Annotated in this window: 49 protein-coding genes (1 of these 49 only partly in view); 20 read left to right on the top strand and 29 right to left on the bottom strand. The window is 71.4% G+C overall.

Translation table 11 applies throughout. The features are described 5' to 3' along the window. Positions 1–1,120, top strand: partial view of a SpvB/TcaC N-terminal domain-containing protein gene (locus tag ACWGPE_RS11580; protein ID WP_452048742.1) — the 3' portion only. It extends 8,084 nt beyond the left edge of the window; only the last 1,120 of its 9,204 coding nucleotides appear in the window; its start codon lies beyond the left edge, outside the window; it ends in the stop codon at positions 1,118–1,120. A gap of 61 nt (positions 1,121–1,181) precedes the next feature. Here ACWGPE_RS11580 and ACWGPE_RS11575 read toward each other — a convergent pair whose 3' ends face one another. Next, on the bottom strand, positions 1,182–1,493 hold the full coding sequence (locus ACWGPE_RS11575; RefSeq protein ID WP_275505201.1) for a hypothetical protein: 312 nt from the start codon (positions 1,491–1,493) through the stop codon (positions 1,182–1,184). Here ACWGPE_RS11575 and ACWGPE_RS11570 point away from each other — a divergent pair. The 4 genes from ACWGPE_RS11570 to ACWGPE_RS11555 all read left to right on the top strand — a co-directional run bounded on the left by ACWGPE_RS11570 (position 1,493) and on the right by ACWGPE_RS11555 (position 6,217). Continuing rightward, positions 1,493–2,797: a DUF222 domain-containing protein gene (locus ACWGPE_RS11570; protein WP_452048741.1), complete on the top strand. Its 1,305-nt coding sequence runs from the start codon at positions 1,493–1,495 to the stop codon at positions 2,795–2,797. The genes ACWGPE_RS11575 and ACWGPE_RS11570 overlap by 1 nt on opposite strands. Before the next feature lie 177 nt (positions 2,798–2,974). Next, positions 2,975–5,308 carry a phosphoribosylformylglycinamidine synthase subunit PurL gene (gene purL, locus ACWGPE_RS11565; RefSeq protein WP_231429664.1) on the top strand — a complete coding sequence of 778 codons (2,334 nt, stop codon included), beginning with the start codon at positions 2,975–2,977 and terminating at the stop codon, positions 5,306–5,308. Positions 5,309–5,343: 35 nt separating this feature from the next. Continuing rightward, positions 5,344–5,862, top strand: coding sequence for an NUDIX hydrolase (locus ACWGPE_RS11560; RefSeq protein WP_231429663.1), 519 nt, complete (start codon positions 5,344–5,346; stop codon positions 5,860–5,862). Beyond that, complete coding sequence (locus ACWGPE_RS11555; protein ID WP_231429662.1) at positions 5,849–6,217, top strand: hypothetical protein; 369 nt, start codon at positions 5,849–5,851, stop codon at positions 6,215–6,217. Before ACWGPE_RS11560 ends, ACWGPE_RS11555 begins: the two co-directional genes overlap by 14 nt. A gap of 18 nt (positions 6,218–6,235) precedes the next feature. On the opposite strand, the gene erm is transcribed toward ACWGPE_RS11555, so the two are convergent. Then, positions 6,236–7,018 carry a 23S ribosomal RNA methyltransferase Erm gene (erm, locus tag ACWGPE_RS11550; protein WP_231429661.1) on the bottom strand — a complete coding sequence of 261 codons (783 nt, stop codon included), beginning with the start codon at positions 7,016–7,018 and terminating at the stop codon, positions 6,236–6,238. A 298-nt stretch (positions 7,019–7,316) separates the two neighbouring features. Here erm and ACWGPE_RS11545 point away from each other — a divergent pair, with 298 nt between their 5' ends. After that, positions 7,317–7,907 carry a dihydrofolate reductase family protein gene (locus ACWGPE_RS11545; protein WP_231429660.1) on the top strand — a complete coding sequence of 197 codons (591 nt, stop codon included), beginning with the start codon at positions 7,317–7,319 and terminating at the stop codon, positions 7,905–7,907. Between the two features lie 47 nt (positions 7,908–7,954). Here ACWGPE_RS11545 and ACWGPE_RS11540 read toward each other — a convergent pair whose 3' ends face one another. From ACWGPE_RS11540 to ACWGPE_RS11495, 10 genes are all read right to left on the bottom strand, one after another. Then, a complete protein-coding gene (locus tag ACWGPE_RS11540; protein ID WP_231429659.1) occupies positions 7,955–8,497 on the bottom strand; it encodes a hypothetical protein in 543 nt (180 codons plus the stop codon). Between the two features lie 53 nt (positions 8,498–8,550). Beyond that, a complete protein-coding gene (locus ACWGPE_RS11535) occupies positions 8,551–9,729 on the bottom strand; it encodes an alcohol dehydrogenase catalytic domain-containing protein (RefSeq protein ID WP_231429658.1) in 1,179 nt (392 codons plus the stop codon). A gap of 9 nt (positions 9,730–9,738) precedes the next feature. After that, on the bottom strand, positions 9,739–10,548 hold the full coding sequence (locus ACWGPE_RS11530) for a phosphonatase-like hydrolase (RefSeq protein ID WP_452048740.1): 810 nt from the start codon (positions 10,546–10,548) through the stop codon (positions 9,739–9,741). Then, positions 10,545–11,843 (bottom strand): TIGR03364 family FAD-dependent oxidoreductase, encoded by a 1,299-nt coding sequence (locus tag ACWGPE_RS11525; protein WP_452048739.1) that lies wholly within the window; start codon positions 11,841–11,843, stop codon positions 10,545–10,547. The genes ACWGPE_RS11530 and ACWGPE_RS11525 overlap by 4 nt, the downstream gene beginning before the upstream one ends. Beyond that, entirely contained in the window at positions 11,840–13,516 is a 1,677-nt protein-coding gene (gene phnE, locus ACWGPE_RS11520; RefSeq protein ID WP_452048738.1) for a phosphonate ABC transporter, permease protein PhnE, read from the bottom strand. Before phnE ends, ACWGPE_RS11525 begins: the two co-directional genes overlap by 4 nt. Further along, positions 13,516–14,352, bottom strand: coding sequence for a phosphonate ABC transporter ATP-binding protein (gene phnC, locus ACWGPE_RS11515; RefSeq protein WP_452048737.1), 837 nt, complete (start codon positions 14,350–14,352; stop codon positions 13,516–13,518). Before phnC ends, phnE begins: the two co-directional genes overlap by 1 nt. 42 nt (positions 14,353–14,394) lie before the next feature. Next, entirely contained in the window at positions 14,395–15,330 is a 936-nt protein-coding gene (locus ACWGPE_RS11510; RefSeq protein WP_452048736.1) for a phosphate/phosphite/phosphonate ABC transporter substrate-binding protein, read from the bottom strand. A 155-nt stretch (positions 15,331–15,485) separates the two neighbouring features. After that, positions 15,486–15,689: a hypothetical protein gene (locus ACWGPE_RS11505; protein ID WP_452048735.1), complete on the bottom strand. Its 204-nt coding sequence runs from the start codon at positions 15,687–15,689 to the stop codon at positions 15,486–15,488. Beyond that, on the bottom strand, positions 15,686–16,624 hold the full coding sequence (locus tag ACWGPE_RS11500; protein ID WP_452048734.1) for an SDR family NAD(P)-dependent oxidoreductase: 939 nt from the start codon (positions 16,622–16,624) through the stop codon (positions 15,686–15,688). Before ACWGPE_RS11500 ends, ACWGPE_RS11505 begins: the two co-directional genes overlap by 4 nt. A 13-nt stretch (positions 16,625–16,637) precedes the next feature. After that, the gene (locus ACWGPE_RS11495; protein ID WP_452048733.1) at positions 16,638–16,970 is read right to left on the bottom strand and encodes a chorismate mutase; all 333 of its coding nucleotides are present in this window, start codon (positions 16,968–16,970) and stop codon (positions 16,638–16,640) included. A 113-nt stretch (positions 16,971–17,083) separates the two neighbouring features. Here ACWGPE_RS11495 and ACWGPE_RS11490 point away from each other — a divergent pair, with 113 nt between their 5' ends. Beyond that, on the top strand, positions 17,084–17,275 hold the full coding sequence (locus ACWGPE_RS11490) for a hypothetical protein (RefSeq protein WP_452048732.1): 192 nt from the start codon (positions 17,084–17,086) through the stop codon (positions 17,273–17,275). Positions 17,276–17,311: 36 nt separating this feature from the next. Here ACWGPE_RS11490 and ACWGPE_RS11485 read toward each other — a convergent pair whose 3' ends face one another. The 6 genes from ACWGPE_RS11485 to ACWGPE_RS11460 all read right to left on the bottom strand — a co-directional run bounded on the left by ACWGPE_RS11485 (position 17,312) and on the right by ACWGPE_RS11460 (position 22,942). After that, positions 17,312–18,634: an FtsX-like permease family protein gene (locus ACWGPE_RS11485; RefSeq protein ID WP_452048731.1), complete on the bottom strand. Its 1,323-nt coding sequence runs from the start codon at positions 18,632–18,634 to the stop codon at positions 17,312–17,314. Further along, on the bottom strand, positions 18,631–19,350 hold the full coding sequence (locus ACWGPE_RS11480; RefSeq protein WP_452048730.1) for an ABC transporter ATP-binding protein: 720 nt from the start codon (positions 19,348–19,350) through the stop codon (positions 18,631–18,633). Before ACWGPE_RS11480 ends, ACWGPE_RS11485 begins: the two co-directional genes overlap by 4 nt. A 158-nt stretch (positions 19,351–19,508) precedes the next feature. After that, complete coding sequence (locus tag ACWGPE_RS11475; protein WP_452048729.1) at positions 19,509–20,276, bottom strand: hypothetical protein; 768 nt, start codon at positions 20,274–20,276, stop codon at positions 19,509–19,511. After that, positions 20,273–21,178 (bottom strand): ABC transporter ATP-binding protein, encoded by a 906-nt coding sequence (locus tag ACWGPE_RS11470; RefSeq protein ID WP_452048728.1) that lies wholly within the window; start codon positions 21,176–21,178, stop codon positions 20,273–20,275. The genes ACWGPE_RS11475 and ACWGPE_RS11470 overlap by 4 nt, the downstream gene beginning before the upstream one ends. After that, the gene (locus ACWGPE_RS11465) at positions 21,175–21,543 is read right to left on the bottom strand and encodes a GntR family transcriptional regulator (protein WP_452048727.1); all 369 of its coding nucleotides are present in this window, start codon (positions 21,541–21,543) and stop codon (positions 21,175–21,177) included. Before ACWGPE_RS11465 ends, ACWGPE_RS11470 begins: the two co-directional genes overlap by 4 nt. Before the next feature lie 502 nt (positions 21,544–22,045). Continuing rightward, positions 22,046–22,942, bottom strand: coding sequence for a DMT family transporter (locus ACWGPE_RS11460; RefSeq protein ID WP_452048748.1), 897 nt, complete (start codon positions 22,940–22,942; stop codon positions 22,046–22,048). A gap of 225 nt (positions 22,943–23,167) precedes the next feature. Here ACWGPE_RS11460 and lpdA point away from each other — a divergent pair, with 225 nt between their 5' ends. Together lpdA and ACWGPE_RS11450 are read left to right on the top strand one after the other, a co-directional pair. Next, positions 23,168–24,565, top strand: coding sequence for a dihydrolipoyl dehydrogenase (gene lpdA, locus ACWGPE_RS11455; RefSeq protein ID WP_452048726.1), 1,398 nt, complete (start codon positions 23,168–23,170; stop codon positions 24,563–24,565). Between the two features lie 13 nt (positions 24,566–24,578). Further along, entirely contained in the window at positions 24,579–24,776 is a 198-nt protein-coding gene (locus ACWGPE_RS11450) for a hypothetical protein (RefSeq protein WP_452048725.1), read from the top strand. Between the two features lie 138 nt (positions 24,777–24,914). Here ACWGPE_RS11450 and ACWGPE_RS11445 read toward each other — a convergent pair whose 3' ends face one another. Next, the gene (locus tag ACWGPE_RS11445; RefSeq protein ID WP_452048724.1) at positions 24,915–26,579 is read right to left on the bottom strand and encodes a solute symporter family protein; all 1,665 of its coding nucleotides are present in this window, start codon (positions 26,577–26,579) and stop codon (positions 24,915–24,917) included. Further along, a complete protein-coding gene (locus ACWGPE_RS11440) occupies positions 26,576–26,953 on the bottom strand; it encodes a DUF485 domain-containing protein (RefSeq protein ID WP_231429639.1) in 378 nt (125 codons plus the stop codon). Before ACWGPE_RS11440 ends, ACWGPE_RS11445 begins: the two co-directional genes overlap by 4 nt. A 171-nt stretch (positions 26,954–27,124) precedes the next feature. Here ACWGPE_RS11440 and ACWGPE_RS11435 point away from each other — a divergent pair, with 171 nt between their 5' ends. From ACWGPE_RS11435 to ACWGPE_RS11415, 5 genes are read left to right on the top strand one after another with little or no spacing between them, the layout of a single operon-like run. Next, complete coding sequence (locus ACWGPE_RS11435; protein WP_231429638.1) at positions 27,125–28,315, top strand: sensor histidine kinase; 1,191 nt, start codon at positions 27,125–27,127, stop codon at positions 28,313–28,315. Then, positions 28,312–29,067: a LytR/AlgR family response regulator transcription factor gene (locus ACWGPE_RS11430; protein ID WP_452048723.1), complete on the top strand. Its 756-nt coding sequence runs from the start codon at positions 28,312–28,314 to the stop codon at positions 29,065–29,067. Before ACWGPE_RS11435 ends, ACWGPE_RS11430 begins: the two co-directional genes overlap by 4 nt. A 59-nt stretch (positions 29,068–29,126) precedes the next feature. Continuing rightward, positions 29,127–29,477, top strand: coding sequence for a hypothetical protein (locus tag ACWGPE_RS11425; protein ID WP_452048722.1), 351 nt, complete (start codon positions 29,127–29,129; stop codon positions 29,475–29,477). Next, positions 29,474–30,955 carry a sodium/solute symporter gene (locus ACWGPE_RS11420; protein WP_231429635.1) on the top strand — a complete coding sequence of 494 codons (1,482 nt, stop codon included), beginning with the start codon at positions 29,474–29,476 and terminating at the stop codon, positions 30,953–30,955. The genes ACWGPE_RS11425 and ACWGPE_RS11420 overlap by 4 nt, the downstream gene beginning before the upstream one ends. Before the next feature lie 20 nt (positions 30,956–30,975). Next, positions 30,976–31,731 carry a sulfite exporter TauE/SafE family protein gene (locus ACWGPE_RS11415; RefSeq protein ID WP_231429634.1) on the top strand — a complete coding sequence of 252 codons (756 nt, stop codon included), beginning with the start codon at positions 30,976–30,978 and terminating at the stop codon, positions 31,729–31,731. A gap of 28 nt (positions 31,732–31,759) precedes the next feature. Here the strand turns inward: ACWGPE_RS11415 and ACWGPE_RS11410 are convergent, their stop codons facing one another. Beyond that, positions 31,760–32,401 (bottom strand): GNAT family N-acetyltransferase, encoded by a 642-nt coding sequence (locus tag ACWGPE_RS11410; protein WP_231429633.1) that lies wholly within the window; start codon positions 32,399–32,401, stop codon positions 31,760–31,762. Positions 32,402–32,529: 128 nt separating this feature from the next. Here ACWGPE_RS11410 and ACWGPE_RS11405 point away from each other — a divergent pair, with 128 nt between their 5' ends. Beyond that, positions 32,530–32,748, top strand: coding sequence for an antitoxin (locus tag ACWGPE_RS11405; RefSeq protein ID WP_231429632.1), 219 nt, complete (start codon positions 32,530–32,532; stop codon positions 32,746–32,748). Positions 32,749–32,953: 205 nt separating this feature from the next. Next, positions 32,954–33,760: a hypothetical protein gene (locus ACWGPE_RS11400; RefSeq protein WP_231429631.1), complete on the top strand. Its 807-nt coding sequence runs from the start codon at positions 32,954–32,956 to the stop codon at positions 33,758–33,760. A gap of 15 nt (positions 33,761–33,775) precedes the next feature. Here the strand turns inward: ACWGPE_RS11400 and ACWGPE_RS11395 are convergent, their stop codons facing one another. The 5 genes from ACWGPE_RS11395 to ACWGPE_RS11375 all read right to left on the bottom strand — a co-directional run bounded on the left by ACWGPE_RS11395 (position 33,776) and on the right by ACWGPE_RS11375 (position 48,803). Next, entirely contained in the window at positions 33,776–43,219 is a 9,444-nt protein-coding gene (locus ACWGPE_RS11395; protein WP_452048721.1) for a DUF5979 domain-containing protein, read from the bottom strand. Positions 43,220–43,327: 108 nt separating this feature from the next. Beyond that, complete coding sequence (locus ACWGPE_RS11390; protein WP_452048720.1) at positions 43,328–44,614, bottom strand: adenylosuccinate synthase; 1,287 nt, start codon at positions 44,612–44,614, stop codon at positions 43,328–43,330. A gap of 1 nt (position 44,615) precedes the next feature. Then, entirely contained in the window at positions 44,616–45,095 is a 480-nt protein-coding gene (locus ACWGPE_RS11385) for a DUF3151 family protein (RefSeq protein ID WP_452048719.1), read from the bottom strand. A gap of 145 nt (positions 45,096–45,240) precedes the next feature. Then, a complete protein-coding gene (locus tag ACWGPE_RS11380) occupies positions 45,241–45,732 on the bottom strand; it encodes a hypothetical protein (RefSeq protein WP_231429627.1) in 492 nt (163 codons plus the stop codon). Beyond that, complete coding sequence (locus ACWGPE_RS11375; protein ID WP_452048718.1) at positions 45,729–48,803, bottom strand: DUF1194 domain-containing protein; 3,075 nt, start codon at positions 48,801–48,803, stop codon at positions 45,729–45,731. The genes ACWGPE_RS11380 and ACWGPE_RS11375 overlap by 4 nt, the downstream gene beginning before the upstream one ends. A gap of 287 nt (positions 48,804–49,090) precedes the next feature. On the opposite strand from ACWGPE_RS11375, the gene argG reads away from it, so the two are divergent. The 4 genes from argG (at position 49,091) to ACWGPE_RS11355 (ending at position 53,991) form a co-directional block, all read left to right on the top strand. Next, the gene (gene argG / locus ACWGPE_RS11370) at positions 49,091–50,515 is read left to right on the top strand and encodes an argininosuccinate synthase (protein WP_452048717.1); all 1,425 of its coding nucleotides are present in this window, start codon (positions 49,091–49,093) and stop codon (positions 50,513–50,515) included. Between the two features lie 145 nt (positions 50,516–50,660). Further along, entirely contained in the window at positions 50,661–51,362 is a 702-nt protein-coding gene (locus ACWGPE_RS11365) for a TetR/AcrR family transcriptional regulator (RefSeq protein ID WP_452048716.1), read from the top strand. Next, complete coding sequence (locus ACWGPE_RS11360; RefSeq protein WP_452048715.1) at positions 51,359–52,036, top strand: hypothetical protein; 678 nt, start codon at positions 51,359–51,361, stop codon at positions 52,034–52,036. The genes ACWGPE_RS11365 and ACWGPE_RS11360 overlap by 4 nt, the downstream gene beginning before the upstream one ends. Continuing rightward, positions 52,033–53,991 (top strand): YhgE/Pip family protein, encoded by a 1,959-nt coding sequence (locus ACWGPE_RS11355; RefSeq protein WP_452048714.1) that lies wholly within the window; start codon positions 52,033–52,035, stop codon positions 53,989–53,991. Before ACWGPE_RS11360 ends, ACWGPE_RS11355 begins: the two co-directional genes overlap by 4 nt. A gap of 55 nt (positions 53,992–54,046) precedes the next feature. On the opposite strand, the gene ACWGPE_RS11350 is transcribed toward ACWGPE_RS11355, so the two are convergent. The 3 genes from ACWGPE_RS11350 to ACWGPE_RS11340 are packed head-to-tail and all read right to left on the bottom strand — an operon-like array spanning position 54,047 to position 56,350. Next, entirely contained in the window at positions 54,047–55,063 is a 1,017-nt protein-coding gene (locus ACWGPE_RS11350; protein ID WP_231429620.1) for a magnesium and cobalt transport protein CorA, read from the bottom strand. A gap of 14 nt (positions 55,064–55,077) precedes the next feature. Next, entirely contained in the window at positions 55,078–55,710 is a 633-nt protein-coding gene (locus tag ACWGPE_RS11345; RefSeq protein ID WP_275505188.1) for an MSMEG_1061 family FMN-dependent PPOX-type flavoprotein, read from the bottom strand. A gap of 10 nt (positions 55,711–55,720) precedes the next feature. Further along, positions 55,721–56,350 (bottom strand): TrmH family RNA methyltransferase, encoded by a 630-nt coding sequence (locus tag ACWGPE_RS11340; RefSeq protein ID WP_231432240.1) that lies wholly within the window; start codon positions 56,348–56,350, stop codon positions 55,721–55,723. Positions 56,351–56,415: the final 65 nt, after the last annotated feature.

The raw sequence follows: 56,415 nt of genomic DNA, 5'->3' as shown, positions 1-56,415 counted from the left end.
CTGGGCCGGCCACATGGTGCTCGTCGACGAGTACGGCGAGACGACCGAGTACGCCTACGACGACGAGGGCCGCAGGGTCATCGAGCGCGGTCCGAACGGCGAGACGGCGTTCATCAACCCGTGGGTCACGGTGCGCAACGGCAACGAGCTCACGAAGCAGGTCTGGGTCGACGACGAGCTGATCGCGCAGCAGCGCGACCCGGGCGACGATCCGTACGCCGCCGAGGGTCAGCGCTACTTCCTGCACAAGGACCTGCAGGGCAGCACCAACGTCGTCACCGACGCGACGGGCCAGACGTTCCAGCACCAGGAGTACTTCCCGACCGGCGAGGTGTGGATCGACGAGCACTCGACGGTGTACCGCACGCCGTACCAGTACGCGGGCGCGTACACCGACGAGCGGCGCAGCCTGATGGACTTCGGCGAGCGCTGGTACGACGCGCGGCGCGAGCTGTTCCTGACCGTCGATCCGGCGCTCAGCGACCCGTTCAGCCTCATCGGCTCTCCTGAGCTGCAGGCCTCGTACGCGTACGCGGGCTCGAACGCCATCAGGTACAACGACCCGAGCGGCGCGCTCTTCACGATCGCGAAGGCCAACGACGTCGTCAGGGCGGCGTGGGACAAGAGCGACGCCGCGGGCAAGATGTCGGGCTTCGCAGCGCTCGGGGCGGTCGGTCAGGCGATGGACGCCGGCAAGGCGAACCATCTGCCGAAGGCGTTCGTGCGGCTCGGCGTGGGCATGGACCGGGATGCCGCGAAGAAGTGGCAGGACACGGCCGAGATCGCCGAGCCGAACCCGCTGATCGACATCGACCTCGACGAGGGCACCGTGAAGCTCGGCGCCCCGTACGGCAAGCGGGCGAAGTTCGGCGGCGACAAGACCGCGGCGACGGCGAACGCGCCGGGCGGCGGAGCCGGCAACGCGACGGCGGGCGGCACGCCGTCGGTGAACAGCAGCCAGCCGTCGACGTCGACGGCGACCGCCGGCGGCGCCGGCGGCGGCGCCCAGGCGACGGTCGCGCCGACGACGAAGCCGCTGCCTGCGACGCCGACGAAGGCGAAGTCGAGCGGTCAGGCGAAGAAGCCGCTGCCGACACCGCCGAAGACGACGGGCAGCTGAGCACGGGCCGCGGCGAGGCGTCGGCCGGGTGGGATGCCTCCGGCCGGCGCCGCGCGGATCGTCACTCCGCCGAGGGAGGGAAGTACCAGCGCTTCGGGCGCTCGTCGCGCGTGCCTCGGCCGAGCCGTCGGTCGAGGTGGCGCATGACGAGTGCGGCCGCGATGAGCGAGGCGCCGAGCGGGGGGATCGTCGCCTGGAGGACCGAGACGATCGTGACGATGAGCTCGTAGACCGCCGCCCACGACTCGGTGTTCGGCGTCACGAGCACGTTCACGATCGTGGGGGCGAGCACGATGAGCGCTCCTCCGCCGAACAGCAGGGCGATGCCCCACCACATCGTCGCCCGAGGCATCCGATCGTCGCCGTCGCCCATTGCGCCTCCTCTGCCGCGTTTCGTGCCCTCACTCTGGCAGGTCGGTCTCGACCCTGCCACCCCGGCGCAGCACCCCGCACCCGGCCGTCTCATCGAGTGGGTCGCGGCTGATCGCCCAGGCGACCGGCGGCCGATACGCCGATGCCACACGCCTCGTCGCGGTCGGCCGGGCGACCGGTGAGCGTGCGTCGTTCACGGGTGAGGCACTGCCGCCTCGGCACCCGCACGTGGCCGCCGCGCTCCACGCCGGCGTGCTCGCGGTGGCCGCGGCCGAGGTGATCCGCCGGTTCCTCGACGGGGTCGGTCCGCGCGCCGACCGGGCCGAGCTCGACGACGCCGAGCGATTCCTCGTCGATCGGGCCCCCGCGGTCGGCGTCGACGGCCTCGCGCGGCTGGTCAAGCAGCTCGAGGCGCACCTCGACCCCGACGGCGTGAAGCCCCGAGAAGACGAGTTGCGAGCCCGTCGAGGCCTCTCCGTCTGGGAGGACGCCGCGGGCATGATCAACCTCAAGGGTGCGTTCGACCCCGCCACCGGCGCCCCGATCAAGCTCGCGATCGAGACCCTCGTGAAGGCCGAACTGCGGCGAGCGCGCGACGCGAAGCGTCCGTTCGGCGCCGCCGCAGACGAGTGCGGCGGCGGCGAGGGCGTCGACCCGATCACGGCCGAAGAGCGCACGATCCAGCAGCTGAACGCCGACGCCCTCGCCGACATCGCGCGGCTCTCGCTCACCGCGACGTCGGCACCGCCCGCGCTGCGAGCGGTCACGATCGTCGCCCGGGTGAACGCGACCGACCTCGCCGCCGGCCACGGGTTCGCGACGATCGACGGCATCGACCAGCCGGTGTCGATCGCGACGCTGCACGAACTCGCCGCATCGGCCGGCATCGCCCCGATGCTCATCGGCGACGGCCACCAGGTGCTCGAGTTCGGCCGATCCGCCCGCCTGTTCTCGGCCGCGCAGAAGATCGCCCTCGTCGAGCGCGACGGCGGCTGCGCCTGGCCCGGCTGCACCCGCCCGCCATCGCACGCCGACGCCCACCACATCGCCTGGTGGAAGCGCGACGCCGGCCCGACCGACCTCGACAACGGCGTCATGCTGTGCGCGTTCCACCACCACCGCGTGCACGACGACGGATGGCTCGTCGTCATCCGCGATCACCGCAGCTGGTTCGTGCCGCCCGTGCACCTCGACCCCGAGCAGCGACCGCGACCCGGCGATGTCGGCCCGGGGCATCCCGCGAACCGGCCACCCGACCCGGGGCGGGGTCGCATCGGGCCCGAACCGCTCGCCGACGCCGCCTGAACGCTCCCCCGGCCCAGCCGGGGGCAGCGCGTAGCGCCACCCGAGCGCGCCACGTCGCACGGTCCGAACCCCCGCCCGCGAGCGGCCTGCTCACCTGAGCACGGCCGGTAGACTGCTGGGGTCAGGCATCCGCCCCCCGGCATCCGCCACGCCGCCGTTCTCTGGAGCTCGCCACTCGTGACCACCGAAACCCCCACCACCATCGCTGCACCCTCGACGCCGGTGCTCGACACCGTCGAGGTCGCGACCGCGACGCCCGAGAAGGAGCAGCCGTACGCCGCCCTGGGCCTGAAGCCCGACGAGTACGAGCGCATCCGCAACATCCTCGGCCGCCGCCCGACGAGCGCCGAGCTCGCGATGTACTCGGTCATGTGGAGCGAGCACTGCTCGTACAAGTCGTCGAAGATCTACCTGCGCCAGTTCGGCAAGAAGGTCACGCCCGAGATGAAGCAGCACCTGATGGTGGGCATGGGCGAGAACGCCGGCGTGCTCGACATCGGCGAGGGCTGGGCCGTCACCTTCAAGATCGAGTCGCACAACCACCCGAGCTACATCGAGCCGTTCCAGGGCGCCGCGACCGGCGTCGGCGGCATCGTGCGCGACATCATCTCGATGGGCGCCCGCCCGGTGGCCGTCATGGACGCGCTGCGCTTCGGCGACATCTCGCACCCCGACACCGCGCGCGTGGTGCACGGCGTGGTGAGCGGCATCAGCTTCTACGGCAACTGCCTCGGCCTGCCGAACATCGGCGGCGAGACCTGGTTCGACTCGACCTACCAGGCGAACCCGCTCGTCAACGCACTCGCGGTCGGCGTGCTGCGCCACGAAGACCTGCACCTCGCCAACGCGAAGGGCGCGGGCAACAAGGTCGTGCTCTTCGGCGCCCGCACCGGCGGCGACGGCATCGGCGGCGCGTCGATCCTCGCCTCCGACACCTTCGCCGAGGGCGGCCCCACCAAGCGTCCGGCCGTGCAGGTCGGCGACCCGTTCGCCGAGAAGGTGCTCATCGAGTGCTGCCTCGAGCTGTTCCAGAACGACCTCGTCGAGGGTATTCAAGACCTGGGCGCGGCCGGCATCTCGTGCGCGACGAGCGAGCTCGCCTCCAACGGCGACGGCGGCATGGCGATCGTGCTCGACGACGTGCTGCTGCGCGACCCCACGCTCACGCCTGAAGAGATCCTCATGAGCGAGAGCCAGGAGCGCATGATGGCGATCGTGAAGCCCGAGAAGCTCGAGGGCTTCCTGAAGGTCGTCGAGAAGTGGGACGTCGAGACGAGCGTGCTCGGCGAGGTCACCGACACCGGGCGCCTCAGCATCATGTGGCACGGCCAGGAGATCGTGAACGTCGACCCGCGCACCGTCGCCGTCGACGGCCCCGTCTACGAGCGCCCCGTCGCCTACCCGTCGTGGATCGACGCCCTGCAGGCCGACACCGCCGCGAAGCTCGACCGCCCGGCCACTCCCGACGAGATCCGCGAGCAGTTCCTGAAGCTCGTCGGCTCGGCCAACCAGGCGGATGCCGCGTGGGTGACCAACCAGTACGACAAGTACGTGCTCGGCAACACCGCGCTCAGCCACCCCGACGACGCCGGCATGGTGCGCGTCGACGAGGAGTCGGGCCTCGGCGTCTCGGTCGCGACCGACGCGAACGGCCGCTACTCGCAGCTCGACCCGCGCCAGGGCGCGAAGCTCGCCCTGGCCGAGGCCTACCGCAACGTCGCCGTGACCGGCGCGAAGCCGATGGGCGTGAGCGACTGCCTGAACTTCGGCTCGCCCGAGAACCCCGAGGTCATGTGGCAGTTCTCCGAGACCGTCGAGGGCCTGAGCGACGCCTGCCTCGAGCTCGGCATCCCCGTCACCGGCGGCAACGTGAGCTTCTACAACCAGACCGGCGACGTGCCGATCCACCCGACGCCCGTGATCGCCGTGCTCGGCGTGATCGATGACGTCGCCCGGCGCATCCCGTCGGGCTGGCAGGACGACGGCCACAACATCTACCTCCTCGGCGACACGACGGCCGAGCTCGACGGTTCGGCCTGGGCCGACGTCGTGCACGGCCACCTCGGCGGCCGCCCGCCGGCGGTCGACCTCGCCGGTGAGAAGGCGCTCGCCGAGCTGCTCTCGGCGGCCACGATCGAGGGCCTCATCGACTCGGCGCACGACCTCTCCGACGGCGGCCTCGCGATCGCCCTCGCCGAGGCGGTCTCGCGCTTCGGCGTCGGCGCCCGCGTGTTCCTCGGCGAGGTCACGGGCGACGCCGGCATCGATCTCGCGACCGCGCTGTTCAGCGAGTCGGCGGGCCGTGTCATCGTGACCGTCCCCCGGGAGGACGACGTGAAGTTCCGCGGGCTCTGCGAGGGTCGCGGCTATCCGGTGCGCCGCATCGGCGTGACCGACGCCGCATCGCAGTCGCTCGAGGTGCAGGACGCGTTCACCGTCTCGATCGACGAGCTGCGCGGCGTCAACCGCGCCCCGCTCGCCGACGCGTTCGGGCCGGTCGTCGGCTACTGAGCCGGTCGTCGAGCGGCGATGCGAATCGAGACCCCATGACCGAGACCGAGCACTACACCGACGCGTACGCGTCGACCCACGGCAGGTTCACGGTCGTGCCCGCCGCGTACGTGCTGCTCCGCCGCGGCGACGAGGTGCTGCTGCAGCTGCGCCGCGGCACGGGCTACTACGACGAGCACTGGGCGTTCGGCGCGGCCGGCCACGTCGAGGCGGGCGAGTCGCTGCCCGCGGGCGCCGCCCGCGAGGCGCTCGAGGAGCTCGGCGTCGAGGTCGCGCCCGACGCGCTCGAACTGCTGACGCTCATGCACCGCACCGACGGCTCCGGGCGACCGATCGAGCAGCGCTTCGACGTGTTCTTCCAGGTGCGCGAGTGGTCGGGCGAGGCCCGCATCATCGAGGCGCAGAAGGCCGCCGCCCTCGAGTGGTTCGCGCTCGACGCGCTGCCCGAGCCCGTCGTGCCGCACGAGCGCCAGGTGCTCGAGGCGCTGCGCGACGGACGGCTCGCGCCGGTCAGCCTCTTCGGCTTCACGGAGGCCTCGAATGCAGGGCAGTGACCTCGCCTTCATGGGCATCGTGGCAGGCGGCGCGATCGCGCTCTTCGCGGTCATCATCCTCGTCGGCGTGATCATGCGCGCCGTGAAGGCGCCGCGCGGGCAGCGGATGCGCGAGGCCTTCGGCCCGTTCGCAGGCGCCGGCGAGAAGTACCAGGAGCTGCACACCGGCCAGGAGGGCCTGCGCGACTCGATGATGCGCACGATCCAGGAGCAGAGCCAGCAGGGCGGCGAGCGCGGCGACTCGGGCGACCCCGGCACCGGCACCGGCACCGGCAGCAGCCCCACGGCGAACGATGAGGATGCCTCCGGCGCGGCCGGGGATCCCGATCGTCCATCCGACGCCCCCAGGGCCTAGCACCCCGACCTCGGCGGCTCATCGTCCACCACGTGGCCCCGCCCACATGCCGACCCACTCTTCCGGCCCCAGATCCCTCGGCCGTCGGCGTCCGAGCGCGCGGGTCCGGCCGCCGAAGACGTCGGCGACCCACGCCTGGTAGTCACGCCGGCGGGCGACCGGCACGAGCGGCCGCCGGCGCCGGCGGATCGTGAACAGGCCGCCGTCGACCGAGGGCGCCGGCCGGAACGCCGCGCGCGGCACTCGCCCGTCGAGGTCGAACTCGTACCACGGCGCCCACTGCACGGTCAGCTGGCTCGTACCGCCGACGCCGCACCGGCGACGGGCTGCCTCCCACTGCGTCAGCAGCACGGCCTCGGTCCAGCGATGCCGGGCGAGCAGCATCCGCAGCATCGCCGTCGTGACGTGGAATGGGATGTTGCCGACGACGACGTGCGGCTCGGCGGGGTAGCGCCAGTCGAGGGCGTCGGCGGTGACGATGCGGGCGCGGCGGCCGAGGCGCACCCGCAGCGCCTCGGCCCGCGCGGGATCGATCTCGATCGCCGTCAGCGGGCGATCGAGCGCTGCGAGCCGGTGCGTGAGCGCACCGCCGCCGGCGCCGAGTTCGACGATGGGTCCGTGAGTCGCCGCGACGAGCGCGACGATCCGGCCGACGACCTGCCGGTCGACGAGGAAGTTCTGGCCGAGTTCGTGCCGGCCGCCGACCGGCGCGGTGTCGCCGGATGGACGGCGCGACGGACGAGACGGTGTCCCGCCCGACGAACGACGTGATGAATGAGATGACGATCGAGGGGTGTGCACTGCAGCTCCGCTGGCGAGAGATCCGAGCGGCCGGGCACGACGAAGGTGCGCCGGCCAGGGTCACTTGGCTGGCTGAGGCGAAGGGTCTCGGAAATCGGTCGACGCTCCGCCTCAGGCGGTGCGGGGCCGAATCACCATCGTGGAGAACATGCAGGACACGGTCGAGCAGCCTAGCAGCGGCTCGCGCCCCACGGCCAATGCCCGAGCGCGCCGACGACGCGGGGCTGGCGGGGAGCGGGCGGCGCGGACTACCGTGAACCCGACGACCTCGTCACGGTGCGTCGCAGAGGAGCGCCCAATGGGCAAGGTGGTCATGTACGGCTCGGTCTCGGTCGACGGCTTCATCGCGGACGACGACGACCAGCCGGGTCCCCTGTTCGACTGGTTGACCAACGGCGACGTCCCGTTGGACGAGAGCGGCGTGCTGAAGGTGTCGCAGATCTCCTTCGACTACACCCGGCCGTACTGGGACCAGGTCGGCACGACGGTCGCCGGCCGCCGCGTCTTCGACCTGACCGACGGCTGGGGCGGGCAGCCCCCGAGTGGAATCGAACACGTGGTCGTCGTGACCCACCGGCCGGCGCCCGAGGGCTGGGACGCCGAGGCGCCGTTCCACTTCGTCGACGGCGTCGAGGCCGCCGTCGCCGAGGCCCAGCGGCTCGCGGGTGACCGCATCGTCGAGGTCGCCGCCGGCGACGTCGGCGGCCAGGCGCTCGCCGCAGGCCTGGTCGACGAGGTGCGAATGGACGTCGCACCCGTCGTGTTCGGATCAGGCAAGCGGTACTTCGGGTCGGTCGACGCGCAGCAGCTGTTGGAGGATCCGGATGCGGTGATCCAGGGCGACCGGGTGCTGCACCTGCGCTTTCCGGTGCGACGTCGTTCGATCTGAGCGCACCCCTTCGGTCTCGCTCCGGCGTGATTTCTTCCGCCGATCGCTCAGGTACCCGTCGGCGGCGACGCCAGCAGCTCCACACGATCGGCGAGGTAGCTCGCGGCGTCGGCGAGCGCGTCGGGCTGCGTCGGGTTCCAGCGCACGAAGGCGGTGTCGCCCCGCAGCACCAGCGGCCCGGCCGCCCCCTCGCGCGCGAGCGCGTCGAGGTCGACGGCTGCGGCATCGAAGTCGACGGTCTCCCCCGGGGTGATGCCGCCCTTGACCGCCGCGGCCTGCCATCCACGGTGCTCGGCGACACTGTCGGCGAGGACGCTGCGCCGCGCGGGCAGCTCGGCCCGCACGACGTGCCCAGTGGCGTACGCCGATCCGTCGGGCGCGACGAGCAGCACTCCGAGCCGCCACACGCGGCCGAGCTGCGCCATCCGCGGTGCCCGCGCGACCCCGAGCACCCGCCGCGGCTCGACGAGCTCCGCGAGCACCTCGGTCCGCGCCCCCGCCTCGGCGAGCCGGGCCGACGCGGCCTCGAGGTCGCGGCGCAGTCGTGCGACCGCGGCGCCGGCGAGCTCCCGCTCCGTGGCATCCGTCATGGCTCAATGCTGCCGCGCCCGCGCCGCGAACGGTAGTCGGCCGCGCCCGCCGCTCAGGCGCGCTCGGCGGGGTGGGGCACGACGCGACGTCCGGGTGCGACGCCGACCCGCACGTACTCCCCCGTCGACGCCTCGGCGAGCGCCACGTCGAGCTCCTCGAGCCCGTGGGTGATGCCCACGAGCTCGTCGAGCGGCAGCGACATCCACGACCGCTCGAGAAAGGCCACGGCCCGCTCGAGCTGCGCGCCCGTGTAGTTGTGCACCCCCGTGATCGTGACGAGCCCGCGCACCAGCCGCTCCGGGTCGAGCCGCAGCTCGGTACCGGGCGACACGCTGCCGACGAGCACCACGACACCGCCGACGCCCACGGCGCCGATGGCGCCCAGCACGGCGGGCGGCGCCCCGGAGGCTTCGATCGCGACGAGCAACTCGGGGATGCCTCGGGCGGCGAGCCGCTCGAGCACGGAATCGAGGTGCTCCTCCGCGCCGCGGGCGGCTCCCGGGTCGACCGCGATCGCCCCGAGCCGTCGCGCGAGCGCCCGCCGCGAGGCATCCGGTTCGGAGACGACGACCTCGGCGCCCGCCTCGCGTGCGATCGCCGCGACGCTGAGCCCGATCATGCCGCCGCCCGTGACGAGCACGGCCGCTCCCGCGAGCGGCACGCGCTCGGCGGCCGCGTCGAGCGCCGCGACCGCGGTCGCGGTCGCGCACGAGGCCGGTGCGGCGACGAGTGCCGGCACCTGCTCGCCCACCCGCACGACGGCGGTGCCCGCCCTGAGCTGCACGTGGGTCGCGAAGCCGCCCGAGAGCTCCCATCCGCGATGCACCTTCTCATGCCCGTACTTGGCGAGCGATCGGCACTTCTGCTCGAGTCCGCGCCGGCAGCGGTCGCAGTCGCCGCAGCTCACCGCGACCGACCAGACGACCCGGTCGCCGAGCTCGAGCGCCGAGCCGTCGGCGCGCACGGCGCCGTCGCCGACCGCGACGACCCGGCCGACCTGCTCGTGTCCGAGCACGAGCGGCGCGGGTGCGGGCCGGTCGCCGCGCACCGTGTGCACGTCGGAGCCGCAGACGGTCGCGAGTTCGACCTCGACGAGCGCCTCGCCCTGCGAGAGCCGTACGCCGGGGGCCGCGAGCGCCTCGTGCGGTCGGCCCGGTTCGTACCAGACCATCGCGACCGGAGCGGGTCGTAGCAGCAGGTCGGGCCCCGCGGCCCGCACGACGGTGTGCACCCGTCCGCCCTACTCGCCGTGCAGGCCGAGCAGCGCCGGCAGTTCGGCGACGCTGGCGATGACCGCGTCGGCGCCGGCTGCTTCGAGCGAGTTCCGGTCGTGCGCCCCGCTCAGCACCCCGACGACGAGCCCGGCCCCTGCGGCGACACCCGACTCGATGTCGCTCACGGTGTCACCGACGACGACCATCGCGTCGACCGCGCTCGTCGCGGTGCGCAGCAGCGCGGTGAGCGGCAGGTCGGGGTGCGGGCGCCCGCGGCCCGCGTCGACGGGCGAGAGCGCGAGGTCGGCGAGCCCGTGCCAGTCGAGTGCGTCGAGGAGGGCGTCGCGGGTCGCCGGCGAGAACCCGGTGGTGAGCACGACGGAGGCGCCCGCGTCCCGCAACCGCTCGATCACGCGCGCGGCGCCGGGGATCTCGGCGACGCCCTCGCTCGCGACGAGTTCGGCGTAGGCGCCCTCGAACTCGGCGTTCGCATGCTGGGCGGCGTCCTCGTCGCCGCCCGAGAGCACGCGGAAGACCTCGATCTTCGACTGGCCCATCGTGTCGCGCACGTACTGCAGCGCCTCGTCGAGATCGTCGCCCGCGGCGATGATGCCGCTGCGCTCGGCGGCGAGCACGAACGCCCGCTCGACGATGCCGTCGTCGACGACGGTCGTGCCGGCCATGTCGAGCACGATGAGCTCGATCTCGCCGTCCTCGTCGTCGAGGTCGTCGGGATCGGCGAGCTCCGCCGCCTCGTCGAGCTCGGCGAGCTCGTCGTCGGTCTCGTCGCGGAGATCGCGGACGTCGTCGGTCTCGATACGGGTGTCGATGGTCATGGTCGGCCTTCCTGGGAGGTGGTCTGGGTCGCGGGATGCCTCGGCGCCGGCGCGCTCGGCAGGGTCGCCGCGGCGGCGAGCGGTGCACCGGCATCGTCCGGCTCGCCGTCGAGCGCACGGCTGACGACGTGCTCGGCGAGACCGAGCCCGCACGTCATGCCGATGCCGGTCGTCGCGGCGGCGAGGTGCACGCCCGGCTCGACGCGCTCGACGAGGAACTCGTCCGGTGCCGACGCGTAGACACCCTGCCAGCGCTCGATGACGCGCGGCCGACCCGTGCCGAAGAGCTCGGCCGTCACCTCGAGCAGCGCCTCGAACGCCGCCTCGCCCTGGAACGGCTCGATCGACTCGCCGCGGTAGTGCGTGTCGCCGACGATGAGCGACCCGTCGGGCAGTTGCGTGTACATCTGGTTGAGGTCGAGAGCGGCGAGATCGGGTCGCTCGGCATGCAGGCGCGCACGGAGGCGGGTCGCGGCATCCGTCGCCGCGAAGGCGCCGTACCGCACGAGCGACCAGCCCGTGAGCAGCGGTGCCGCGAGGGGTGCACGAAGGCCGGCGGACACCCGAAGCATGTCGAGCCCGCACCGCACGATGCCGCGCGCCTCGGCGAGCTCGGGGTAGAGCAGGTCGACGTCGTGGTTGACCGCCACGACGACCTCGCCCGCGTCGATCGGCCCCCGGCCGGTCTCGACTCGGGCGGCACCGCCCAACGAGTCCGCGCCCCGCACGCGGGCGACGTTGGTGCGTCGACGGAACTCGACCCCCGCCGCCTCGAGGTGCGCCGCGATCGCTCGCAGCGCCTGCCGCGGGTTCGCCTGCAGGTCGTGCGACAGGAACGCCCCGCCGGCGAGCACGCCGGGCGCGACCGGCATGCGGCGCCCCGCCTCTGCGGCGTCGAGCAGCTCGACCTCGTCGCCGCGGAGTGCCGCGAGCTCGGCCAGCACGGCCGTCTCGTCGTCGCTCCGGGCGGCGACGAGGGTGCCCGAATCGCGCACCCAGACACCCGCGTCGCGCGCGAGCCCGAGCCAGAGCTCGCGCGAGGCGAGCGCGAACTCGCGCGCGCGGCCGTGCTGCGGCGTGAAGCAGAGATGGCCGAAGTTGCGGATCGACGCGCCCGTCGGCTCGCTGCCCCGCTCGATCACGACCACGCGCCGCCCGCGCCGGTGCGCGGCGAGTGCGGCCCCGAGGCCGACGACCCCCGACCCGACGACGGCGACGTCGAACGCGCGGCCGCGCCCGGCGCCGTCGCGCTGAACGCCCTGCACCGCCCCGCCGGTCACCGTCCCGCGCGTCATCGGAACACCCGCCGCATCCACATCGCGACGCCCTCGACGACGAGCACGGTCACGAGCAGCATGAGCACGATGGCGGTGACCGCCTGGTAGTTCGAGCCCTGGCCCGCATTGAGCAGGTAGTAGCCGATGCCGCCGCCGCCGACGATGCCGAGGATCGTCGCCGCGCGCACGTTCGTGTCGAGCAGGTAGAACCCGTGGCCGAGGAGCGCCGGCGTGCCCTGGGGCAGGGTGGCCGAGGCGTACACCTGCGTGCGGGAGGCGCCGGTGGCCGCGAGCGCCCGCTCGGGCCCCGCCTTCACCTCCTCGAACGAGTCGGCGATGAGCTTGCCGGCGAGGCCGATGCCGCCGAAGGCGAGCGCGAGCGTGCCGGCCTGCGCCCCGAGTCCGGTGATCACGATCAGCACGATCGCGAGGATCACCTCGGGCACGCCCCGGATCACGACGAGCAGGAACCGCATCGACGTGCGGACGGCGCCGTTCGGGGCGACGTTGCGGGCGGCGAGCGAGCCGACGACGACCGAGACGACGAGGGCGAGCAGGGTCGCGGCGAGCGCGATGCCGATCGTCTGGCCCATCGCACCGAACATGGTGGCGGCGTCGTAGTTGCCGAAGCTGGGCGGCCAGAACTGCACGGCGACCGCGGGCATCTTCGCCCACACCGTGACGAGGTCGCCCCACTGGATGTCGCAGATGAGGATGCTGCCGACGACGACGGCCGCGGCGATCCACCCCCACGCGGTGCTGCGCACCCGCGACGCGGTCCAGGGGCGTCGGAGCGCGGCATCCGGGGTGGTCGCCCGAAGCGGCCCGCCCGAGGCGCGGCCGCCCGTGAGCATCGCCTTGCGCACCGCGCTCGAGACGACCTCCATCGCGACGCACAGCGCGAACATGACGATCGCGATGCCGATGCCGAGCGAGTAGTTCAGCGACTTGAACGCGAACGACATCTCGAGGCCGAGGCCGGCGACGCCGACGTAGCCGAGCACGACCGAGCCGCGCAGGTTGATGTCGTTGCGGTGCAGCACGGTGGCGACCCACGACGGCAGCACCTGCGGCAGGATGCCGCTCGTGAACTCCTGCCACCTCGAGCCGCCCGCCGCACGGATGGCGAGCCTCGGCCCCTCGTCGATCTGCTCGATGGCGTCGGCGAAGAGCTTCGAGATCATGCCGATCGAGTGGATGCCGATCGCGAGGATGCCGGGAAGCGTGCCGAGCGAGAACATCAGCACGAACACCATCGCGAGCACGACGTCGGGCACGGCACGGGTGAAGACGCCGACGAAGCGCCCGAACGCCCGCCAGCCGGGCCCGGGCGTCGTGTTCGCCGCCGAGAGGTAGGCGACGGGCACCGAGATCACGGCGGCGAGCAGGGTGCCGCAGAGCACGAGCCCGACGGTGAGCGCGGTGAGGTATGCGAGCTCGGCCGGCTCGGGGAAGGTGATCGGGCCGACGCGGGCGAAGAACCGCTCGGCGTTGTCCCAGCTCTCCACCATGCCGGTGATCGAGATGCCCGACTGGGCGACGGCGACGACGGCCATGCCGACGAGCGCGACGAGCGTCAGGGCGGCCGCGACGCGCTCGGGCGACACGATGCGGCGCGGTGCGCGCTCGGCGATCGAACCCGGCGGGGATGCCTCGGCCGGACGTTGCCCGGAGGCGAGGAGCGCGGTCATCAGCGGGCCGGCTCCGGCTCGGCCGCGACATCCGCGAGTTCGCGTTCGATCGCCTCGAGCTCGGCGGTCGCGGTCGCGACCCGGCCGTAGATCTCCATGACCTCGGCCTTGGTGAGCCCCGATGCCGGGGTGTCGAGCACGACCTCGCCGTGGCGGAGCCCGACGATGCGGTCGCCCCACGAGAGCGCGAGGTCGACCTGGTGCAGGCTGCAGACGACGGTGAGCCCCGCGTCCATCGCGATCTCGCGGATGAGGGCCATGACCTGCTCGCTCGACTCGGGGTCCAGCGAGGCGACCGGCTCGTCGGCGAGGAGGATCTCGGGATCCTGCATGAGCGCGCGAGCGATCGCGACGCGCTGCTGCTGGCCGCCCGACAGGGTGTCGGCGCGCTGATAGGCGCGGTCGAGCAGGCCCACCCGATCGAGGTGGCCGAGCGCGGCGAGCTTCAGCCGCCGCGGGTAGCTCAAGAGCCCGAGCCGCGGGCCGCGCAGCTCGGCGAGCGCGCCGGTGAGCACGTTCTCGAGCACCGTCAGCGACGGCACGAGCTCGAACTGCTGGAAGACGAAGCCGATGCGGCTGCGCAGGGCCCGGAGGCGCCGCCCCGACAGGCGCGGCACCTCCTGGCCGAGCACGCGCACGGATCCGGACGTCGGGGTCTCGAGCCCGTCGAGGTGCCTGAGCAGCGTCGACTTGCCCGAGCCCGAGAGGCCGAGCAGCACGACGATCTCGCCCCGGGCCACCTGCAACGAGGCATCCCGCAGTGCGACCGTGGTGCCGAACGACTTGGTGAGTCCCTCGATCTCGATGAGGGCGCCGTCTCCGGTGGTCTCGCTCATGTCCTCGTCCGTTCCGTGTCCGTGCGCGTCAGTTCCGGGGCGTCAGCCCTGGCACTGCTCCGCTTCGGTCTTCTCGCAGATGTCGCGGATGGTGTCGTAGTACTCGTCGTCGACGGGCACCGTGGCGTAGAAGACGCTGCGGAAGGCGTCGCTGTCGGCCGACTCGACGCCCGAGGCGATGATGTCGTCGATCGTGACCTCGCCGAGGACGTCGGCGAGCTGCGTCTTGAGGTCCTCGGGGAGGGTGTCGGAGACGACGATGGGGGCGCCCGGCACCATGGTCTCGCCGACGATCTCGACCTTGTCGCTCTTGGCGACCTCGCTGTCCTCGGCGAAGCCCGCCTCGCACTCGACGCCCTCGCCGGTCTTCGTGACCGAGACGTCGTGCTTGCCGGCGAACACCGGGGTGACGTCGGTCTCGGGGTCGATGCCCTCCTCGAGCAGGTTGTAGCTCGGGAAGAGGTAGCCCGAGGTCGACGACGGGTCGACGAAGCAGACCTTCTTGCCTGCGAACCCGGCGAGGTCGGTGATGTCCGAGCCCTTGGGCACGATCGCCTGCGAGTAGTAGCCGGGCTCCTGGCCCTCCGCGGTGACGATCGACGAGATCGGGGTGATCGCGGCGCCGTTGTTGGTCGCGGTGACGTAGGTGAAGCCCGAGAAGCTCGCGACGTCGATCTTGCCGGCGACGGCGGCCTCGATGAGGGCGGCGTAGTCGGTCGACTCGTGGTACTCGACCGTCTTGCCGGTCTCGGCGGCGATGTAGTCCATGAGGGGCTGGTAGTTCGTCTCGGTGTCGACCGAGTCGGGCACGACGCCGAAGACGAGCGTGTTCTCGTCGACCGCGAACGTCGCGTCGCCCGAGCCCGCCGCGGCGTCGCCCGAGCCCTCGGAGGCGTTCGCCGAGGTGCAGGCCGCGAGGCCGACGGTGAGGAGGGCCGCTGCTGCGACGGCCGTCCAGCTCTTGGTGGTGAGTTGCATCGGAGACCTTTCGTGAACCCCGGCCCGGATCTCGGGCGCAGGCGGTGCGTTCCGATGGCTCACGGTAGGCAGCGGTGCTCAACGCCGAGGGGACCCGCGGTTACCGGTCGGTGAACCCGGTGCGGCGGGTCGGCGATGCGGATGTCGCGGAGACGTCAGCGCCGAAGGCGCAGCGGGCCCGTCGCGGCGCCCAGGCCGACGACGACGATGCCCGCGAAGAGCCAGCCGTACCGGCCGGACACGACCCCGATGACGCCGAGCACGATGCCGACGGCGACGAGCACGCGGGAGATGACGAGGCGCACCTTCGGCCGCGCGAGGAAGCGCGGGCGCGGCCGGCCGTCGCCCGGCCCGCTCATGCGCCGAGCGTGAACGTCGTGCCGGTGGCCCGTTCGGCGAACGCCCAGAAGCGCTCGGCGATCGCGGGGTCGGTCGAGGTGCGCGTCGGCGTCTGCAGCACGGGCGGGCCCTTCACCGACCAGCGCGGACCCCAGAACTGCCCGCCCTGCGCCTCGGGCGCGGTGAGCGCGTGCAGGGTCACCTCGGCGCCGCGGTGCTTGCCCTGCGCCCACGCCGCCTGCAGCGCGTCGGCGAAGCGCGCCCCGGCGGTGGGCTCGTTCACCCCGGGCACCCGGGGCGTGCGCCCGCTGATCGAATAGCCGGGGTGCGCGACGAGGCTCGCGATCGGCAGCCCGGCCGAGCGCAGGCGCCGGTCGAGCTCGAACGCGAACACCTGGGTCGCGATCTTCGACTGCGCGTACGCGCGCCAGAAGTCGTAGCCGCGCTCGAGCTGCAGGTCGTCGACGCGGAAGGTCGACAGCCGGCTCGACAGCGAGCCGAGCGACACGATGCGGGCGCCGTCGGCGAGGTGCGGCACGAGGTCGGCGAGCAGCGCGAAGTGGCCGAGCACGTTCGTCGCCAGCACGAACTCGTTGCCGTCGGGCGAGGTGAGGCGCGCGCCCGGCGTGTGCACCATGCCCGCGTTCGCGACGACGCCGTCGAGCGGCGGCCGGTGGGCGAGCCGGCGGCCGGCGGTGCGCACCGACGCGAGCGACGAGAGGTCGACGACGAGCGGCTCGAGCGATCCCTCGACGCCGCCGGGAGTGCGCGCCATGGCCTCGGTGATGGCGGCGAGAGCCGCCTCGAGCCGCTCGGGACTCCGGCCGGCGAGGGTCACGTGCGCGCCGGCACCAACGAGCCGGGCCGCGGTGAAGAAGCCGAGGCCGGCGTTCGCCCCCGTGACGAGATACCGCTTGCCGGCCTGCGAGGGAAGCGCCGCCGGATACCAGTTCATCGCTCGCCCGCGATCACAGGTCGCGCTCGCCGCCGCCGTTCGCGAGCTCCTCGTGATGCTGGATCACCTCGGCGACCACGAAGTTGAACCACTTCTCGGCGAAGGCCGGGTCGAGGTGCGCGTCTTCGGCCAGCGAGCGCAGTCGTGCGATCTGGCGCTTCTCGCGGTCGGGGTCGCTCGGCGGCAGTCCGTGCACGGCCTTCAGCCGGCCGACCTGCTGCGTGAACTTGAAGCGCTCGGCGAGCAGGTGGATGAGTGCCGCGTCGATGTTGTCGATGCTCGAGCGGATGCCGAGCAGCTCGCTCATCGCGGCGTCCCGGTCGTCGAATGCGGCATCGTCGGTCATGCTTCGAGCGTACTTCCCGGCGGCCGGGTCGCGCGAAGCGCGTGACGCCCGTCCGGCACTTCCGTGGCGCCCGGGCGCGTTCGGGCGTACCGTCGGCCGTGGAGGTGGTCGCGATGGGTGAACGGAGCGGCGGCAGCGGTGCCGTGGTCGGTGGAGGCGCGATCTACGGCCTCGGCATCTTCGGGGCGTGGTTCTACTTCTTCGGCCAGGCCGACGAGTTCTGGGAGTTCGTCTGGGCGTTCTTCCAAGGGCTGTTGTGGCCGGCGTTCATGGTCTTCGACCTGTTCACGGCCCTGAACTCCTGACCGCCCGGGCCACCGGCCCGAGCGATCAGGACCAGGTCAGGATGCCGCGGCCGAGGTGCGCGCGAGCATCGGCCGCGTCGCGGCGAGGCCGAGCCAGACCACGCCGATGCCCGCCGCGAGCACGGCGGCGATCACGAAGAGCGCGAGCGGCTGCACGATCAGTGCGGCGCCCGTGAGCGGCAGCATGACGAAGGCGGCGATCAGCGCCGACCCGATCGCGGTGATGCGCAGCGGCGACATGACGGCTCGCCGCCGGGCGGCGTCCATCGTCGCCTCCGGCATGCCGAGCATGTCGAGCGAGCGATACAGGTCGCGCCGGTCGAGGATGCCGGCCGCCTGGTTGACGCCCACCGAGCAGGCGACCATGAGGAACGACCCGACCACGGTGATGAGGATGCCGGTGCGGATGTCGGTGAACAGCTCGAGCGACTCGCGGTCGACGCCGGCGCCCGCGAGGTCGACGATCGCGAGGCCGACCCCGGCGAAGACCGCCATGAAGCTCGTCATCGCGACGCCCGACACCTGGCGCCAGGCCGCCTTCGGCGACTCGAGCACGGTGCGTGCCGCGAGCAGTTGCGCGGGGCGCTTGGCGCGCCTGGCCTGGCCCTTCGCCACGAGCCGGATGACCCCCGGCCCCACGAGGTTCAGCACCGCGAGCGTTCCGCCGAAGCCCGCGGCGAGGATGGCGATGAGCACGATGGCCGAGCCCGCGACCTGCAGCGCACCCATGAGCGCGAACGAGACGAGCACGACGACCGCGCCGATCGCGAAGCGCAGCCACGAGAGCTTCGGCGCGTCCTGCCTGGTGCGCACGCCGAGCGGCGAGATGACCACCCTGCGGAGGCCGAGCACGGCGCTCACCGCGGCGAGGGCGACGATGCCGGCCGTCACGCCGGCGAGCACGGGCCACCCGAGCAGCACGCCGTCGATGCCGAGCGGCTCGCCGCGGAACGGCACGAGGGCGAGCAGCGGCACGATCAGGAAGTAGAGCACCACTCCGCCGACCGCGCCGGCGAGCGCGAGCACCGCCGACTCGACGACGGCGAGGGCCGACACGGTCGCGGGGGTCGCGCCGAGCAGGCGCAGCGTCGAGAGGCGGTCGTCGCGCCGGCGCGCCGACAACCGTGCGGCCGCCCCGCCGAGCGAGGCGAGCGGCACGACGAGCAGCACGAGCGCGACGACCGCGAGCAGCTGGTAGGTGAAGGCGATGTCGTCGGTCCACGTCCAGAACGTCTGCGCGCCGCCGAGCACGGTGAGCAGCAGGCCCGTCACGATCGCGAACGCCGTGACGGGCAGCGCGAGCGTCGCGGCGCCCGACGACCCCGGGCGGGCGAACAGCCAGGCGACCCGCGCGATCACGCCGCGCCCCCTGCGTTCGCCGGTGCTGCGGGCACCCGCTCGCCGACGATCCGCCCGTCGCGCATGTCGACGATGCGCGAGCACCGCCCCGCGACATCCGCGTCGTGCGTGACGACCACGAGGGTGCGCCCCTGTCCGGTCGTCGAGTCCAGCAGCGCCTGCATCACGTCGGCCGAGGTGGCCGAGTCGAGCGCGCCCGTCGGCTCGTCGGCGAACACCACCGTCGCGCCCGTCACCTGCGCCCGGGCGATCGCGACGCGCTGCGCCTGCCCGCCCGAGAGCTGGCCGATGCGGCGCTCCTCGAGCCCGCCGAGCCCGAGCGCGGCGAGCCATCCCCGGCCGTACTCCTCGGCGCGTGCCCGCGGCATCCCGTTCAGCATGAGGGCCAGGGCGACGTTCTCGACCGCGGTGAGCTCGGGAATCAGCAGACCCTGCTGGAAGACGAACCCGAACGCCTCGCGACGCAGCCGCGAGCGTTCGCGCTCGCCGAGCGCGGTCACCTCGACGGCGCCCGCGCCCGACAAGAACGACACCGAGCCGGCGTCGGGCGGCACGATGCCGGCGAGGCAGTGCAGCAGCGTCGTCTTGCCCGATCCCGACGCGCCCATGATCGCGAGCGACTCACCCGTGCGAACGCGCACGTCGACGCCGGCGAGGGCGCGGGTCTGGCCATAGGTCTTGACGAGGCCGGATGCCTCGAGCACGAAGGAACTCATGCTTCGAGCCTGCCCGGCCGGGGCGGCGCGGCGCGTCGGGCGCGAGTCTCATCTCGCGCCCGACGCGTCATCCTCGCGGATGACCCCGGGTCGCACGAGCGGCGCGGCACCCGTCCCCCAACGGATGCCGCGCCGCGGTCTTTCGCGCCGCCGCGTGATCAGCGCGGCGTCGCGCGGCGGATCACGAGGAACCCGGCGACGGCCCATGCCGCGGCCGTCGCGAGCAGGAGGCTGAAGCCGCCGACGAGGCCGATGGACGCGATCCAGTCGAGCACCGTCATCCAGGACTGGGTGAACGTGAGGATCGCGACGACGCCGAGCACGAGGGCCACGCCCGCGAAGAGCAGCGTGAGCATGCCGCGCATCCGCCAGCGCATGTAGACCGTCGTGACGCTCGCACCGATGAAGAGCACGAGCAGCTGCAACGCGAAGGTCGTGTAGAAGTCGACGAACCAGCCGTCCTGCCCGTACCAGAGGGCGTCGAACATGCTCGCCCCGATCCACCAGCCGTCCGTGGCCTGCTCGATCTGCACGAGGGTCGCGATGCCGGCGGCCATCTCGAACGAGACGAACACGAACATGGCACTCGTGCCGAGCCAGTAATCGCGACGGGTCGCGCCGAAGCCGAGAGCGAAGGGGAAGGTATAGGCGACGGCCTGCACGCCGACGGCGACGAGGTACCACTGCGGCGAGAGAACGGCCCAGCTGTAGCGCATGCCCTCCTGCATGGCGCCGAACGGCATTCCCGCGCTCGTGGCGATGACGACGAGGAGGATCGAGACGACGAGCGCGCCGCCCATGATCATCCACGGGATGCCGAAGAAGATCGACGGGTTCACGGCCTGCAGGCGGACGACCCGCCAGATGTCGTGCGGGCGGGCCCGCGAGGCGCGCTCGACGGGTGCGGCGGTGGCGACGGCGGTCATGCTGCGACCTCCTGTTCGGTGGTGCCGGCCAGGTCGGTGCCGGTCAGGTGGACGATGAGCTGCTGGAGCGAGACCGGCGCGAGCTCGAGCCCGAGCTCGGCGGCGCGCACCCGTTCGGCCTGGTCGAGCCGACCGTCGATCGTGACCGAGGCGAGCCCGCCGAGGCGTTCCTCCCCGATGACGGGCCGGTCGGCGACGAACTGCTCGACGGCGGCCCGGGAGCCGGCGACCGTCGTCGCAGAGCCACGCACGTCGTCGGCGTCGCGGTCGAGCAGGATGCGGCCCTGGTCGATCAGGATGACGTGCTCGAGGAGGTTCGCGACCTCGTCGATCAGGTGCGTCGAGAGCACGATCGTGCGCGGGTGCTCGGCGTAGTCCTCGAGCAGCCGGTCGTAGAAGATGTGCCGCGCGACCGCGTCGAGCCCGAGGTACGGCTCGTCGAAGAACGTGAGCGGCGCCCGGGAGGCGAGGCCGACCACGACGCCGACCGCCGACAGCTGGCCGCGGCTGAGCTTCTTGATGCGGCGCTTGACCGGCAGCCGGAAGTCGGCCACGAGGCGCTCGGCGAACGCCGCGTCCCAGTGCTCGAAGAACCAGGGGGCGGCCTTCAGCACGTGCGCCGGGGTGAAGTCCTCGGGGTAGCGCTGCGCCTCGGCGATGAAGCAGAGCCGCCGCAGGACGTCGGCGTGCTCGGCGGGCGTGCGGCCGAACACCTCGAGCTCGCCCGCGTTCGGGAAGAGCTGCCCGGTGAGCAGCTGCATGATCGTGGTCTTGCCCGCACCGTTGCGGCCGAGGAGGCCGTAGATGCGGTGCTCCTCGAGCACGAGGTCGACGCCGTCGACGGCGGTGAAGTCGCCGTAGCGCTTGGTGAGGCCGGTGGCGCGGGCCACGGTGGCGGTCATGATGCGGTCCTCTCGGATCGGAGTGCGGCGAGCATGCCCGCCAGGTCGTCGATGTCGATGCCGAGCTTCTCGGCCTCGATGAGGAGGGGTCTGAGGTACTGCGCGCTGAACTCGGCCCGCCGACGCACGACGAGGCGCTCGCGGGCACCGGCGGTCACGAACATGCCGATCCCCCGTCGCTTCTCCACGAATCCGTCGTCGACAAGTCGGCTCACCCCTTTCAGCGCGGTGGCCGGGTTCACGCGGAGGAAGCTCGCGAACTCGTTGATCGACGGGATCTGCGACCCCTCGGGCAGGGTCCCGTCGATGATGTCGTTCTCGAGCTGTTCGGCGATCTGGATGAAGATCGGACGCGAGTCGTCCATTCCGGCCCATCTTGTGCGTCTGCGAACGCGCGTTCGCATGTTGGTTAGTTACTGCAGTAACTAACCAACCATCCTCCCCGGAATCTGTCAACCCCTCCGTCGGTCGAGCGCAGGATTGAGCAGGCGCACAGCGCCGAATGGAGACCACTACCCGTCGGCGCGTTTCACTCACTTCGCGGCAGGTCCCACTTTTCTGGCGGCGTGCACATGTGCACTTGTGGACGACGAAGGTGTGGACTTGTGCACTTGTGCACTTGTGGACGACGAAGGTGTGGACTTGTGCACTTGTGGACCTCGAAGCGGTGCACAAGTGGAACTGTGCACCGCTTGCGCGGAGCGACCTCCGGCCGGTCCGGCCGGAGGGCCCGGTCGGTCGAGCGCCGGGTCGAGTAGGCGCGCAGCGCCGTATCGAAACCTCGGCGCGCAGCGCCGTATCGAAACCTCGGCGCGCAGCGCCGTATCGAGACCACCCCGTCGCTGGCCTCGATACGCTCCTTCGTCGCTACTCGACCGACCTCCGCGGCAACCGCAGCCGGCCCTGCGCGAGCAGGATGCCGAGCAGCACGAGCAGCGCCCCGAGCGGCTCGTGCCAGCTGAACCGCTCGCCGAGCAGCAGCAGCCCGAGCGCCACCCCGACGACCGGGGTCACGTACGTCACGGTCGAGGTGCCCGTCGGCCCCCACGCGCGCAGCACGTTGATGTTCCAGATGTAGGCGAGGCCCGTGCCCAGCACGCCGAGCGCGACGAGCGACAGGCCGACCGCCCAGTCGAGCTCGATCGGCCCGACCGCGAGCCACGGCGTGAGCGCGAGCATCACGACCGCCGACACCCCGATCGAGAGGAACGCGAACGTCGCCGGTGCGATCGGACGGTGGCTCAGGAACTTGCGCTGGTACGCGAATGTGAAGCCGTAGCAGGCGGTCGCGACGAGGCAGGCGAGCTGGCCGGCCAGGCTGCCGGTGAGCGCCTGGTACTGCCACGGACCGATCACGACGACCACGCCGAGGATGCCCACTCCGACGCCGACCCACTTGCTGAGCCCGAGCCGCTCGACGCGGAAGACGAGCGTCGCCATGAGCGCCGTCATGATCGGCGTCGTCGCGTTGTAGATCGAGGCGAGGCTCGACGAGACGTACTGCTCGGCCCACGCGAAGCAGAGGTACGGGATCACGCACGTCGTGAACGACACCACCAGGAAGTGCACCCACACGATCGGCTCGCGGGGCAGCACCGGCCCGCGCGTGCCATCGGCGGCGGGCACCCGGGGCCGCATGATCGCCACGATGACACCGAGCACGAGCGCGCCCAGCACGACCCGCGACCACGCGATCTGCCCGAACGAGACCCCGCCGAGCGCGACCTTCATGAACAGGAAGCTCGCACCCCAGACGAGCCCCATCGCGAGGAACTGCACCCACGTCGACAGCCGCTTCGGCTTCGGCGACGGGGATGCCTCGGCGGCGGTTTCGACGGACTCGGCGGTACTCACGCGTCGAGGCTACGGCTGCTCGGCGGCCGCCGGAACGGCTCGCGAACGCGCTGTCCGGAATCCGCCGAAGAACGGCAGCGCCGAGGCATCCCGCGCCCCTCGTCAGCGAGCGCGCGCGGGCATAGGCTGGCGCCCATGAGCGAATACGACGTCGTCCTCCTCGGTGCCGGCCCCGGCGGCTACGTGGCCGCGATCCGCGCCGCGCAACTCGGCCTGAAGGTGGCCGTCATCGAAGAGCGGTACTGGGGCGGGGTGTGCCTCAACGTCGGCTGCATCCCCTCGAAGGCGCTGCTGCGCAACGCCGAGCTCGCGCACATCTTCCACGACCAGGCCGCGACGTTCGGCATCTCGGGCGACGTGCACTTCGACTTCGGCGCCGCGTTCGACCGCAGCCGCCAGGTCTCCGAGAAGCACGTCAAGGGCGTGCACTTCCTGATGAAGAAGAACGGGATCACCGAGATCGACGGCCGCGGCGTCTTCACAGGGCCGAACTCGATCGACGTGACGAAGGCCGACGGCTCGGTCGAGACGGTGTCGTTCCGCAACGCGATCATCGCGACGGGCTCGCAGGTACGCCTGCTGCCCGGCGTGCAGCTCTCGCGCAACGTCGTCACCTACGAGACCCAGATCCTCACGCGCGAGCTGCCCCGCTCGATCGCGATCGTCGGCGCGGGCGCCATCGGCATGGAGTTCGCGTACGTGCTGCGCAACTACGGCGTGCAGGTGACGGTCATCGAGTTCCTCGACCGGGCGCTGCCCAACGAAGACGTCGAGGTCTCGAAAGAGATCACGCGGCAGTACCGCAACCTCGGCATCCCGATCCTCGCATCGACGAAGGTCGAGAGCGTCGTCGACAACGGATCGTCGGTCACCGTCTCGTACACCGGCGCCGACGGCCAGCCGGGGTCGCTCGAGGCCGACAAGGCGCTCATCTCGGTCGGCTTCGCCCCGAACGTCGACGGCATCGGGCTCGAGGCGGCCGGCGTGCAGCTCACCGAGCGCGGCGCGATCGCGATCGACGAGCGCATGCGCACGAACGTGCCGCACATCTACGCGATCGGCGACGTCACCGCGAAGCTCATGCTGGCCCACGTCGCCGAGGCGCAGGGCGTCGTCGCGGCCGAGACGATCGGCGACGCCGAGACGATGGAGCTCGGCGACTACCGCATGATGCCGCGCGCCACCTTCTGCTCGCCGCAGGTCGCGAGCTTCGGCCTCACCGAGCAACAGGCCCGCGACGAGGGGTACGACGTCGTCGTCGCGAAGTTCCCGTTCTCGGCGAACGGCAAGGCGAACGGCCTCGGCGACCCGGTCGGCTTCGTGAAGCTCGTCGCCGACAAGCAGCACCTCGAGCTGCTCGGCGGTCACCTCATCGGCCCCGACGTCTCGGAGCTGCTGCCCGAGCTCACCCTCGCCCAGAAGTGGGACCTCGGGGCGCTCGAGCTCGCCCGCAACGTGCACACCCACCCGACCCTGTCGGAGGCGCTGCAAGAGGCGTTCCACGGCCTGGCCGGCCACATGATCAACATGTAGAGAGACGGAATCCATGAACTGGGTCATCATCATCATCGGCGCGCTGCTCACCCTCACGGGCGGCGTCTGGCTCCTCCAGGGCGTCGGCCTGCTGCCCGGGTCCGTCATGACCGGGGCGACGATGTGGGTCATCATCGGCGCCCTGGTCGCGGCGGTGGGCCTCGGCCTCATCGGCTGGGCGGTCGCACGCCTGCGTCGCACCCGTTCCTGACCCTGCACACGTGAAAGGGGGCGGATGCCGCGGCATTTCGCCGAGGCATCCGCCCGATGGTGTCGACACGGTCAGGGCAGGCGGTGCCGCCGTGTCGAGTGCTGTCCGGCGGCGAGGCCGTGCCCCGCCGCCGGAACCCTAGTGCTGCGTCGCCTTCTCGGCGCCGACGCCCGTGAGCGAGCGCACCTCCATCTCGCTCTGCTTGAGCGGGTCCTCGGTGCCCTTGTCGAGCACGGTGCCGAGCCAGCCGAGGAAGAACGCGAGCGGGATCGAGACGATGCCGGGGTTCGACAGCGGGAAGATCGCGAAGTCGATCGCCTCGGTCTTCAGCATCGAGGTCTCGGAGCCCGAGACGACCGGCGAGAAGATGATGAGGATGATCGCCGACGCGAGGCCGCCGTACATGCTCCACAGGGCGCCCTTCGTGGTGAAGCGCTTCCAGTAGAGCGAGTAGACGATCGTCGGCAGGTTCGCCGACGCCGCGACCGCGAACGCGAGCGCCACGAGGAACGCGACGTTCTGCCCGTTCGCCCCGATGCCGCCGATGATCGCGACGATGCCGATGATGACGACCGTGCGGCGCGCCACCTTCACCTCGGCACCCGGCTCGGGCTTGCCCTTCTTCACGACCGACGCGTAGATGTCGTGCGCGAACGAGGCGGCCGCCGTGATCGTGAGGCCCGCGACGACCGCGAGGATCGTCGCGAACGCGATCGCCGAGATGAGGCCGAGCAGCAGCGGCCCGCCGAGCTCGAACGCGAGCAGCGGGGCCGCCGAGTTCGGGCCGCCGGGGGCACCGGCGATGACGGCCGGGCCGACGAGGGCGGCGGCGCCGTAGCCGAGCACGAGCGTGAACACGTAGAAGATGCCGATGAGCCAGATCGCCCAGACGACCGACTTGCGGGCCTCCTTCGCGGTGGGCACCGTGTAGAAGCGCATGAGCACGTGCGGCAGGGCCGCGGTGCCGAGCACGAGGGCGAGACCGAGCGAGAGGAAGTCGATCTTCGAGACATCCGAGACGCCGTACTTGAGGCCCGGGTCGAGGATCGCCGGGTTCTCGGCCACCTCGACCGCGTTCTCGAGCAGCGCCGAGAAGTCGAAGCCGTTGAGCGCGAGCACCCACACGGTCATGACGCCGGCGCCCGTGATGAGCAGCACCGCCTTGATGATCTGCACCCAGGTGGTGCCCTTCATGCCGCCGATGAGCACGTAGAGGATCATGAGCGCGCCCACGACGGTGATGACGACGGCCTGGCCCAGCTGGTCGCCGACGCCGAGCAGCAGCGAGACGAGCCCGCCGGCGCCGGCCATCTGCGCGAGCAGGTAGAAGAAGCAGACCACGAGGGTCGTCGTCGCCGCGGCGATGCGCACGGGCTTCTGCCTGAGCCGGAACGAGAGCACGTCGGCCATCGTGAACTTGCCGGTGTTGCGCAGCAGCTCGGCGACGAGCAGCAGCGCGACGAGCCACGCCACGAGGAAGCCGATCGAGTAGAGGAACCCGTCGTACCCGGTCATCGCGATCGCGCCGACGATGCCGAGGAACGACGCCGCCGACAGATAGTCGCCCGCGATCGCCGAGCCGTTCTGCCCGCCCGTGAACGAGCGGCCGGCGGCGTAGTAGTCGGCGGCGGTCTTGTTGTTCCGGCTCGCGCGGAACACGATGATCATCGTGATCGCGACGAAGGCGCCGAAGATCGCGATGTTGAGCCAGGGCTCGCCCGGCGAGGCGGCGGGTGCGGCCTCGGCGGCGACGCCGGTCGAGGCGGATGCCGCGGCGGATGCGGTCAGTGCGGTGAAGCTCATCGTGCCGTCTCCTCGGTGGCCGGGGCGAAGTCCGCGTGCTCGATCTCGTCGCGCAGCTTCTCGGCGCGCGGGTCGAGCTTGCGGTTGGCGTAGCTGACGTACCAGGTCGTGACCGCGAAGGTCGTGACGACCTGCGCGAGGCCGAGCAGCATCGCGACGTTCACGTGCCCGAACACGGGCGTCGACATGAAGTCGTGCGCGTAGCTCGCGAGCAGCACGTAGCCGAAGTACCAGACGAGGCAGGCGCCGAGCACCGGGAAGACGAACTTCCGGTGCGTGGAGCGCAGCTCTTGGAACTCGGGGGATCGTTGGACTGCGGGGTAGTCGACGGGAGGGGCCGTCTCCTGCTCCGCGCTCAGGGCGTCGTTGCCCATGGCGTCTCCTTCATCGGGGTGGTGTTCTCAGGTGTTGCCGTGGCCGAGTCTCGCGCGGCGTCGGTGCCGCGTGGGGCGCCCGCCGTTCGTCGTCGACGAACGGCGCCGACGGTGCGACGAACGGCGCCGGCCGCGACGACGAGCGCACGACGAGGCGATTACGCTGGCCGCATGCCCGAGTCGATGCTGCTCGCCGCCGCCGTCGGCGTCGCCGCGGGCGCGCTCGCGGTCGGGCTCGTGATCTTCCTGCGGCGCATCGTGCTCGCCTCGAAGGAGCTCGGCACCGACGCCGAGCAGGCCACATACCAGACCCTGCACCTCGCCTCGCGGGCGGCCGAGCACCTGCGCGGCGGGCTCGAGGGGCCCGACGCCCAGCGCGCGGGGAGGCACCTGCGCGCCCTCCTCGGCTGCGACAGCCTCGCCCTCGCCGACCGCACCGGCGCGATCGCGATCGACGGCGACGACGCCGTGCGCCCCGCCGCCGAGCGGCTCGTCGCCGAGGCGCTCGCGAGCGGCCGCCCGGCAGTGCAGCGGCGCATCCCGGTGGGCGCCTGGGAGACCGACGCGGTCGCGGCGCCCGTGGTCGGCGGCGCCGGCACGGTCGGCGCGATCGTCGCATTCGCCTCGCCCGTGCGGGCGGGGCTCGTGCGCGCCACCGGCGAGGTCGCCGACTGGGTCGCCGCACAGGTCGAGCTGGGCGAGCTGGATGCCTCGCGCGCGGCCCTCGCGGAGGCCGAGGTGAAGGCGCTCCGGGCCCAGATCAGCCCGCACTTCATCTACAACTCGCTCAACGCCATCGCCTCGTTCATCAACACCGACCCGCAGAAGGCGCGCGACCTCGTGCTCGAGTTCGCCGACTTCACCCGGTACTCGTTCCGCCGCCACGGCGACTTCACGACCGTCGCCGAGGAGCTGCGCTCGATCGACGGCTACCTCAAGCTCGAACGCGCGCGGTTCGGCGATCGGCTCAAGGTCACGCTGCAGATCGCACCCGAGGTGCTCTCGACGGTGGTGCCGTTCCTCTCGATCCAGCCGCTCGTCGAGAACGCCGTGCGGCACGGGCTCGAATCGAAGGAGGGCGGCGGGCGCATCACGATCGAGGCCTCCGACTCGGGCGCCTACGCCGAGATCACCGTCGAGGACGACGGCGTCGGCATCGACCCCGCGCAGCTCGCGGCGGTGCTCGCGGGCGGACCGGCCGACGGCGAGCACGTGGGCCTGCGCAACGTCGACGCCCGGTTGCGGCAGGTCTACGGCGACGAGCACGGGCTCGTCGTCGAGACGAACCTCGGCGCCGGAACCCTCGTGCGCATGCGGGTGCCGAAGGCCGGCCCGCGCCGTGATGGGAGGATCGCACCATGATCTCCGTGCTCATCGCCGACGACGAGCAGCCCGCGATCGACGAGCTCGCCTTCCTGCTGCGCCAGGACCCGCGGATCGGCACGATCCACCAGGCCTCCTCGGGGTCCGAGGCGATCCGGCTGCTCGCGCGCGAGCCGGTCGACGCCGCGTTCCTCGATATCCACATGCCCGGGCTCACGGGGTTCGACCTGGCCCGGGCGCTCGCCCGGTTCGAGCAGCGCCCGGTGCTCGTCTTCGTCACGGCCGACGAGGAGGGCGCGCTCGAGGCGTTCGACCTCGAGGCCGTCGACTACCTGCTGAAGCCCATGCGCACCGAGCGGCTGCACCGGTCGGTCGGGCGCGTGGTCGAGGCCATCACCGCCGCCGGCGCCCGCACCGCGGGCCGGCCCGCGCCCGAGGCATCCGCCCCGCCCGAGATGATCGCCGTGACACTCGGCGGCACGACGCGCATGATCCGCCGCGACGACGTGCGCTACGTGCAGGCGCAGGGCGACTACGCCCGGCTGCACACCGAGGAGGCGAGCTACCTCGTGCGGGTGCCGATGGCCGATCTCGAACGGCAGTGGGCCGACGCGGGCTTCGTGCGGGTGCACCGCTCGTACCTCGTCGCACTCGCGCACGTGAGCCGGGTGCGGCTCGGCGCCGACCATCCGAGCGTCGTGGTCGGCCAGGCCGAGCTGCCGGTGAGCCGCCGGCTGCTGCCCGGCCTGCGCGACCGGCTCGAGCAGGCGACCCTGCGAGCGCGGCCGTGAGCGACGAGGGCTCGGAGACGGCCGCACCGCTCCCTCCCCGACCTGCGGGGCGCGCGCGGGTGCGCGTCACCGCGCCGCACACCGGGGGTCCCGCGGCGCAGCCGGCCGGCCGCGGCGCGCGCCCGGGCACGAGCGACGTGCAGGGCGTGTACGTGCGGTCGCTCATCCGCTCGCAGCTGCGCCTCGCGCTCGTCGTCGCAGCGGGCTTCGTCATCGCGACCGGGCTGTTCGTCGTCGCGACCGCCCTCGTGCCCGACCTCGACCGCACGTTCGTCGTCGGCGTGCCCGTCTCATGGCTGCTGCTCGGATTCGGCCTCTACCCGCTCGTGATCACCGTCGGGGTGCTCTACGTGCGGGCGGCCGCACGCAACGAGGCACGGTACCGGGCACTCGCGGAGGACGACTCGTGAACCCCGCGATCGGCTACGTCTCGATCGCCGCGGTCGCGCTCGTCTCGGCGCTCATCGGCTTCTACGGGCTCCGGGTGTCGCGCACGACGAGCGACTTCTACGTCGCGAGCCGCACGGTGCGGCCGTGGTGGAACGCGTCGGCCATCGGCGGCGAGTACCTGTCGGCGGCCTCGTTCCTCGGCATCGCGGGGCTCATCCTGCTCACGGGGGCGTCGGCGCTGTGGTTCCCGATCGGCTACACCGCGGGGTACCTCATGCTGCTGCTCTTCGTCGCGGCGCCGCTTCGGCGCAGCGGCGCCTACACGATCCCCGACTTCACCGAGGCGCGGCTCGAGTCGCGCTGGGCGCGCCGGGTGACGAGCCTGCTCGTGATCGTCGTCGGCTGGTTCTACATCGTGCCGCAGCTGCAGGGCGCCGCCCTGACCGTGCGCATCACGACCGGCCTGCCCGCCTGGGCGGGCTCGGTCGCCGTCGCGGTGATCGTCGCCGTCGTGGTCGCGGCGGGCGGCATGCGCGCCATCACCTTCGTGCAGGCGTTCCAGTTCTGGCTCAAGCTCACGGCGCTCGCGCTGCCGGTCGTCGTGCTGCTGCTCGCGGTCGGCGGCGGAACCGCCGCCGCGCCCGCGCTCGATGCGGCGCTCGCACCGGCTGTGGCGTTCCCGACCGCGGCCGGGCCAGCCGACCTCGACGTCTACCGCACCGTGTCGCTCATGGTCGCGCTGCTGTTCGGCACCCTCGGCCTGCCGCACGTGCTCGTGCGGTTCTACACGAACCCCGACGGCGTCGCCGCCCGTCGCACGACCGTCATCGTGCTCGTGCTGCTCAGCGTGTTCTACCTCTTCCCGACGGCGTTCGGGCTGCTCGGGCGGGTGTTCGCGCCCGACCTCGCCGCACCGGGCAGCGCCGACGCGCTCATCCTGCTGCTGCCCGACCGGCTCGTGCCCGGGCCGCTCGGCGACCTGCTCACCGCGCTCGTCATCGCGGGGGCGTTCGGCGCGTTCCTCTCGACGTCGTCGGGACTCGTGGTCTCGCTCGCGGGCGTCATCAGCCAGGACCTGCTCGGCGGCCGGGTGCGCGGCTTCCGCATCGCCGCGATCGTCTCGACGGCGGTGCCGCTCGCGGTCGCTCTCGTGACCGAGTCGACGGGGCTCGCGGGCAGCGTCGGGCTCGTGTTCGCGTTCACCGCGTCGACGCTCTGCCCGATGCTCATCCTCGGCATCTGGTGGCGCGGGCTCACCGCGCGCGGCGCCATCGCGGGCATGCTCACGGGCGCCGTGCTGTCTGCTGCGGCCATCCTCGCCGGGGCGCCGCTCGGCGCCGCCGTGCCCGCGCTGCGCCCGTTCCTCGAACAGCCCGCCGCATGGACGGTGCCCCTCGCGGTCGTCGTGACGGTGTTCGTCTCCCGCGCCGATCGCCGAGGCATCCCCCGCGGGGTCGACGGGTACCTGACCCGGCTGCACGTGCCCGAGCGCCGCTGACGCCCGCCTAGACTTGCCCGGTGCTCCTGCCCGTCGCCCTCTCCGTGCTCGTCGGCGCGGCGTCGCAGCGCATCACCGGCATGGGGTTCGCGCTCATCGCCGCGCCCGCGCTCGTCGTGCTGCTCGGGCCGTTCGACGGCGTCGTCGTCGTGAACCTCTGCGCGGTGCTGTCGTCGCTGCTCATCCTTCCCCGGGTGTGGCGCCTGGTCGAAGGGCGGCGCCTGGCATGGCTGCTGCCGCCCGCGATCCTCGGCACGGTCGCCGGCGCGATCGTCGCCGCGAACGTGCCCGGCCCCGTGCTGCAGGTCGGCGTCGGGCTGCTCGTCGTCGTCGCGCTCACCGTCACGCTCGTCGTGACCCGCACGGCGGCCGCACCGTCCGACGATGCGGCCACCGGCCCCGCGCCAGCGATCATCGCGGGCGCCGCCTCGGGCTTCATGAACGCCTCGGCCGGCGTGGGCGGCCCCGCGCTCAGCGTGTACGCCGTCGCGACGCGCTGGCCGCAGGCGGGGTTCGCCGCGACCGCGCAGGCGTACTTCATCGTGATCGGCTCGGCGGCGCTCCTCGGCAAGTTCGTCGCGACCGGGTGGAGCTGGCCGTCGCTCGACCCCGCGGCGTGGCCCTTCGTGATCGGCGCGCTCCTCGTCGGGCTGCTCATCGGCGAATGGCTCGCGCCCAGGGTCAGCCACCGGGCGGCACGGCTCGCGGTCGTCGTGATCGCCTACGTCGGGGGCGCCGCGGCGCTCGTCGACGGCGTGCTCGAGCTGCTGGGGTGACGCGCCAGGTGCCCGCCCGGACGGGCGGTCACCCGAAGGTCGCGAGCCGGGCCTCGAGCCCGGCGCGCACCTCGGGCCATTCGTCGATGACGACCGAATAGACGGCGCTCGAGCGCCACGTGCCGTCGGCCCGGCGCTTGTCGCGGCGCATGACGCCGTCGAGCTTGGCGCCGAGCTTCTCGATGGCCGCGCGCGAGCGCCCGTTCGCCGAGTCGGCCTGGATCTTCACCCGCCCGAATCCGTGCGAGAACGCATGGTCGAGCAGCAGCAGCTTCGCCTCGGGGTTCACCGCGCTGCCCCACACCCGCGGGTGGTACGCCGTCCAGCCGATGTGCGTCGACTCGTTCACGACGTCGAAGTCGGCGAGCTTCGTGGCGCCGACGACCGTGCCGTCGTCGATGCCGCCTTGGATGCGCACCACGAACGGCCGTGCGTCGCCCCCGCCGTCACCGCCGCCGAGGTAGTAGCGGCGCGCCCAGTCGACGAACGCGTCGCGGCCGTCGGGCAGACCCGCCGGTCCGCCGCCGTAGCCGCCGGCGAAGACCTCGGGCCGCGCGAGCGGCTCGACGAGGTCGGGCAGGTCGGTCTCGGTCAGCGGAGTGAGGCGCACGAAGCGCCCTCGCAGTTCGGTCGGGGCGGGCACGGTCGCGGCGGGCGGGGCGGCGGTCACCCGATCGAGTCTGCCACGCCGAGTCGACCGGCGTGCCGCCCGGCGAGGCGGCTGCGACGGGGTCTTCCCAGCGGACCCGAGGGCGTGCGACGATGACCGGGTCCGATCACCGAACGAAAGGCGCACCCATGGGGGCCATCGACGACGCGGCCAAGCAGGCCGGCGAGTTCTACGAGAAGAACAAGGACAAGATCGACGACGCGCTGAAGAGCGAGCAGGCCGAGGGCATCAGCGACTCGGTGCTCGACGGCGTGGCCGACTTCGCGAAGAAGGTCACGGGCGGCAAGTTCGACGAGCACATCGAGGGTGCCCGCGACGCCGCCGACGGCGCCGTCGGCAACGAGTAACCGGCTCAGCCGGAACGGCGCGCCCCGCACGGCGCGGTGACCACGAGGGGGCGGATGCCTCGCCCGAACGCCGGAGGGCGCGGGGAGGCATCCGCCCCCTTCCGCGCCCGACGCGGGACGAATGGCGCTGCGCGGTCGCGAGGCCCGACCGACCGGCGGATGCTGGAGGAAGCCACACTCGGGAACGCGGGAATCGAGGCAACCGATGGGCGCGCTCGGCAAGGCGCTTGCACTCGCCGTCGTCGCGGCGAGCGCGCTGCTCATGTCCGGCTGCGTCGCTCCGCCGATCGCCCTGCCGCCGTCGATGCCCCTGCATCACCACCGGTCGCTGCCCGTCGGCGACGAACCGGTCGACCTCGATCCTGACGAGTTCACGACCGACATCGACAACCCCTACTGGCCGATGAAGCCCGGCACGCAGTGGGTGTACCGGGAGAGCGACCCCGACGGCGACCTCACCGTCCGGGTGACCGTGACCTCCGAGACGAAGGTCGTCGCGAACGGCGTCGAGGCGCGGGTCGTGCGCGACACCGTGAGTCGGGGCGGCGAGCTCGTCGAGGACACCTTCGACTGGTACGCGCAGGACAGGGCGGGGAACATCTGGTACCTCGGCGAGCAGACCGCCGAGTTCGAGCACGGCGAGATGGTCTCGACCGAGGGCAGCTTCGAGGCGGGCGTCGACGGGGCGCAGCCGGGCATCGCACTCCCCGCCCGGCCGCGGCCCGGCATGGCCTACCGGCAGGAGTACCTCGAGGGCGAGGCGGAGGACGCTGGCGCGGTGCTCGGCGTCGACGAGCTCGTCGAGGTGCCGTACGGCGCCTACGACGGCGCGCTGCTCACGCGCGACACGACGCCGCTCGAGCCCGATGTCGAGGAGCTGAAGTTCTACGCCCGCGGGGTCGGGCCCGTGCTGACGGTCGCGGTCTCGGGCGGCAGCGGCCGGGAGGAACTGCTCGACGTGCGCACGGTGCCCGACGGCACGGGCACCGGGCCGCTCGGTTCACCCGAGTAGGGGGCGGCCGGCCCGTCACGCCCGGCGCCTGCGACGACGGATCACGACGAAGGCGATCGCCGCCAGCCCGCCCCCGACGAGCAGCAGCGCGAGCGTCAGCCGCGCCTCGATCCCGTCGACACCGGTCGACGGGATCGGTGCGTCGAACCGGTTGTCGACCGTGATCGTCACCGCCTCGTCGGAGCCGACGACGACGGGGTTCGCCTCGGTGGCGCTCACCGTCACCTCGACGGCCCCTCCCGCGTCGGTCTCCTCGGCCCAGCAGTCGGCACCGACCGGCAGGTCGTCGAAGGTCTTCGTCTCGCCGGCCGTGATCGACACCGCCTCGTCGAGCGCGACGTAGTCGGGGTCGCCGTCGCCGCGGTCGAACACGCACATGACGGCGATCTCGAACGTCTTGCCGTCGGCCTGCCCGGTCGTGCCCGACACCGTCTTCTCGAGCGCGAGCGTGCCGGTCTCGAAGGTGTTGGTCGCCATGATCGTGAGGCGCTGGGCGGTGCCCTGCTCGACGACGATCGCCGCGTTGTCGTACGAGTCGAAGTCGACGCTCGACGCGGTCGCGCCGCCCGAATCGGTCTCGACACCGAAGCAGTGCGTGTCGAGCGGCAGTTGCACCGGGGCGCCCTCGGCGTCGACGATCTCGACCGTCTCACCGGCGGTGAGCTCGACCGGCGCGTCGTAGAGCGTCACGAGCTGGCCGGCCACCTCGACCTGGCAGGTCACCTGCACGGTGAAGACCGTGTCGGCCACCCACTCGGCCTCGGCGGCCTCGCCGTCGACCTCCTTCGCAAGCTCGACCGTTCCCTGCGAGAACTCGTTCACGAACCCGGCGGTGACGACGGTCTCGACGCCCTCCTCCGCCTGGTCGGCGATCGTGACGGTCACGGGCGCGGCCGGTTCGTCGGCGGCTCCTGCGTCGGTCTCGGTCACCACGCACTCGGCGCCGACGGGGATGCCGGCGATCGTGTCGCTCGTGAACGGGCCCTCGCCGCCGTCGCTCTCGACGACGAGCTCCTGGTCGACAACCGTCTGCTCCTCGTAGGTGCAGACCACCTGGAACCTGTACTCGCCCTCTGAGAACGCCGGGGCGCCTGGGCCCGCGACGTGCTTGAGCACGTTCAGCGCGCCCGTTCGGAAGTCGTTCACGATGTCGACCTCGATCGGCCCCTGCTCGTCCGCGTCGTCGCCGACGATGAAGGTGTCGGGGGTCACCGTCGACTCGGTCGCGCCGCCGTCGTCGACCTCGGCGACGGAGCACTCGGCGCCCGTCACGAGGTTCTCGACGAGCCAGACGTCGCCCGGGGCGTCCTTCGTGAGGGTGTGCGTGGCGTCGTAGACGACGTCGGGCACCGCTTGCGGGTGGGTGCAGATCATGCGCACGTCGAAGTCGCCGAAGGTACCACCCCATGCGTCCGCCCCGGAGCCCGTCACCGTCTTCACGACCTCGACCGAGCCGACCGGGTAGCGGTTCGTCACGGCGACGACCGTCACGAGTTCGTCGTCGACGTCGGGCTGCAGCGTGAAGTCGGCGCTCGTCACCGCCCCGAGGTCGTCATCGACGCCGTTCTGGGTCACCACGATCGTCGTGTCTGCGCCGCGCGACGCGGTCTCCTCGACGGTGCACTCGGAGCCGGCGGGCAGGCCGCTGAAGGTCTTCTCCTCGCCCGTGCGCAGCAGGAACTCCTCGTCGAGCACGGTCTCGCCGTCGAAGGTGCAGACGGCGGAGAAGCGGAACAGCAGGTCGGTCGTGATCGGGTCGCCGTTCTGGTCGACGGCGGCGGTCTCGACGGTCTTCGTGACCGTGAATCCGGCGTCGGGGAAGACGTTCGTCACCGTGATCGTGATGGGCGTCTCACCGCCGTCGACGACGACGGGGTCGTCGGCGGTCGCGCTGATCTCGATGGCCCAGGCGCCCTGCCCGTCGGGCTCTTCGGCGAAGCAGTCCGACCCGATCGGGATGTCGCCGAGCGTCGCCTGCTCACCGCCCTGCAGCTCGACCGGCTCCTGATCGTAGGTCACGATCGGGTCGTTCGCGGGCCCCCGGTCGAGCGTGCAGGTCACGAGGATCTCGAACGTCTTGCCCTCGGCGTACGAGGCCGCGTCGCCGTCGAGCTCCTTCTCGATCACGAGGTCGGCGAGGTCGAAGGTGTTCGTCGCGGTGATCGCGAGCTCCTGCACCTCGTCGCCCTCCTCGGCGACGACGATGACCGCGTCGTCGAACGAGTCGAAGTCGACGCTCGAGTCGGTCGCTCCGCCGTCGTCGGTCTCCTCGCCCCAGCAGTGCGTGCCGACCGGCAGCAGCAGCGGGTCGCCCGTCGCCGCGTCGGTGACCGTGACGGTCTCGCCGCTTCCCGTCACCTCGACGTCGCCGTCGAAGAGCGGGTCGCCGCCGTCGGTGAGCGCGCAGGTGACATGCACCGTGTAGGTCGCGTCGACGAAGTCGGGGTCGTCGGATGCCTCGCCGGCGAGCTCCTTCGTCACCGAGACCGTGCCCGCCGAGAAGTGGTTGTCGAGTTCAGCGGTCGCGACCTGCGCCACCCCGTCGGCCTCGTCGGGGATCGTCACCGCCACCGGTTCGGGCAGCGAGTCGGCGCCGCCGCCGTCGGTCTCGGTGACGACGCACTCGGTGCCGACGGGCAGTCCGGTGACGGTGTCGCTCGTGAGGGGCCCGGCCGTTCCGTCGCCCGTGACCGCGAGCGTGCCCTCGCCGACCGTCTCTCCGTCGTACGTGCACACGTAGCCGAACGCGAAGTCGACGCCCTCGCTGAAGCCAGCACCCGGGCCCGACACCGTCTTCTCGACGTCGAAGCCGCCCACGCGGTAGTCGTTCGCGACCGTGACCTCGACGGGGTCGCCCTCGTCGCCGGCGACACCGATCACGACCGGTTGGGACGGAGTGATCGTCACCTCGGTCGCGCCGCCGGCGTCGGGCTCGGTCACGGTGCACTCGGCGCCCGTCGGCAGGTTTCCGACCGTCCAGGTCTCGCCGTCGGCGATCGTGCGGGTGTCGTCGTAGACCGGGTTCGCGGTCGCCTCGTCCCAGGTGCAGACGAGCCGCACCTCGAACACGTCGGCGGCCCAGGCCTCGGCGCCCGCGCCGGTGACGTCCTTCGTGATCGCGATCGAGCCCACCGTGTAGGTGTTCGTCACTGCGACGAGCGTCGCGTGCATGTTGTCGCCGTCGGGCTGGATCGCGAAGTCGACCAGGTACCCGTCGACGCTCTGCGTCTCCTCGCCGTACTCGGTCACGACGATCGTCGTGCCGGTCGAGCCGCCCGCGTCGGTCTCGACGACGGTGCAGTCGGCACCGACCGGGAGGGCGGCGAACTCCTTCGCCTCCCCCTCGTGCAGCGTGAACGTGCGGTCGGCCTCGGGCACGACCTCCTCGCCGAGGAAGGTGCAGCTCGCGGTGAATGCGAACTCGGGGTCGTACGCGATCGGGTTGCCGTCCTGGTCGACGGCACCGCCGTCGACCACCGCCTTCTCGACCGAGAACCCGCCCAGCTGGTAGGTGTTCGTGACCGTCACCTGCGCGAGGTCGCCGTCGGCGGGGGCCCCGTGGTGCACGTTCTCGAGCCCGCTGAGGTCCCGCTTCGCCTCGACGGCGCCCGACCGCGTCGGGTCGCCCGCATCGGCGGGGTCGTACGTCACGGTCGAACCCTGCGAAGGCACCTCCTGCACGCTGCACTCGGAGTAGAGGGGCAGGTTCGTGCCCGTGCCGTAGTCGACGACGGTGCCGTCGGCCGGCACGGTCGCCGGGGGCACCGGCTGCCCGTCGGCGCCGACGAGGTTCACCGTCTCGCCGCCCGAGGTGCACTGCACCGTGAAGTCGTACGAGTCGGGCAGCGGAGCGGTGTCCGGCCAGTCCGCCGGCACGTCGACCGCCTTCTCGAGCGCGATCTCGCCCGTCGGCACCGCGATGCCCGAACGCACCGGCTCGACCGGACCCTGGTAGATCTCCGCCCCGTTGAAGTCGGCGCGCGAGCCCGCCGCGACCGCGTTCCAGGCGATCGGCAGGCCGCTGTCGACCGCGGCCGGGGTGGAGTACGGCGTCCGGGTGTCGAAGGCGAGCTGGCCGGTGGCGCCCGGGGCGAGCCCTTCGCCTTCGGGCCAGGTCACGACCGCCTTCATCGCCTTCGCCTGGGCCAGCTCGGCCGCCGGCGTCGCGCTGTCGAACGCGATCCAGTCGCGGGTGCTGACATCGGGGTAGCACGGGTCGCTCGTCGGCATGGCGCCGGCGCGAGCGCTCCACTCGATGTCCTTGGCATTGCAGGCGCGGTTCGGCACCGTCGTCAGGTAGTACGTGGTCAGCACCGCGCCTGCCGTGGGACCGGCCGGCGGGATCTGCACGTTGCCGAGGAAGATCGGCGACCACTGCGACCCGCGGGCCGTTCCGACCGTGACGCCCGTGTCGCCCGGCGCCGGCAGCACATCGATGCCCGCGACCGACTCGGCGGCGATGTTGCCGAGGTTGCGGAAGGTGAGCAACCACGTCGCGACACCGCCGGGGCGGGTGATCGGCACGCAGTTGTTGCGGTAGTAGCCGGCCACCGTGGAGTTGGGCTCGGCGCAGCCCTCGGCCGGGCCGGTGTTGTTGAGCACCCCGAGGTCGTCGTAGTTCGCATCGCCGGAAGCGGCCCCCGGCACGCCCGCGGCGGTGCCCTTCACCGATTTGAGGAGCGTGATCGGCGCGGCCGCGGTCGGGTTCACGGTGGTGTTCGACGCGCAGCTCTCGACCTCGGTCGCCTGCGGATTCGTGATCGTGCCGAGGCTCGTCGAGTCGCACGTGTCGAAGATGCGGTCGCTCGTCGCGGTGACGGTGTTCCCGACGGGCGTGCCCGGGGGGAGACCAGGGCGGAACTGCAGCGCAGCGGAGATCAGGAGCCGGTCGCCCGGGTTGAAGACGAACCCGTCGGGCACCGTGATCGTGACGAGTCCGGTCGTGGTGTCGAGGTCGCCGGCGAACCCGGATGCGTCGAGAACCGTGCCGTCGGCGGCGGTCAGCGTGAACCCGAACGTCGGGGTGACGGTCGGGCTCGGCACGAGCAGCGAGCCGCCAGCGTCGGTCGCGACCTGGTCGGTGAGCTCGAGCCCCGTGATCGGCCACTGCCCAGTGTTCGTGACCGTCATCTTGTACGGGATCGTGCCCGATGGCGGGAACTGCTGCGAGGCGGAACCGTCGCTTCCGTTGCCCGGCGTCTTGACGACACCGATGCCGTTCGCGAGGTGCTTCAGCACGGTCTCGTCGGTCGCGTCGGCGTCGGCCGACCACTGCGTGCCGCCGTCGGTCGTCCACGATCCTTCGCCGTGCACATCGACCGTGTCGGTCGTGGTGCCTGGCGCGGTCTCGCCCGGGGCGACCGGCACGTCGATACCCGGTTGGGTCGTCGGGACGGGCACATCGGTCTCGCCGCCGGGGCCGTACCGCAGATCGACGAGCTGGTTCGCCGTGAACGCGATCGGCACGATCGGGTTGATCGGGTTCTCCCAGTTCGAGGCCGCGTCGTCGACGCGGAACTCGAAGCGCAGGCCGAGCACCTCGCCCTCGGCGACCCCGCTGGGCAGCACGGGCAGGACGCTGCCGCCCGAGTCGGCCGTCTGCCACTCGCCGACGGTCCAGCAGGCTGTCAGGTCGGTCGAACCCTCGCAGGCCTGGCTCAGCACGTTCGTGCCCGTGTCGAAGGCGTAGTCGACGCCGGTGAGCGCGGAGACCCGGACCTGGCGGACCGGACTCGGAAGGGTCGCCTGCGGGAACGACGCGAACTCGAACTGGTTCCAGAACGTCGGGTCGTCGTCGGTGATCGTGAGCACGGTCGTGCGCACGTTGCCGGTCGGCTGGCCCGTGAGCGTGATCGTGTAGCCCTCGCGCGGCTCGTTCTCGACCCGGTCGTTCGGGTCGGCCGAGGTCGACTGCGTCACGATGTCCTTCGTCGCCACCACGCCGTAGCTCGCGGCGGCGAACGGCAGCGTGTCGGTGGCCGTGCCGGCAGCGGTGTCGATGTCGGCGTCGTCGCCCGGCCGCTGCACCTCGGCGCCCGCGACGTTCGTCGCGATGTCGGCCGTCGTCACCGGGTTCGCCGGATTGCTGCGCTCCGTCTTGCGCAGCTGGAAGGTGAGCACGACCGACGCCGTCGCCTTGGACTCGATCGCGACGTCGTCGGCGTCGGTGTGCACGACCGAGAAGCCGATCACGTCGGCGAGGTCGGCCGGCGCGAGGGCGAGGGCCTCGGCGATCGTGTAGTCGGTGGTGGCTCCCCCTTCCCGGGTGAGGGTCACCGTCGATTCGGTCGCAGCCTCGGGCACCGAGATCGTGTCGATCGCGAAGAGGTTCAGGAACTCGTACGCGTTCGTCGCGCCCCCGGGGGCCGGGTCGGTGATGGTGAGGGTCTGCACCTCGGCTTCGGTCTCGTTCCGCGCGGTGATCGTCGCGTTCACGAGCGGGTAGGTGTCGGCGGGCGTCGTGACCGGCGGGATGGGCAGGTTGTCCTGGTCGAACTGCTTCGTGACCGACACGTTCACCGTGGAGTCGAGGATCGTGATGAGGTCGGAGTCCGTCTGGGTGATCGGCTGCGGCCCCTCCCCCTCGATCTCGGCCGTGTTGTCGACCACTCCGGGCTGACCGGAGTTGAAGTCCTCGGCGTGGAGGGTGCCCGTCACCGGGCCGCCGTCGCTGCGCTTGAAGTCGCGCAGCTCGAAGACGAGGTCGAGGTCGCGATCGTGGTCGTAGGAGGTTGCGACGCCCGAGCCCGAGGTGGGCTGCCCGGCGCCGCCGCGGGCCGAGCCCTCGGCGTAGGTGAGGCGCACGGCCCTCGTCGAGGCGACCTCACCGTCGTCGAGCGTGTAGCCGGGGAACGCACCGTCGCAGTCGGCCGCCGTCGCGCACGCCTTGCTCGTGATGTCGACCCACTCGCCGGTGCCGGCGGCGTCGTCGAACTCGAACAGCTCGACCTTCGACACCCGGTCGTACTGCATCGAGGGGTCGAGGCTCGCGTCGATCGGTGCGATCTCGACCAGGTTCCATGCATCGAAGGCCGAGCTCGCGATCGCCGCATCGTCGTAGCCGGGCCCGGCGGTCGGGTCGTCGGTGATCGCGACGGTGTCGAACGGCAGGCCCTCGGTCGACCACGAGATGCGGGCGGTGCGCCGGTCGCCGCTGAACGCGAAGAGCGGATCGGCCGGGTCGACGATCCAGTGCTTCTCGAAGAGATCGGGGCCTTCGCCGCCGTCGATCGGGTTGAGGTCGATCGCGTCGCCGTCGGTCGCGGTGTTGTCGTCGGGCGTGACGTCGTTGTCGTTGTGCACCTCGGAGCCGGCCAGGTTCGGCACCGTCAGCGGGTCGGCCTCCGCCGCGGCATCCGCGACCGAGCCGGAACCGTCGCGGAACTGGTCGCGCGTCTCCACCGTGATCGAGGGCGCCACCTCGAAGCCGGGCGGCAGCAGCTCGCCCTCTTTCGGCGTGTAGACGAACTGGATGCCCTGGATCTGGTCCTGCGTGACCGGGGCGGTTCCGCCCGGCACCGCGAGCACGAGCGTCCCCTCGCCGTCGAGCTGGCCGCCGGGCAGCGGCAGCCATTCGCTGCCGTTCCAGTAGTTCACCTGGAGGTCCGCGTTCGCCGGCACCCCGGCCACGATCTGGGTGAGGTCGAACGTGTTCCAGAACGGATCGACGACGCCCGCCTGCGGGTCGGCCGGGTCGCTCACCACGAGCACGTCGGAGCCGACCGTCGATGCGTTCGCGCCCTGGTCGTTCACGTGCGCGATGAAGCTGACGTCGGTCGTCGAGCCCGGCACGGCCCACTGCGAGTCGCGGGCGATGTTCTTGTCGATCGTCGTCGAGACCCGCCCCGGCTGCCGGGTGACGTCATCGCTCGCCGAGTCGTCGCCGCTCTTGCCCGTCTGGTCGGTGACGATCGAGGTCGTCTCGTTGGTGGTCGTGACGTCCTCGCCGTCGACGGGCTGCGCGACGACGTCGAACGGCACGGTCGCCGTGCCGTTCTGGATGATCGGTCCCGTGAAGGTGACGGTGAAGCCGACCACCTCGCTCGCGCCTTCGAGCTCGGGGTCGGGCAGCGTGTTCGCGGTGTCGGCCGTGAGCGTCTCGGTCTGCCCGTCGGCGTACACGTACGTCACCGTCGCACCGGTCGCGTTCGGCGGCCACACGACACCGCTCGTGAAGCCGGCGAACGTGAGCCCCTGGTCGGCGAGATCGGGCTGCCCCGGCGTGGGCTCCTGGATGACCATCTCGGTCACCGGCCGGAAGCCGTTGGTCGCCTCGATCGTCGCGGTGGTCCGCTGCCCGGCGAGCAGGTTCGGATTGGCGAAGTTCTTCGTGACCTCGACGAACGGGCCGGTGTTCGAGATGACGACATCGCCGGGCGCCGTCTTCGGCGGGCTCGCGGTGTCGTGCACCACGACGTTCGACGACGCCGTGTTCGGCACGTCGACCGACTGGTCGATCGGGATGTCGAGCACGGCGTCGTTCGTCACGGCGCCGATGCCGATCTCGGCGGGCTCGTCGCCCGACGGCGGCAGCTGGTCGCCCGTCGACGAGCTGAACGTGAAGCGGAGTCCCTTCACGTCTTCCTGCGGCACCCCCACCGGGATGCCGGAGGGATCGGCCGGGATCGGCCCCGGCCCGTACGCCGACGTCCAGTTGCCGTCGGCGTCGAGCCATTCGATCTCGACCTGGTCGGCGCCGGCGGGCGGGGTGATCGAGGTGATGCCGGTGAAGTCGAAGTAGCCGTCGAACGGGCTCGCGACGCCGTCGGCCGGGTCCTGCACGACGATCTCGTCGACCGACCGGTTCGAGGCGTTGCCGCCGCCGATCGTGTAGTCGACCGGCTGGCCGGGCAGCGCGGGCACGCCGGGGGTGCCGTCGGGCTGGTGATCGTCGACCGATTTCGTGACGGTCGAATCGAGCACCTCGGGCACCTCGATGGTGATGGCCTCGCCGTCCTCGACGGTGAGCGCGTTGTCGGCGGTCGCCGTCGCGGTGTTGACGATCTCGGCGTCGTTGTAGTCAGCGCTGATGTCGGCGGGGATCTGCACGAAGACCGTGACCGTCGCCTTCGACCCGGCGGGTTGGCCGGTGCCCGCCGATCCGTCGGTCGTGAAGTCGACGGTGAAGTCGGAGCCGTCGACGGCGACCGTCGAGCTGCCGCCGCCGAAGACCTCGACGGGCGGCTCGATCGACGGGTCGAAGACGAGCGGGGCGGGCAGCGTGTCGTTCAGTTCGGCGTTGACGCACGTGTCGACGAGGTTGCTGTTGCAGGTCAGCTCGATCGTGTAGCTGAACTGGTCACCCGGCGCGTAGGGCGAGTTGTTCGGGTTGATCGACTTCGTGACGATGAACTCGGCATCGTCGGGTGCCGCGAACGCCGGCGCGGCCGCCGGTGCCGCAAGCCCAACCGCCATGAGTATCGCGGCGACCCCCGCGAGCGTACGACGGACGATCGACATCTACTCCCCCTGCCCGCGGCCGTCGGGACCGCTTCGGGCGCACGGTAGAGCGCGTGCACCCGAATCCGACCCTATCGGCGGGAGAAGTCCCGGGGAACCCCGGGGCGATCAGCCGAGCAGGTCGTGCAGCTGCACGATCTCGTCGCGCCCCGGGCCGACGCCGATGGCCGAGATGCGCGACCCGCTCATCGCCTCGAGCTCGCGCACGTAGGCCTGCGCGTTCGCGGGGAGGTCGGCGAACTCGCGCGCGCCCGAGATGTCCTCGCTCCAGCCGGGGAACTCCTCGTAGACCGGCTTCGCGTGGTGGAAGTCGCTCTGCGAAACGGGCACCTCGTCGAACCGCTCGCCGTCGACGTCGTAGGCGACGCAGACGGGGATCTTCTCGACGCCGGTGAGCACGTCGAGCTTCGTGAGCACGAAGTCGGTGACGCCGTTGATGCGCGAGGCGTAGCGCGCGATCGGCGCGTCGTACCAGCCGGTGCGGCGCTTGCGGCCCGTGGTCGTGCCGAACTCGTGCCCCTGCTCGGTGAGGAAGTCGCCCCACTCGTCGAAGAGCTCGGTCGGGAAGGGACCCGCGCCGACGCGCGTCGTGTAGGCCTTCACGACCGCGATGACGCGGTCGATGCGGTTCGGGGCGATGCCCGACCCGGTCACGGCCCCACCGCTCGTCGCGTTCGACGAGGTGACGAACGGGTAGGTGCCGTGGTCGACGTCGAGCATCGTCGCCTGGCCGCCCTCGAAGAGCACGGTCTCGCCCGCCTCGAGCGCACGGTGCAGCAGCAGAGACGTGTCGGTGACCATGGGACGGAGCCGGTCGACGTAGGAGAGCAGTTCGTCGACGATCTCGTCGACGCCGATCGCCCGCCGGTTGTAGACCTTCACGAGCAGGTGGTTCTTCTGGTCGAGCGCGCCCTCGACCTTCTGACGCAGGATGTTCTCGTCGAAGAGGTCCTGCATGCGGATGCCGACGCGGTTGATCTTGTCGGCGTAGCTCGGGCCGATGCCGCGACCCGTGGTGCCGATCTGCCGCTTGCCGAGGAAGCGCTCGGTGACCTTGTCGAGCACGCGGTGGTACTGGGTGATGAGGTGCGCGTTGGCCGAGATGCGCAGCTTCGAGACATCCACCCCGCGAGCCTCGAGGCCCTCGAGCTCTTCGAACAGCACCTCGACGTCGACCACGACGCCATTGCCGATGACCGGCGTGACGCCCGGCGTCAGGATGCCGGACGGCAGCAGGTGCAGCGCGTACTTCTCTTCGCCGACGACCACGGTGTGACCCGCGTTGTTGCCGCCGTTGAACTTGACGACGTAGTCGAGGCGCGAGCCGAGCAGGTCGGTCGCCTTGCCCTTGCCCTCGTCGCCCCACTGTGCACCGATGAGTACGGCTGCGGGCATGTCAGCGCTCCCCTTCTGCCGGCTGCTCGGCCGGAACGATCGTGATGAGCTGGGTCGGCGTGAACTCGCTCGCGATGCGAGCGGGCGCCTCGGCGTCGGCGCTGCGCAGCTCGTCGGCGAGCCGGGCGGCCTGGTCGGCGAGACCGAGCGCCTCGGCGGCGCGGCGCTGCGTGTCGAGGGCGCGCAGGTACGCGCGGTTCGGCTCGTCGGCCCACGGCACGGCGGTGCCGGGCTGCCAGCCGGCGGCCGCGAGCTGCGCGCGGGCGAGCTCGGCGGATGCCGCGGCGAAGGCGTAGGCCTCGAGCGGGCGACCCTCGGAGTCGGCGAGATCGGCGAGCTCGGCCCAGGCGAGGGGCGATGCGGGATGCTCCGAGACGACGCCGGCCACGGCGGCGCGATCGGCCTCCGCCAGCGCTTGGCGGACCTCGGGCTCATCGGCGAGCGCCGCGGCAGGCCCGGGTGCTGTTTTCTTGGGAGTCACACTCCACCTTATCGCGGGGCCCATTTCGACCATTCGAAGCCGGTCGAGTAGGCGCGAAGCGCCGTATCGAGACCCTCAGCCGGTGGTCGAGTAGCGAAGCGTATCGAGACCCCGTCGCGAGGCTTCGACACGAGCCACGCAATACCTACTTCACTGCAATGCGGAAGCCGCCCTCGCCATACGTGGCGGCGAGTTCACCCTCGCGGGGCAGTTCAAGTTCAGAGCAGCCGGACACGCCGCCACCGATCCGCTGCATCCAATAACAGACGGCATACTCGCCCGGTGGCGCGGTGATCCGGAAGTCGCCGTCTTCTTCAATGGGGGACACCGTGCCACCGAGTTCTGAAACGTCCGACTCGCTCAGCGTCCCCACGACGGAGACCCATTGCTGGGAGTCCGAGATCGGTTCCTCGCCCGTGAGTTCCCAAAATGACCCATCCATCACCTCGATGGGGAGGACCGCCAGCCCGCCACCACCGACGGCGTACTTACCCCCGACTCCCACATCGTCGAGACCATACATCCGGCCGACCAGACCACCCGTGCCGGCTGGCGTGGGTCCGCACGCCGTGAGCAGCCCGATGGCAAGCGCCAGCATCACGATCGAGAAGGCTGCGCGGCCTCCGGCGGACGTCATCGGAGGATCACGTTGAACTCGTATATTGAGAAGTCGTCGAGGACGACTCGGAATGTCTTGGTGGTGCCGGCCCAAGATTTCGGTGTTGCCGCGTTGACGTGCCAGGTTCCCCCGGAGCGCACCATGTCATACGTCGCGCCGGAAACAGTGAACGCGCCGGAAAGGACCGTCGAGCCGCTCACGTCAGCGCCGGTAATCGTCCACTTGATCGGAATCGTGCGCCCGGCATTGACGCTCCCTCCGGGGGCGACCGGCGGCTCGAACCCAGCGAACACGTAGTCGGATCCGGGGGGCTCCGGCGCCGCGACCCGTTGGATCGTGATCGTTACGCTCGCGGTCGCGGTAGCACCGGTGGTGTCGGTCGCGGTCGCGGTGATCTGGTGGGTACCTTCGCTGAGCAGGTCAGCACGTTGCACCAGGTCAGAGCCAGTTCCGAGTTGCCCATCGAGATCCGAATTCCACATGATGGTGCCGTCCAGCGGACCGTCTTCGGCATCGGTCGCAGTCGCGGTGAGCGGAATGCTCTGTGCGCCGGTGGCGACGAACCCGTTCGTCGGACTGTCGATATTCAGTATCGGCACGAGGTTCGGGAGGGTGAACGTCGAGGATGTTGCAACGGCGCTTCGCAGGCCGTCGCTGGCGATCACGCGGATCCGAGCGGTGCTGCTTCCCGGCAGCGACCATCGTGCGACCGACATCGAGGCTCCCGGAAGGTCAATGCCGATCGGGTTCCACGTTGCGCCGTCATCCGTGCTGTAGAGGACGGTGTGACGGAGTGCGTCGCTGTCGGCGTCCGATGATGTCCAAGTGAACGTGACGCGATCTGACGTTCCACCGGTTGGCGGCGAAACCATTACCTGTGGCGAGTTGGATGAGACGGTGCCGCTGGCCAAGGTCGCGTTCGCGGAAACGACCTCAACGAGCGTCGCACTCATCAGGCCCTGCGGAACCACGACATTGAAGGTCGACGGCGCAGCCGCGACGTCACCACCAATCCCCGAATCACCATGGTTGCTAATCGGCGTGAACCTGGTCCGCCACAACTCTGCCCCGGAGTCGTCGCGGAGCACCACCGCGTGTGTGCCCGTCGGATCGTCCGCGGTGGGGGCGAAGTCAACGCTGAGCGCGGGCGCGAGTTCGGCGCTCAGCCCATCAGCAGCGATCACCCCACGAATGGTTTCCCCGGCACCCGCGTCGAGATCACCGATGATCGGTGCACGGTCGTCGGTGAGCAACTGCAGGTAGTCGCGCTTCCCGATCCATCGCGCCTGCCCACCCTGGTCATCCGACCTGCAATACGACATCAGAGAAGTGTTCGTTTGGGGGGCGGAGAGGAACAGATCATCGTCCGAGTCGAGGTAGCGCGGGTCGATACCCCAGACCTCACTCCGCGGATCGCCGATCGGGCCAAGCGCCGCGACGGTGTCACCATTGGTCTTCGTGGTCCAATGGGGGTAGTCATCGGCACTGGCGTCGGCAACCTCCGTGCACCAGCCCTTCTTCATTTCGTTGAAGACCCAGAGGATCTTCGTCCAGCCGTTCTCCGCGGCGTTGACACTATGGTGCAGGCCATACGAATGACCGAGTTCGTGGACGACTCGGTTGCGCGCATGGCCGCTGTCGAACTCGCCCTCGAGGAATTCATCGAAGCCTGACGCCACCCCGCGCGTCGAGAGCCCACCGTAATCGGCGCCGCTGCTTGAGCCGCGGATGACCCCGTACCAGCGCTGCTCCTTCGGCGCGTCTGCGAGGTCCTTCGCCGCCTGCAACTTCTCATTCAGAGCACCAAGGTCCGTCGGCCGTTCATCGACAGAAAGTGTGGTGAAATCAGCGCTCCACCCGGCGCTCGGCGACGATGCAATGAACCGCTCATGCTGTTCCCACAAGTCGCCCATCGTCGGTTCGACCAGTTCACCATTCTCCTCGAAGCTAATCGCGCGGTACTCGAGGTCTGCTGCAAATCCCCCGACGAACCCCACTGTCTCGGAGCATTGCGCGTTCACACCCGTCAGGTCCGCGTCGCACGTGACGCCGCCCGGCAATTCAACCGCGAGTTCCAGCGACTCCTCGAAGGTCCAACTGATGGGAAGGGCGAAATTCAGACTGTCATTCACAGTGCTGCGGTCCTCGACCGCGTTCTCGTCGACCAGCACACCAGTGCTCGGGTTGAGCGACGTCAGCGGGCTGCCCGAAAGTTCGACGCCGTCGGAATATACGTGCAGCCGGCCGTTGGTCCGAACGGCCTCATCCGCTTGGGTTTCGAGAAAGGCTCGAACCAGTGTCGGACGCCCCTGCACGAGCGGCACCGAGTTGTCCCAATCTTGGAGGACCTGGTTAACCTCGATCGCTTCAACGCGGAGTGGATCGGTCAGACACCCCGAGATCAACGAGGTGAACTCGGTGGTTGTCCGCGCCACTGTCACCGTTCCCCCACCGAACACATAGGGGCCGTACGCGGCGATGGCCGCCGGAGTGGTGAAGCTCCCGTCCTCGACAGCGACAACGCTGTAGCGGTCCACGCCAACGCTCTTCGCATACGTAGTTGCGGACGACATCGACTCACCCGAGTTGCGGGCGCCGTCGGTCGACATACAGAGCGTCCAATCTGCCGCAGGCCGACCATTCGCGAGGAGTTGGTTCGTGCCGGTACGGATCGCGTCACCGGGGTTGGTGTTGGAGCCGATTTGTGAGATCGCCCGCACCTGTGCGATCAAATCATTGACATCCTGCTCCGAGCCAATCGGCGTCAGCGGGATCTCGACGCGTGTGCTCGGGGTGGTGGAACCAACGTACGACCACTGAACAACCGATACCGCCACCGAATTGTCGAGCGGCACGTTCACCCGATCCTGCAGTGCGGCCGCATACCCGTCCAGCTGCAGGTCCCAGTCGGTTGCGCTGATCGAACCGGAGCCGTCGAGCAGCAGGACCAGGTCAGTCTGCTCGACGATTGGCAGCTCCTCGTCAGGCTCCACATGCATGTCGGCCACAGCGACCTGGCCGGCCGCTGTGAGGAGCAGGGCTGTGACGCCGAGAACTGCGACTACACGGGCTGCAAAGTGTCGAATCACTGTGACTTTCCTTTCGGGCAATTCGGAAAGGTTCGATACAGTCGCGTGAGCACCGGTCTTGTCGCCAATGCCGACCGTAGTGGCAACTTCTCGGCCGAAGGCACCCCCTGTTCGGGGGTCCTCTCCCGCCGGCACGAAAACGCGACGAGCCCAGACCCCATCGCAGAAGTGGTAGGGGGAGCGAGAGGTTCAACGGCTCCGCCGTCGCTACTCGACCGCCGGAAGGCCACCGGCCGCGGCATCCGCCCCGATGTCACGCACCCGGACGCCCAAGTAGGCTGGAGGGCATGTCGAAGGTCCTCACCTCCCTGCCCGTCGGCGAGCGCGTCGGCATCGCCTTCTCCGGAGGTCTCGACACCTCCGTCGCCGTCGCGTGGATGCGCGAGAAGGGCGCCGTGCCGTGCACGTACACGGCCGACCTCGGCCAGCCCGACGAGCCCGACGTCGAGGCCGTTCCCGGCCGCGCGCTCGAGTACGGCGCCGAGCTCTCGCGACTCGTCGACTGCCGCGCCGCACTCGTCGAAGAGGGCCTCGTCGCCCTCGCCTGCGGCGCGTTCCACATCCGCTCGGGCGGCAAGACGTACTTCAACACGACCCCGCTCGGTCGCGCGGTCACCGGCACGCTGCTCGTGCGCGCCATGATGGAGGACGGCGTCGACATCTGGGGCGACGGCTCGACCTACAAGGGCAACGACATCGAGCGGTTCTACCGCTACGGCCTCATGGCCAACCCGCGCCTGCGCATCTACAAGCCGTGGCTCGACTCGGCGTTCGTCACCGAGCTCGGCGGCCGCCAGGAGATGAGCGAGTGGCTGCAGGAGCGCGACCTGCCGTACCGCGCGAGCGCCGAGAAGGCGTACTCGACCGACGCGAACATCTGGGGCGCGACGCACGAGGCGAAGGTGCTCGAAGAGCTCGATGCCGGCATCACGACGGTCGAGCCGATCATGGGCGTGAAGTTCTGGGACGAGTCGGTCGAGATCCCCGCCGAAGACGTCACCGTGCGGTTCGAGGAGGGCCGCCCGGTCGCGATCAACGGCGTGCGTTTCGACGACGCCGTCGAGCTCGTGCTCGAGGCGAACCGCATCGGCGGCCGACACGGGCTCGGCATGAGCGACCAGATCGAGAACCGCATCATCGAGGCGAAGTCGCGCGGCATCTACGAGGCGCCGGGCATGGCGCTGCTGCACCTCGTCTACGAGCGCCTGCTCAACGCGATCCACAACGAGGACACGATCGCGAACTACCACAACGAGGGCCGCCGTCTCGGCCGACTCATGTACGAGGGCCGCTGGCTCGACCCCCAGTCGCTCATGCTGCGCGAGTCGATCGTGCGCTGGGTCGCCTCGGCCGTCACGGGCGAGGTCACGGTGCGCCTGCGCCGCGGCGACGACTACACGATCCTGAACACCGAGGGCCCGGCGTTCAGCTACCAGCCCGAGAAGCTCTCGATGGAGCGCGTGGGCGATGCGGCCTTCGGCCCCGAAGACCGCATCGGCCAGCTCACGATGCGCAACCTCGACATCGCCGACTCGCGCTCGCGCCTCGAGCAGTACGCGCACCTCGGCATCGTCGGCGGCGCCACCGCGGCCCTGGTCGGCGACCTCGCCGAGGGACAGGCGGCGTCGATCGCCGCTGCCTCCGACGACGCTGCGGATGCCGCGACCGACGCCGCGATCGAGGCGGCGGCGTTCGATCTCGGCACCGACTGAGACCGCACGGCTCACCGTCACCACTCGACGAGGCCCGACTCACCCGACCGCGCTCTCGCAGCGCGGATCGCGGGAGTCGGGCCTCGTGCTGTGAGGTGCCTGAATTAACTTGCACACTATTGTGCAAGTTCGTTACGCTCGAGGCATGCCGTCCGTCACCGACGCGGAGCGCCGCGCGCCCCGTCGGGACGCGGCCGAGAACCGCGAAGCCCTGATCACCGCCGCCGCCGCGACGCTCGCCGTCGCGCCCGACGCCTCGCTCGAGACGATCGCCGCCGCCGCCGGCCTCTCCCGCCGCGCCGTCTACGGCCACTTCGCGGGCCGCGACGAGCTCGTGCTCGCACTCATCGAGCGCGGCACCGCACGACTCAACGCGGTCGCCGCGACCGTCGAGCACGAGTCGACGCCCGTCGCGCTCGCCCTGCTCGGCTCGCGCCTCTGGGGCGTCGTCGAGCACGTGCGCCTGCTCGCCGGAATGGCGCTCTCCGAGCCCTACGTCGAGCGGGTCGCCGCCGCCCTGGCGCCCGTACGCGAGCGCCTCGCCGCGCTCGTCGCCCGCGGGGTCGCCGACGGCACCGTGCGCGACGACCTGCGACCCTCGCTGCTCGCGCGCCTCATCGAGGAGTCGGCGCTCGCCGTGCTGCTCGAGTCGGGCCGAACCGCCCTGCCGCAGGCCGAGGCCCGGCGCGCCGTCATGCTCTCGGTGCTCGGCACGGCCGGGCTCTCGTGGCGCGAGGCGGGCGCCCTCATCGACACCACCCCCGAGCTCACCACACCCGAGCTCAACACCCCCGAGCTCACCACACCCGAGCTCACCGAGCTCGCGACCTCCGAGGAGCCGGCATGAGAATCGAACTCCGCGACGTCACCAAGGGTCGCGACGCACAGGCGCTCGGCGCCACCACGGTCGGCTTCGAGTCGGGCCGTGCGACGCTGGCGCGCGCCGAGACCGAGCAGCGACCCACCGTGCTCGGCCTCATCGCCTCGGGCCGCATGCGGCCCGACGCGGGTTCCGTCACGATCGACGGCAAGGCGGATGCCTCGGCGATCCGCCGTCGCATCGCGCTCGTCGACGCCCCCGACGTCTGCGACCCCGCACCGAACGTCACCGTCGCGGGCGTCGCCGCCGAGGAGCTCATGTTCGCGGGCGTCCCGTCGAACCCCGTCTCGGCGTCGCGCTGGCTCGCCCAGCTCGGGCTCGACGACGTCGCACGCACGCCGATCGCCAACGTCGCGCCGCTCACGCGCCTGCGCCTGCTCACCGAGCTCGCGCTCCTGCGCGAGGGCGTCGAGGGGCTCGTGATCGTCTCGCCCGACCGGCACGGCGGCGACCCGACCGAGTGGTGGGGCCTCGCGAAGCAGCTCGCCGACCGCGGGTTCGCCGTGCTCGTGATCGCCGGCGACGCCTCGGCCGCCGCGATCGGCGCCGCCGCGATGATCGCCCGCATGCACGGTCCCGACTCCCCCGAGGAGTTCGACGACGCCGACACCCTGCCGCTCGCCGAGGGAGGCATCGCGTGAAGATCCCGCAGATGATCGCCGCCGAGTTCCGGCGACTGACCTCCACGAAGATGTCGGTGCTCGCCCTGCTCGCCCTCGTCGCGGTGCCCGTGCTCTACGGCGGGCTCTACCTCTGGGCGAACCAGGACCCGTACGCGAAGTTCGCCGAGGTGCCGGTCGCGCTCGTCGTGGAAGACGAGGGCGTCGCCGCCTCGACGAGCGCCACCGGCGAGGCGGTCGAGGCGCGCAACGTCGGCGAGGAGATCGCCGACGAGCTCGTCGCCGACGGTGCGTTCGACTGGCAGCGGGTCTCGGCCGAGGAGGCCGAGGCCGGGCTCGACGACTCGAGCTTCGACTTCGCGATCACCTTCCCCGCCGACTTCTCCGACGCGCTCGCGTCGGTGCAGACCGACGCACCGCGCCAGGCCGAGATCATCCTGTCGACGAACGACGCGAACAGCTACCTCGCCGGCACGATCGGCAAGCAGGCCGTCGAGCAGATCCGCGCGACCATCGCCGAGAAGGTCGGCGAGGAGGCGGCGTCGACCCTGCTCGACTCGATCTCGACGATCCGCGGCGAGCTCGTCGAGGCGGCCGACGGCGCGTCGCAGCTCACCGACGGCGCCGAACAGGCGGTCGGCGGCGCGGCGCAGCTCGAGGCGGGCGCGACCAAGCTCGCCGACGGCAACGCACAGCTCGCGACCGGGTCGGCCCAACTGGAGACGGGCGCGCAGCAGCTGGCCGCCGGCACCTCGCAGCTCGCGACGGGTTCGGCGACGCTCGCCGACGGCGCCGCCCAGGTCGCCGACGGCAACGCGCAGCTCGCGGCCTCGGCCGACCGGGTGGGCTCGGCCGTCGCCGACGCGGCCTCCTCGGTGCCGCAGGCGCGTGCCGACATCGAGGCCGCCCTCCAGGCGCAGGGGGTCGACCAGGCGACGATCGACGACGTGCTCGCACGGCTCGACGTCGTCGGCGACCGCATCACCGCGGGCAACGACAAGGTGCAGTCCGTCGTCGGCGACATCGACCGGCTGGCCGAGGGCAGCCGACAGGTCGCCGACGGCTCCGCCGACCTCGCGGCCGGCGCGCGCACGGCGGCCGACGGCGCCGCCCAGGTGTCGGGCGGCGCTTCCCAGCTCGCCGACGGCGCCGCGCAGGCCGCGACCGGTTCGGCGCAGCTGCGCGACGGCGTCGGCACGCTGCAGTCGGGCCTCGGCGAGCTCGCCGACGGCGCGGGGCAGCTGCGCGACGGGCTCGACGCCGGGGTCGACCAGATCCCCGACTCGAGCCAGTCGACCCGCGACGCGCAGGCCGCGACGATCGCCGACCCGATCACGCTCGAGACGAGCTCGATGGCCCAGGCGGGCAACTACGGCGCCGGGCTCGCCCCGTTCTTCGCGGCGCTCGCCGGCTGGATCGGCATCTACGCGCTCTTCCTCATCGTGAAGCCGATCTCGCGCCGGGCCGTCACCGCGCTCCACTCGCCGATCCGCATCACGCTCGCCGGCTGGCTCACGCCGGGCCTGCTCGGCGCGGTGCAGATGGCGGCGCTCTACCTCGTGCTCGCGTTCACCCTCGGGTTCCAGATGCACCATCCGCTCGGCGTCGTCGGCACGATGGTCTTCGCATCGGTGACGTACGCGGCGATCATCCTCGCGCTCAACGTCTGGCTCGGCTCGGTCGGCCAGTTCCTCGGCCTCGTGCTCATGGTGCTGCAGCTCGTGACGGCGGGCGGCACGTTCCCGTGGCAGACGCTGCCCGCACCCCTCGCGGCCCTGCACCACGTACTGCCCATGGGCTACGTCGTCGACGCGATGCGCCAGTTCATGTACGGCGGCGACCTGTCGCGAGCGGCGGGCGACTTCGGGGTGCTCGCGATCTGGCTCGTCGGCGCGCTCGTCGTCTCGGCGATCGGCGTCACCCGCATGACGCACTTCCGCACGCTGCGCGACCTGCAGCCGAGCCTCATCGGCTGAGTCCGGTCGAGCACGGATGCCTCGGGGCCGGCGTCGGCCCCGAGGCATCCACGTCTCACAACCAGTGCCGGGACTTGAAGATCAGGTACAGCACGTAGCCCGACACGAACATGAGCAGCAGGGCGAACGGGTAGCCGAAGACCCAGTGCAGCTCGGGAATGTGGTCGAAGTTCATGCCGTAGATGCCGGCGACGAGCGAGGGTGCGAAGAAGATGGCCGCCCAGCTCGAGATCTTCTTCGTCTGCTCGCTCTGCGCGATGCTCGCCTCGTTCTGCCGCTGCGCGACGAGCGTGGCGTGCACGCTCAACGCGTTGCGCAGCGTCTCGCGGTACTCGTCGACGCGCTCGGTGATGCGGATGACGTGGTCGAGCACGTCGCGGAACGCACGCCGAAGCTCGAGCTCGTCGCCCTCGGGATCGGCCGCCGCGTCGTCGCTCAGCTCCTCGCGGATCGCCTCGATCATCTCCCGCAGCGGCTTCACCGCGCGCTGGAACTCCATGACCTCGCCCGACAGGTCGTAGATGCGCTTCGCAACCGCAGCATCGCCGCTGAAGAGCTGCTCCTCGATCTCGTCGATGTCGTTCTCGAGGCCCGCGACGACGGGGGCGTACTCGTCGACGATCTGGTCGACGATCGCGTAGAGCACGCCGAGCGGGCCGCGGGCGAGCAGTTCGGGCGCGGCCTCGAGGCGTGCGCGCACGCGCCCCAGGTCGGGCTTCTCGGCGTGGCGGATCGCGACGACGAAGTCCCCGCCGACGAAGACGTGCACCTCGCCGAACTCGACCCGCTCATCGGCGTCGAGGTAGCGCGCGGGCCGCAGCACGACGAACCGGGTGTCGCCGTAGCGCTCGAGCTTCGCGCGCTGGTGGCCGGCGAGCGCGTCTTCGACCGCGAGCTCGTGCAGGCCGAACTCCTCGGCGACGACGCCGAGCTCGGCGGCATCGGGCCGGTAGAGGCCGATCCACGCGAAGCCGCCCGGATGCCGCTCGAGCTCGTCGAACGTGTCGGCGAGCACCGCCGGCGAGACGGCGCGCCGACCGTCGACATAGACCGCGTTGTCGATGACCGTCACGGGTCAACCGTAGGTCACCCGTAGATGCGATCGGCGTAACTCGGGCCGTAGTACTCGTCGAGCGTCTCGAGCGATTCGTCGGGTCGTTCGAGCGCCTGCGCGATGACCGCCCGCCGCGGCGCGGCCTCGGGCCGCCACGCGTCGGGCTGCCAGGCCTTCGAACGCAGGAACGCCTTGGAGCAGTGGAAGAAGACCTGCTCGATGTCGACCACGGTCGCGAGCACCGGTCGGTTGCCGCGCACGATCATGTCGTCGAGGAACGGCGCGTCGCGCACGATCGTCGCCCGCCCGTTGATGCGCAGGGTGTCGCCGCGACCGGGGATCGCGAAGAGCAGCCCGACGCGCGGGTTCCGCAGCAGGTTGTGGAACCCGTCTGCGCGGCGGTTGCCGGGACGCTCGGGGATCGCGATCGTGCGGTCGTCGAGCACGAGCGCGAACCCCGCCGGGTCGCCCTTCGGCGAGACGTCGAGCCGCCCCTCGTCGTCGCTCGTCGCGACGAACGCGAGCGGGGCGGCCGCGAGCCACGCGCGGTCGATCGCGTGCAGGTGCGTGCGCTCCTTGCGCACGACCGCCGGCAGCGGCGCGCCGACGATCTCCTCGAGCTCGTCGACGGTGGTCACGGGTATGCCGCGGGAACGATCGGTCATGCCCGCCACGCTACTCCGAGGGCGCGGCCGGCCCGAACGCGTGCGTCAGCACCCACGAGTGCATCGCGATCGCGGCGGCGGCGCTCGCGTTGAGCGAGCGGGTCGACCCGAACTGGGTGATCTCGACGATCGCGTCGGCGGCGGCCGTCGCCTCCGGCGAGAGCCCCGGGCCCTCCTGACCGAAGAGCAGCACGCACCGCTCGGGCCACGCGAACGCCTCGATCGGCACGGCGCCCTCGACGTTGTCGACCGCGATGACGGGCAGCGATTCGCCGCGCGCCCAGTCGGCGAATGCCGCGACATCCGGGTGGTAGTCGACGTGCTGGTAGCGGTCGGTGACCATGGCGCCGCGCTTGTTCCAGCGTCGGCGGCCGATGATGTGCACGGTGTCGGCGGCGAAGGCGTTGGCGCTGCGCACGATCGAGCCGATGTTCATGTCGTGCTGCCAGTTCTCGATCGCGACGTGGAACGGGTGCCGGTGCTCGTCGAGGTCGGCGACGATCGCGTCCATGCGCCAGTAGCGGTAACGGTCGATGACGTTGCGGGTGTCGCCCGCCGCGAGCAGTTCGCGGTCGTAGCGCGGGTCGTCGGGCCACTCGGCCTCACCGCCGGGCCACGGGCCGACGCCGTGCTGCGGCATCGTCGCCTCGGGTTCGGATGCCTCGTGCCGGTCGTCGTCCACACGCCAACGCTACCCGCGCCGGG

This window comes from Agromyces sp. NPDC055658, from assembly GCF_053618155.1.
The sequence above is the reverse complement of the archived record's forward strand: the minus strand, read 5'-3'. Positions and strand labels throughout refer to the sequence as shown.

Excerpts from the sequence above, each read along its gene's own strand:
- ACWGPE_RS11495 (WP_452048733.1), bottom strand. The coding sequence starts at position 16,970 with ATGACCGACGATGCCGCATTCGACGACCGGGACGCCGCGATGAGCGAG.
- ACWGPE_RS11395 (WP_452048721.1), bottom strand. The coding sequence starts at position 43,219 with ATGTCGATCGTCCGTCGTACGCTCGCGGGGGTCGCCGCGATACTCATG.
- ACWGPE_RS11465 (WP_452048727.1), bottom strand. The coding sequence starts at position 21,543 with ATGGACGACTCGCGTCCGATCTTCATCCAGATCGCCGAACAGCTCGAG.
- ACWGPE_RS11475 (WP_452048729.1), bottom strand. The coding sequence starts at position 20,276 with ATGACCGCCGTCGCCACCGCCGCACCCGTCGAGCGCGCCTCGCGGGCC.
- ACWGPE_RS11470 (WP_452048728.1), bottom strand. The coding sequence starts at position 21,178 with ATGACCGCCACCGTGGCCCGCGCCACCGGCCTCACCAAGCGCTACGGC.
- ACWGPE_RS11440 (WP_231429639.1), bottom strand. The coding sequence starts at position 26,953 with ATGGGCAACGACGCCCTGAGCGCGGAGCAGGAGACGGCCCCTCCCGTC.
- phnE (WP_452048738.1), bottom strand. The coding sequence starts at position 13,516 with ATGACCGCGCTCCTCGCCTCCGGGCAACGTCCGGCCGAGGCATCCCCG.
- ACWGPE_RS11400 (WP_231429631.1), top strand. The coding sequence starts at position 32,954 with ATGGGCGCGCTCGGCAAGGCGCTTGCACTCGCCGTCGTCGCGGCGAGC.
- ACWGPE_RS11340 (WP_231432240.1), bottom strand. The coding sequence starts at position 56,350 with ATGCCGCAGCACGGCGTCGGCCCGTGGCCCGGCGGTGAGGCCGAGTGG.
- ACWGPE_RS11460 (WP_452048748.1), bottom strand. The coding sequence starts at position 22,942 with ATGGGGCTCGTCTGGGGTGCGAGCTTCCTGTTCATGAAGGTCGCGCTC.
- ACWGPE_RS11560 (WP_231429663.1), top strand. The coding sequence starts at position 5,344 with ATGACCGAGACCGAGCACTACACCGACGCGTACGCGTCGACCCACGGC.
- ACWGPE_RS11545 (WP_231429660.1), top strand. The coding sequence starts at position 7,317 with ATGGGCAAGGTGGTCATGTACGGCTCGGTCTCGGTCGACGGCTTCATC.
- argG (WP_452048717.1), top strand. The coding sequence starts at position 49,091 with ATGTCGAAGGTCCTCACCTCCCTGCCCGTCGGCGAGCGCGTCGGCATC.
- phnC (WP_452048737.1), bottom strand. The coding sequence starts at position 14,352 with ATGAGCGAGACCACCGGAGACGGCGCCCTCATCGAGATCGAGGGACTC.
- ACWGPE_RS11450 (WP_452048725.1), top strand. The coding sequence starts at position 24,579 with ATGAACTGGGTCATCATCATCATCGGCGCGCTGCTCACCCTCACGGGC.
- ACWGPE_RS11430 (WP_452048723.1), top strand. The coding sequence starts at position 28,312 with ATGATCTCCGTGCTCATCGCCGACGACGAGCAGCCCGCGATCGACGAG.
- ACWGPE_RS11505 (WP_452048735.1), bottom strand. The coding sequence starts at position 15,689 with ATGAGCGGGCCGGGCGACGGCCGGCCGCGCCCGCGCTTCCTCGCGCGG.
- ACWGPE_RS11525 (WP_452048739.1), bottom strand. The coding sequence starts at position 11,843 with ATGACGCGCGGGACGGTGACCGGCGGGGCGGTGCAGGGCGTTCAGCGC.
- ACWGPE_RS11360 (WP_452048715.1), top strand. The coding sequence starts at position 51,359 with ATGAGAATCGAACTCCGCGACGTCACCAAGGGTCGCGACGCACAGGCG.
- ACWGPE_RS11390 (WP_452048720.1), bottom strand. The coding sequence starts at position 44,614 with ATGCCCGCAGCCGTACTCATCGGTGCACAGTGGGGCGACGAGGGCAAG.
- ACWGPE_RS11345 (WP_275505188.1), bottom strand. The coding sequence starts at position 55,710 with ATGACCGATCGTTCCCGCGGCATACCCGTGACCACCGTCGACGAGCTC.
- ACWGPE_RS11530 (WP_452048740.1), bottom strand. The coding sequence starts at position 10,548 with ATGACCATCGACACCCGTATCGAGACCGACGACGTCCGCGATCTCCGC.
- ACWGPE_RS11500 (WP_452048734.1), bottom strand. The coding sequence starts at position 16,624 with ATGAACTGGTATCCGGCGGCGCTTCCCTCGCAGGCCGGCAAGCGGTAT.
- ACWGPE_RS11480 (WP_452048730.1), bottom strand. The coding sequence starts at position 19,350 with ATGAGTTCCTTCGTGCTCGAGGCATCCGGCCTCGTCAAGACCTATGGC.
- ACWGPE_RS11365 (WP_452048716.1), top strand. The coding sequence starts at position 50,661 with ATGCCGTCCGTCACCGACGCGGAGCGCCGCGCGCCCCGTCGGGACGCG.
- ACWGPE_RS11510 (WP_452048736.1), bottom strand. The coding sequence starts at position 15,330 with ATGCAACTCACCACCAAGAGCTGGACGGCCGTCGCAGCAGCGGCCCTC.
- ACWGPE_RS11555 (WP_231429662.1), top strand. The coding sequence starts at position 5,849 with ATGCAGGGCAGTGACCTCGCCTTCATGGGCATCGTGGCAGGCGGCGCG.
- ACWGPE_RS11435 (WP_231429638.1), top strand. The coding sequence starts at position 27,125 with ATGCCCGAGTCGATGCTGCTCGCCGCCGCCGTCGGCGTCGCCGCGGGC.
- ACWGPE_RS11490 (WP_452048732.1), top strand. The coding sequence starts at position 17,084 with ATGGGTGAACGGAGCGGCGGCAGCGGTGCCGTGGTCGGTGGAGGCGCG.
- ACWGPE_RS11445 (WP_452048724.1), bottom strand. The coding sequence starts at position 26,579 with ATGAGCTTCACCGCACTGACCGCATCCGCCGCGGCATCCGCCTCGACC.
- lpdA (WP_452048726.1), top strand. The coding sequence starts at position 23,168 with ATGAGCGAATACGACGTCGTCCTCCTCGGTGCCGGCCCCGGCGGCTAC.
- ACWGPE_RS11380 (WP_231429627.1), bottom strand. The coding sequence starts at position 45,732 with ATGACGTCCGCCGGAGGCCGCGCAGCCTTCTCGATCGTGATGCTGGCG.
- ACWGPE_RS11540 (WP_231429659.1), bottom strand. The coding sequence starts at position 8,497 with ATGACGGATGCCACGGAGCGGGAGCTCGCCGGCGCCGCGGTCGCACGA.
- ACWGPE_RS11405 (WP_231429632.1), top strand. The coding sequence starts at position 32,530 with ATGGGGGCCATCGACGACGCGGCCAAGCAGGCCGGCGAGTTCTACGAG.
- ACWGPE_RS11575 (WP_275505201.1), bottom strand. The coding sequence starts at position 1,493 with ATGGGCGACGGCGACGATCGGATGCCTCGGGCGACGATGTGGTGGGGC.